This is a genomic window from Thermomonas mangrovi, from assembly GCF_028201335.1.
Lineage (GTDB): Bacteria > Pseudomonadota > Gammaproteobacteria > Xanthomonadales > Xanthomonadaceae > Thermomonas > Thermomonas mangrovi.
The window spans coordinates 674096-726809 of record NZ_JAPEVV010000001.1 but is presented as its reverse complement, the minus strand read 5'-3'; the positions used below and the strand labels follow the sequence as shown (position 1 = coordinate 726809).

Sequence of the window (52714 nt, the reverse complement as noted above, 5' to 3'; positions counted from 1 at the left end):
ATTTCCGCGCGGCCGATCCATCGCCCTGACCCGCGCCGGCCGCGCATTCCGTGACCTGCTCCGACGCCGCATCGTCGTACCGGGGGACGCATGACCTTCGATGATTTCCCATCCTTGCTCGCGCGTGCGCAGGCGCATGCCGGCGACTTCCTGCACGACCTGCCCACCCGGTTCGTGGGCGCGCGCGCCAGCCGCGAGGAGATGCTCGCTGCGCTCGACGGACCCTTGGCGATGGCCGGCGAGCCGCCGATGGCCGTGCTCGACCTGTTGGCGGCGCAGGCCCCACGCGGGGCATCGGCGTGCGCCGCGCCGCGCTACTTCGGCTTCGTGATCGGCGGCGCGCTACCGGTGGCGCTGGCCAGCGACTGGCTGGTCTCGACCTGGGACCAGAACGCCGGCATCCACGTCATTTCGCCGTTGGCTGCGGCGCTGGAGGAAGTCGCCGCGCGCTGGCTGCTGGACCTGTTCGACCTGCCGCGCGGCAGCGGGGTCGGCTTCGTGACCGGTTGCCAGATGGCGCACGTCACCTGCCTGGCGGCCGCCCGCCACGGCCTGCTGCGCGAACTCGGCCGCGACGTCGAGGCCGATGGCCTGCACGACGCGCCGCGCATCCACGTGGTCGCGTCGCGCGACGCGCACGTCACCCTCGGGGTCGCGCTGCGCTACCTCGGGATGGGCACGCGCTCTCTCGTCGCGGTCGACGCGGATGCACAGGGGCGGATGCGCGTCGACCACCTGCGCGAGGTGCTGGCCGGACTGCAGGGGCCGGTGATCGTGTGCGCGCAGGCCGGCAACGTGAACACCGGCGCCTTCGACCCACTGCCGGCGGTCGCCGAAGTCGCGCGTGCCCGGGGTGCCTGGCTGCATGTGGACGGTGCGTTCGGCCTGTGGGCGCGGGCCGGTGGCGCGCCTGCCTTGCAGGCGGTCGCCGCGGGGATGGACCTCGCCGATTCCTGGGCCACCGATGCGCACAAATGGCTGAACGTGCCGTACGACTGTGGCGTGGCGATCGTCCGCGATGCCGAGGTGCATCGCGCCGCGATGACCTCGACTGCCGCCTACCTGGTCCAGACCGCCGGCGCCGAGCGCGACGCGGTGGATTGGGTCCCGGAATTCTCGCGGCGCGCGCGGGGCATCCCGGTGTACGCGGCGCTGCGTGCGCTGGGACGTGCGGGCGTCGCCGATCTCGTCGACCGCTGTTGCGCGCGGGCGCGGCAGTTCGCCGAAATGTTGTCCGCAGAGCCTGGCGTCGCGATCCTCAACGAGGTCGTGCTGAACCAGGCGCTGGTGCGCTTCGACGACGACCAAACCACCCGCGCGGTGATCGCCGGCGTGCAGGCCGATGGCACTTGCTGGGCCAGCGGGACGACCTGGCATGGACAGGCCGCGATGCGTATCTCCGTGTCGAACTGGGCGACCGGCGAAGACGACGTCGCGCTTTCGGTGGCGGCGATGCTGCGCGTGTATCGTGGCCTGCGCGGCGGGGCGGATTGAGCGCATCGCCACTTGCGGGCGTGCCGGTGGCGAATCGCGTGCCTCCGCGATGTTGCGCACGGCCCCACGGTCCCCATGCGCGGCCCGTCCGGCCTGGTGGGCATCCGCGCCCACGACCGGCGTGGCCCGGGCCTGCATTCGCGTGTTCGAGAATCGCCGGATGACCAAGCCGCTGGCCTGCCTGCTGTTCCTGCTCGCGACCACGGCCGGTCGCGCGGCCGCGGCGGAAGACGCCGCGCCGCCGGTGCCGGTGGCATGTCGGGCGCAGGCACCGACGTCCGCATTCGAACGCGCGGTGCTGGCCGAGGTGAATCGCGCGCGCACTGCGCCACGTGCCTACGCGGACACCGTGCGTGCGCTGTACGCGGGGATCGACGCGCATGGCCTGTACCGGCGCGGCGAGCGGCGGATGGCAGTGGGCGAGGGCCCCGCCGCGGTGGACGAGGCGCTGCGTTTCCTGGGCGAGGTCGAGCCGGTCCCGCCGCTGCGCATGGCCAGCTGCCTGAACCTCGCCGCGGCCCGGCATGCGCGTACGAAGGGCAGCGTCGGCGGCAGCGGCCACCAGGGCGCGAACGGCTGGACGCCGTCGAGGCGCGCCTCGGCATCCACCGAAGCGCCGGTGGGATGCTCGGAGAACATCGCCTACGGCTACGACGACGTGACGGAGATGGTCGCCGCCCTGGTGGTCGACGATGGCGTCGCCGGGCGCGGTCATCGCCGCAACCTGTTCGACCCGCGGATGCGCAGCTTCGGTGCCGGGCGCGCCCCCCACCTGCTGCGCCGGATCATGGACGTGCAGCTGTTCTGCCTGCAGGACGTCGAGGGCTGAGCCGCTCAGCCGGTGTCGTCGCGCATCCGTTGCACGCGCTTGCGGAAGTCCGCCACGTTGTTGCCGCGGATCTGGCTCGCCTGCGTGCCCTTGACCTCGTCGACCTTGCGGTCGCGTTCGGCGCCGGTCACGGGTTGCGCCTCGACCAGGGTCTCGCGCTCGAAGGCGTGCGACTTGTCGGTGTTGCGGTAGTAGCGGTACAGCATCCAGTACAGGCCGACCGCGCCGGCCGGACCGAGCAGGAGCAGGCCAAGGCCGCCGTCGTCGCTCATCACTGGCTCCCGATGATCATGAGGGCGATCGCCTCGAGGAAGGTGCCGGTCGCGATCGCGGCCAGCAGCAGCTTCCATTGCTGGACCGGGACGCTGCCCATGGTCTCGCCGGTGCGGCCGTTGACCGCGATGTAGTGCAGCATCCCGCCGTTGCTGCCGGGTTCGTGGTACGAGTACAGCCACACCGGCAGGTACATCGAGACCCAGCGGGTGCCGTGCACGTCGAGTTGCTCGCGCTCCCAGCGCACGCCGCGGTCGAAGCGCCGCACCGAGCCCTGCACCTGCGCGCGGGCGATCGACAGCAGCTGGTCCTCGAGCCGGGGCCGCAGGTGTTCGACGTCCTGGTCGCGCTTCTCCGAGCTGTAGCCGGACAGGTAGGACGCGTTCCACTTCACCGCGTTCTTGGTGTCGAACGGCAGGATCGTGTTGATGATGTTGTTGGTGTTGGCGTTGGTGTCGAGGTTGCCGCGCTTGCCCGAGGATTCCAGCGGCAGGTCGTCGACGGTGAAGTCGACGTGGCGCGCGACCGCGTACACGTCGGCGTCGTAGTAGGTCTTCTTCTTGTCGCCGCTGCCGCGGGTGTAGCGGGCGGTCTCGATCTCGCCCTGGCCGGCGATGTCGGCGCTGGCCCGGCCGTCCACGATCATGTAAGGCATGTACACGCCGACCACGTTCTCCGGCGTGAACTGGTCCTTGAAGGCCTTAAGCGCGAACAGCTTGCGCTTGTCGACGAACTGGCGGATGCGCGCCACCGCGTCGGCCTTCTTGATGTGGAACGGCAGCACCGCGTCAGGCACCGCGCCGTTGGCGACCTGCTCGTTGACGCCGAACACGTGCCGGCACCAATGGCAGCGCGCGGTCATCGCGTTCTCGGTGTTGACCGTGACCTCGGCGCCGCAGCCGCTGCACTTGAAGCTCATCAGGCTGGCGGCGTCGGCGGCGATGTCGCGCGCGCCGGAAGCGATGACCGTGCCGCTGAGCTGGTCGAGTCCCTCGCCGAAGCCGAATTCCTCCTCGACGCGCTGGCCGTGCCAGGTGTGCCGGCAGTACAGGCAGACCAGCAGGTCGCTACCCGGCTTCTGGCGGATGTCGGTGGCGCCGCACTTCGGGCAGCGGTTGAGCCCGTCCTTCAGCTCCTCCGACGCGGTGTCGATGGCGACCGGGTCGGGCTTGAGCAGCTCGTCGCGGATCGGCGGCGGCAGGGTCGCCGGGTCGATGGCCAGTTCACCGGGCGCCGGCGCTACATCGCGCGGCGAGCCCGGGCCGGTCGGCGGTGGCCCCGCCGGGGGTGCCGGCGGGGGTGTCGGGGAGGTCGTCATGCGCGGTGCCGTGCGACCGGGTTAGAGGCCGAGGGCCTTGGCCTTGAGCGCGTCGTAGTCGGCCTGGGTGATCAGGCCGAGGTCCAGCATCTCCTTGGCCTTCTTCAGCCGGGCGACCGGGTCGTCGGCGGCCGGCGCGGCGGGCGCGACCGGCTGCTGCAGCCCGCCGATGCCGCCCATCATCCCGGTGGCCATGCCCAGGCCCATGATCCCCGCGGCACCGCCGTTCTCGCCGGCGGACTGGATGCCCTGGGCGACGCTGGCCTGCAGGTTGGAATTGCCGCGCGCCCCGGACAGCGCGTCGGCGCGCTGCACGGTCTTCAGCAGTTCGCGGGTGTTGGCGTCGTACTCGATCGAGACGATCGCGGTCTTGACGATCGCCAGGCCGCGGTCGGAGCGCCACTGGTACGCGTTCTCGACCGCATCCGACAGGCTCCTGGCGAATCCCACCGAGTCCTGCTGGATCTTGGTGATGCGGTTGCCCTTGGACGGATCGTTGGTGTACAGGCTGAAGGCCGGGGCGAGCGAACCCACCACTTCATTGAACAGCTGCGCGGCGGCGGCGTTGTCGAGGTCGGTGAAGTCGAACACCTCGCCCGGGCGCAGGAAGCTGGCCGGCACGAAGTTCTTCACGAACAGGATCGGGTCGACGATCTTCAGCGTGTAGGAGCCGCGGGTGACCGCGCCGACCTGGGTGTTGAGGAAGCCGTCGTCCCAATAGATCTCCGACTGGGTGCCGAAGCGGTTGTCCGGCAGCTCCTTGAGCGAGACGAAGAACGCCAGCTGCTGGGTGCCCGGGATGCCGCCGAACTTGAAGCGTTCCCAGCTCTGCTTGATCAACGGGCTGACAATCCCGTCGCCGGCGAAGATCGACTGCGAGTTGACGTCGTCCGAGCGCCATTCGTAGCCGCCGGGCTCGGCGGCGAAGCCGGTGATCTTGCCATCCTGCATCAGCAGCAGGCCGTAGCCCTCCGGCACCACGATCTTCGAGCCGTTGCTGATGATGTTGCTGGAGCCGTGGGTGTTGGAGCCGCGACCGGCATTGGTCCCGCGCGGCACCGCGGCGAACAGCGCCGCCGTCGGCGACAGCCCGTCCGGCACCGTGTAGAAGTCCTTCCACTGGTCGCCCAGCATGCCGCCGACCGCACCCACCACCGCCTGCACAAGACCCATGGCCACTCTCCGCGATTCGTGGCGGGGAACCGTCCCCGCCATGCCGCCGCACTATACCGTCCCGATGCGTCGCGATCGGGACGGCCCGCTGGTGCGCACGACTCCCGGTTCCAATACGCAAATCGACCGCCTGGACCGGCCATTCGCACGCGCAGGCGCACCGGCGGGGACGCCGGTGCGCCCGGTTCGCGGGAGGCGCGGGTTCAGTCGCCCTGGATCAGGACGTCCGGGATGTCGTAGCGCTCGTCGCCGAGCATGGCGATGGTGGTATCGCCCTCGCGGCGTGAGGACACCTTCATCGCCGCGGTGCCGTCGGCCTGCGCCGTCGAGAACGACAGGAAGCTGCCGTCCTTGTTGAAGAAGATCGTGCGCATACGGCCGTCGGGGAGGGTCACCTCCACGTAGGGGCCGGTCTCGGCATCGCGGACGACGCCGGCCGGGCAAGTCCCGGCGGCGGCCCCCTTGTAGCCCGCGCACGGGATGATCGAGGTGGCGTGGTACTTGGTGCCGGCGACCTTGGCGTCGCCTTGGCCATCGCCGTCGCCCGGCGTGCCGGAACCGTCTGGCACGGACACCAGCGTCACGCCATCCACGGTGCCGACCACCTTGCCGCCCAGCTTGGCGGCGTCGTCGGCGGACAGGCAGCCGGCGAGGGTCGCGCTGTCGTCCAGGAAGTTCACGGTCGCCTCGCTCTCGCCGATCTTGCGGCAGGCATCGCCGGCATTGGGGAAGCCGTCGCCGACCACGACCAGGCTGGCGGGCCAGGTGGCGGGAGCCGCTGCGGCGGGGGCGGCGGGAGCGGCGTCGGCGGCGGGTGCAGCCGTCTCGGCCGGCTTCTGGCAGCCGGCAACGGCGAGGGCAACGGCGAGGGACAGCAGGCTGGCGGGGATCTTGGCGTGCATGCGTGCGGGCTCCGGAAGGGGTGGGCGTGGACGACCGCCGTCCACTCTAGCGCGTCTTGCATGGCGTACGGGTGTGGTTCGGACGGGCATCGGTATCCTCCGCCCATGGCCAAGCTCCTGCTCAACCTGCGCAATGTGCCCGATGACGAGGCTGACGACGTCCGCGCGCTGCTCGACGCGCATGCGATCGGCTACTACGAAACCCGGCCGGGGCCATGGAACATCTCGCTGGGCGGGATCTGGATCCGCGACGAGGCGGACGTTGTCGAGGCCAGGCGGCTGATGGCCGCCTACCAGGCCGAACGCGGCGCCCGTGCCCGTGCCGCGTACGAGGCCGCACGCCGCGATGGGACGGCCGGCAGTTTCTGGAGCGTGTTGCGAGCCGAGCCGGCGCGGGTATTGCTGGCGCTGTTCGGGATATTGCTGGCGCTTGCACTGGTCGCGTTGCCGGTGCTGCTGATCGGGCGCTGACCGCCCCTGTCGCACCGGCGGCTCAAGGCGAGGCGGGCGCAGGTCGCTCCTTGTACCGCGCCAACAGCGCCTGCAACGGCGGAACCCCGTAGCGCCCGCGTTCGGCATCGCTGACGGTGCGGTCGATCGGGGGCAGGTACTCCTCGCCGGTTTCCTGGTCGATCAGTCGATTGGTGCCGTACTTCTGGCGTCCTTCGGTGAACGTCAGGTAGCGATCGATGGTTTGCGCCACCAGCGTGGCGGCGTCCTTCTCGCCCGCCTCGAAGGCGGACTGCGCCAGGTAGTGCGCGAGCAGGTAGTTCTCCGCGCTTTCGCTGCGCAAGGCGCCATCGCACGTCACGAGTCCGGTGTGCTGCAGGACCAGCGCCGCGTTCAGCTTGTCGGTCGGGTCGAGGGCTTGGCCGGAGGCGAGGATCCGCAGGACATGCTGGCGCCGTTCGGCGTCGCGGTGGTCCTGTTGCGCCGCCATGCGCGATGCCTGGTCATCGCGGGCCAGCTGGGCCAGCTCCGGGTTGCCGGCATGGACGTTGGGGACGGCGAGGACGGCGAGCACAAGCAGCGAAAAGCGTCGCGACATACGTTCGTTCCTTGGCGGAGTCGCGCAGTATCTCCGGCCATCAAGGCCATTGCGGAGTCCGCGTGCGCCCGCGCGCCACGGCTGGGATCGATCGCGCCAGGCGCGTGACGGATGGCGTCATGCATGGGAGATCCCGGATCCCCTGGCGTTGGGCTGGGGCGACTGCGGCCCCGCCCGTCGTGAGGGCCACAGAGGAGGGCTTCTGGGACGGCTCCTGCGCTGCGTGGCCGCACGCGTCGCCGACGACACCGGTGGGGGAGGGGCGATTTCCTCGGCTGAATCCTGTGTTCGCAGGTACGGCCACCACATGAAGGCCACCGCCGCCGCGCTGCCGGCGAGGGTCAGCAGTGCCATCGCGACCAGCAGCGCCCCGACCGTCCGCCGCATCGCGGGCGCCGCGCGCTCCGCCCGCAGGTAGAGCTCCAGGATGGCCAATGGCAACAGCCAGCTGGCGAAGCTGACGCCGACGAACACCGCGCCGGTGTAGTCGATCTTGATCCCGAGCGGCGCCAGCAACAGCCCGGCGAGCATGATGCCGATGCGCAGAAACCAGACCCCGTTGACCAGCAACCAGGCGCGCAGGGCGTGCCGGCGGTGGGCGCCGAAGTCACGGCGCACCGCACTGCGCCAGGCGGCCCAGGCAAAGCCCAGGATCAGCAGCCCGTTGAGGCTGATCGACAGCGTGCTGCCGGTCCCCAGTTGCGATCCGCGCACCCATGTCAGCCAGAAGCCCGACAGCGTCGCCAGCACCGCGACCGCGAGGAACATCCGGCCGTTCCAGCGATGCAGCCGCGGCCAGCGCCGGCGCAGGGCCGGCACCAGTTGCCACGCCCCGGACAGCGTCACCAGGGCCCCGGCAAGGGCATGCCCGACGAACTGGACGTTGCCCACGACGTCGCCGGGCACGTAACCGGTCACATGCGGCTTGGCGTTCAGGCCGGCGAGGTCGCCGCCGGCCAGGTGGCCGCCGAAGAACCAGAGGATGAAGACGATGAAGGCGCCTTGTCCCAGCATCGCGGCGAGGAACCAGGCGCGTGCGCCAAGATGGAGAACGTGGGATGGATCGCGCGGGTGGGCGGTCTGCTGCATATCGCGGCTCGATGGGAGGAGCCGCGACCTTGCGTGGTCACGGACCGCTGGTCTCGCCGATTCGCGAATCGGCCAGCCGGATCGGCGCGGGTCGATTCGGCGTTCAACCGGCGTTCAACCGTGACCGATGGCGCTTGTCCGGCGGTGGCCGTGGCGCGAGCCTGCGCGCCTGGGATGAGGGAGGTGGGCGATGCACGGGTGGCAGGCCGGGATGACGGGGCTGGCGGTGGCGGTGGCGTTCGCCTCGTTGCTGGTGCTGCTGTGGCGGCCGACGAAGCGCGACGCCGACGTGCTGCTCGCGGTGGTCAGCGGTTCGATGGCCCTGTCGCTGATGGCGCCATGGACCGCGGACGCGCCGACGTGGGTGCGCTGGGCGGTCGCCATCGGCGGTTCCGCCACCTGCAACGGCTTCTGGCTGGTGTCGCGCGCGCTGTTCCGCGGCGAGGGCGCGGTTCGCGGCGTGCATGTGCTGGTCGCGGCCTGCGTGGCGCTGCTGATCGCGGCGCACCAGCTCGCCGGACTGGCGGCGGCGCCGTTGCCCTCGCCGCTGGCGCTCGGGATGGACGGTGTGCTGACCCTGTCCAGCTCGATCCTGCTCGGCCTGACCCTGCTGGAGCCGCTGCGCAGCCTCGGTGGACGACGCGCGCCGACCGAACGTCGCCTCCGGCTGGCCTTCGCGGGGTTGTTCGCCGCCTGCGTGTTGTCGACCACGGTGCTGGGTGCGCTGTCGCCGGCATGGCCGGCCGCCGCCGCGATCCACGGGATCGCCATCGCGGGGTGGGCGATGACCATGCTCGGCGTCGCCCATGCCCTGCTGCTGCATCGCGCGCGCCATCCGCTCGCGTCGGCCGCGGCGAAGCCTGGGCTACAGGCCGGCGACGGCGATGCCCGCCTCGTCGCGGAATTGCGCCGGCAGCTCGAGGACCTGCATGCCTATCGCGAGCCCGAGCTCAAGGTGGCCGACCTCGCGGCACGGCTCGGCGTGCCCGAGCATCGTGTCAGCCGGCTCATCGGCCAGTCGCTGGGCGAGGCCAATTTCAACCAGTGGGTCAATCGCCACCGTGTTGCGCACGCCCGCCGGCTGCTGGCCGACCCGGCATGCAGCGCGAGCATCCTGGACATCAGCAGCGATGCCGGCTTCGCCTCGCTGGGCCCGTTCAATCGCGCCTTCAAGGCCGCGACCGGCATGACGCCGAGCGCCTATCGCACGGCGGCGCGGCAGGCGCCAGAGGATGTCGCGACGGAAACAGGCGCGCCGGCCGACGCCTGCGCCGGCTAAGACGATCGATCAGGCGTCGCCGCCGAAGCGGCCGACCGTGCAGCTGACGAACGACTTCGCGCTTGCGGCCATCGCCGCGATGCCCTCGACGCTGCCCTGTTCCGGATAACCCAGCTTGTGAAGGCGCTCGGCGATCACGCTGCGCAGGCTGTCGGCCGCTTCCACCTCGAGATGCCCGCTCGCGGGATCCAGGGCGAGCACCTGCGCGCCGTCGATGGCCTCGACGGCCTTGCGGATGCTGTTCGCGCAGCCGCCGCACTTCACGTTGGCAAGGTCGAATTGCAGGCTCATCGGCGTGCTCCGGCGCGGGCTGCCAGTGTAGCGCCGGCAGGACGCGCTGCCTCAGCCCTTGCCGAGGCGGACCTTGGCGACATCGTCGCGGAACTCGCGCTTGGGATCGGCGCCCAGCAGCAGCTTGATCCCGGCCAGCAGGCTGGAGCTGTTCTGCCACAGCTCGCCGACGCCGGCATCGAAGCGCAGCAGGCGCAGCTTGGGATCGTCCTTGCCGGTGTACCAGGCGGCGATGAAGGGATTCCACAGGCGGTCGATCACCGCCGGGTCGTTGTCCTGCTGCAGTTGGCCGCCGACCGTCGCGAAGAACTCGTGGTCCTTCGAGGCGAACACCAGCAGGCCCTGGCGGGCGCGGCGGGCCGCGGCGTCGGCCAGGTCGTTTCCGCGCGCCGTGAAGAACCAGATCGGCCCCGGGCCGTCCTCCACGATCGCGGTCATCGGCCGGGGATAGACCCCGGTGCAACCCAGCATCGCAGTGCGGTCCTTGGCCAGCGTGGTCCAAAAGCGGTCGGTGAGTTCGCGGGTGGTGCCCATGTGAGTTCCTTGCGTGTTACCGGGGGAATGCGCGTTGTATGCCGTGCGAGGTGATGGCGAAGTGTTGAACTCGACGCGATGCGAACCCCGTTGCTAGGCTGCGCGCGACCCCAGCGCACGGCGACACCATGAACCGACGGCATTTCCTGGGCGGCACCGCATTGGCCGCCACCTTCTGGTCGTTGGCGGCGCCTGCCGCGGCGACATCGTCGCCACCACGACGCCTGCTGCCGGTTCCGCTGGCGAAGGGCGACACTGTCGGCCTGGTGAGCCCGTCGTCGGCGTTCGAGGACAGCTTCAGCCTGCAGCTGGCGCGCGAGGCGATGGAGGCGCTGGGCTTCGTGGTGAAGACTGGTGCGCACTACGGCGACCGTCGCGGCCACCTGGCCGGCAGCGACGCCGACCGCGCCGGCGACCTCAACGCGATGTTCGCCGACCGTTCGGTGAAGGCCATCGTCTGCACCCGCGGCGGGTCCGGTGCCGCGCGCCTGCTGCCGCTGCTGGACTACGCGGCGATCCAGCGCAATCCCAAGGTCCTGCTCGGCTATTCCGACATCACTGCGCTGCATTGCGCGATCCAGGCCAGGACCGGGCTGGTGACCTTCCATGGACCGATCGGCAGCGGCAGCTGGAACCGCTTCAACGTCGAGCAGTTCCAGCGCGTGCTGCTGGATCGGGAGCTGGTCGAGTACCGCAACAAGCTCGAGCAGGGCGACGAACTGGTGCCGCGGCAGAACCGCATCGTCACCATTCGCGGCGGCAAGGCGCGCGGACAGCTTGTCGGCGGCAACCTGACCGTGCTCACCGCGCTCGCCGGTTCCCCGTACCTGCCGGATTTCACCGGCAAGATCCTGTTCCTCGAGGACGTGGGCGAGGCGCCGTACCGCATCGACCGCATGTTCAGCACGCTCAAGCTGATGGGCGCGCTCGACCGCATCGCCGGGCTGGTCTTCGGCGAATGCACCGACTGCAAGCCGGGCGATGGCTACGGGTCGCTGACCCTGGAGCAAATCCTCGACGACCATGTGCGGCCGCTCGGCATCCCCGCCTATCGCGGGGCGATGATCGGCCACATCCGCGAGCAGTTCATCGTGCCGGTGGGCGGCGAGGTGGAACTGGATGCGGATGCCGGCAGCTTCCGCCTGCTGTCGCCGGTGTTCCAGGGCTGACGGGCATCAACCCGGGCGGGGCCTGCGGTGCACGCGCGCCGCGGGTGCCGCGGGAACGGCGGGTTCGGCCGTGGCAGCGACGACCGGATCAGCCTGCGGCTCGCCCGCCGCCGCCCGCGCTTCGCGCTTGCGCGCGTCCTTTTCTTCTTGCTTCTTTTTCTTCGCCAGTTCGCGTTGCGCTTCTCGTAGGCGTAGTTCGGCGTGGCCATGGGAACTCCGGGGTCAGCGGCTGCGCGTGCGCGGCGAGGGATTGGCGGGCTGCGGCGTCGGCGCGTCGATGGCGTCGGCGCCGATCCGAGTCAACGCGCGGGTGGTGCCCAGCACTTCGATGGTGCCGCCGGCCCGTCGGAACGCTTCGAGGTGTTCTGCGATGCGTTCATGGGTGAGGCCATGGCCGCGTTCGGGCGGCTTGCGCGCCTGGAACAGATGGCTGGTGGCGGTGGGCTTGGGTGCTTCGGTGGCGGCGCTGGGGGCGGGCTTGCTGGGGCGGGGCATCGGACCTCCTCGGGTCAGTACATCGCAAGCGGAATGCCGCGCGCATTGCGATCGCGGTAGTCGGCGCGGACTTCATGGCAATACGGGCCGGCCATTTCGAAGCGTCGGCACACCGCCGGACGCTGGGCGTAGATGCCGCATCGCATGTGCGCCTGGTCGATGGCCACGCACCAGCCATCGTCATCCCGCGCCATGACGGCCAGGCCTGCAGCAGTCCGCGTGGTGTAGCGCAGGGGCACGTCATCCCCGGGCATCAGGACCACGGTGAGGCGGCAACAGACCGCATCGCAGCGGTCGCAGCGGGGCGCGTCAACCTGGATGGGCGGGAGGATGCTGGGACAGGACGCTGGCACGGAGGCTCCCGGTGGGGCGTCACCCCGCATCGGCGGGATGGTGGCGCGTGGACGGGAGCGAGGCGGGCGACGAAGGATGCCGGACGGAACGCGCGTGGCGCGAGGCGCCTGGGGCCATCCTACGCGAATGCGGCGCAGGACGTGGCTTGCGGGATCGAAACGCCTGCGATGGCCTGCGAGAATGCTCGGCCACAACCTTGGAAGCCCGCCCGATGCCGTTGCCGCCGCTCACGCCCGCTGGTCGCCTGTTCGCGATCGCGGCCTTCATTGAAGCCCTGACCTGGGCCGGCCTGCTGGTCGGCATGTGGCTCAAGTACGGGCCGCACGCGATCGACGTGGGGGTCTGGCTGTTCGGGCGGCTGCACGGTGCCGCGTTCCTGTTCTACGTGGTGGCCACCCTGGTGGCGGCGACCCGCCAGCGCTGGCCGGGCTGGGCGCTGTTGCTGGGCCTCCTGGCCGCGGTGCCGCCGCTGGTCACGGTGCCGCTGGAGTGGTGGTTCCGGCGCAAGGGCCTGCTGTCGGCGTCAGCCGTGGGCTGAAGCGGGTCGGGATCGCCACACAGGGTTCACGGCGACGCGCGCAGGCTGCGGCTCCCCCACGCACCCGGAGCCCCCATGGCCCATGTCCTGATGATCGTCACCAGCGCCGACCGCATGCCGAATGGCGAGCCCACCGGGCTGTGGCTGGAGGAATTCGCGATTCCCTACTCGCTGCTGCGCGATGCCGGGCATGCGATCACCGTGGCCAGCCCGCGCGGCGGCGCCACGCCGATCGACCCGCGCAGCGCCGAAGAGGAGACGCCGGCGGAGTGGGGGGACGCGGCCGCGCGCCTGCGTGAGACGGAGGTGTTGGATGGACTGCAGGCCGACGGCTTCGACGCGGTGTTCATTCCCGGCGGGCACGGCACCATGTTCGACTTCCCGGGCAACCTGGACATCGGGCGCCTGCTTGCCAAGTTCCATGACGCCGGCAAGCCGATTGCCTCGGTGTGCCATGGCCCCGCCGCCTTCGTTGGCGTCATGCGCGCGGACGGACGTCCGTTGGTCGAGGGCTACACCCTGACCGCGTTCTCGGATGTCGAAGAGAAACTGGTGCGGCTGGACGACCAGGTGCCCTTCCTGCTCTCCGAACGCCTGCGCGAACTGGGCGGCAAGGTCGAAAACGGCTTGCCGATGCTCAGTCACGTCCGCGAGGACCGCAACCTCATCACCGGGCAGAACCCCGCGTCCAGCAAGAAGGCCGCGGAGCTTCTGATCGCGCGGCTTGCGGACTGAGCGAAACTCCGTCCATGGCCCACACGCCCGTCGATCCCGGTTCCCTCCCGCCCTGGAAGCGCAAGGGCCCGCCTGGCAAGTCGCGCCCGCTCAGCCCGGCGCAGGTGGACGCCGCGCGCGGGCGCGCACTGCAGGCGGGGCGTCGCTATCCGAACCTGGTCGACAACATGTGGGCCGCGCGCCACGTGCCGCGCGGCGACGAAGCCGCCACGCGCGACGCCGACGACGCCGGCTGAGCCTGCCTCAGGCCGCGCCGAGGCGATTGATGCCGGCGTTCTCGACGACCGCCGGTGGCGCTTCCATGGCGGCGAGCGCGAGCAGCGCGCGGCCCATCGCGGCGGTGCTGGTCATCACCGACGGCAACAGGCGCACGCCGACGCCCATCAGCGGCGCGCCGACGGCGTAGAACGGCCGCATCCAGGCGTGCGGGCTGCGCTCGCCATGCGCCGGCTGGATGCCGCCCGGTCGCAGCATCACGGAGGTGATCGGCAAGGCCTGCAGCGCGACTTCTGTCTCGCCCTTGACCCGCATCGGCATCAATCGGCTCGCGGGGTCGGCATGCGCGCCGGACACATACAGGAAGCGCCCCTGCGGATTGCGTTCGGCATAGGCGCGCGCAACGCGCAGGGTCAGGTCCAGGGTGACGTGGCGATAGGTCGCCTCGGGGGTGCCGACCGGCGGCGCGCCGGCGCAGTAGAAGCAGGCGTCCCAACCAGCCAGGCGGGCCGCCACGCCGTCAAGCGCGTCGAAGCCGGGCACCCGCAGTTCGTCGATGCGCGGGTCGGCGCGGCCGGCGCTGCGTCGACCCAGCAGGCCGATGCGGTCGATGCCGGGGTGGGACAGCGTTTCGTGGAGGACGCCCTGGCCGACCAGTCCGGTGGCACCGGCGATGAGGATGCGCATGGGCGATGCCTGTTGCATGCGACGCGGGCCTACACGAGGCTCAGGCGCGGTTTGGATGCAGCCGCGGCAGCATCGCGGCGGTCGCGATGCCCAGCAGCAGGCCACCGCTGCAGGCGATGCCGAGGTAGGCCAGCGCGCCCCCGAGTCCGACGAAATGCAGGCGGTGCGAGAGGAGGTCGGCGAGCGCCACCGAGCTGCAGGCCAGCAACCAGCCGAGCGTGCTGGCGACGACCCAGCCGCCAGCGCGCGGGCGCAAGGCCGGCCATGCGCGCAGCTGCAACAGGCTGGCGAGGAGTCCGCCAAGCGCGGCGAACGGATACACCAGGTAGGGCAGGGGGTGCCCCAGTCGACGCGCGAGGTCCGCGACCAGGAACGGCAGCGCGACCCCGGCCAGCGTTGCCACCCACCAGGCCTGCGCGCGCACGCCCGCGGTGCGCAGGGCACGCGCCTGCAGCAGCCCGATGGCCGCGCCCATGCCCAGTCCCACCGGCGCATTCGCATGGTCGATGCCGACCGCCTCGAACAGGATCGACAGGCCCAGCAACAAGGGCACGCCGAGGATCCAGCCGGCGAGGGTGTGGGCGATCCAGCGACGTGGGGGCAAGGGCGTCATCGGGTGCATGCGGCGATCGTGGCATGGCCGGCATCCGCTTGCGTTCGGATTGCGTAATGGCCGGGCGTCACCCAACGGAATGCCACGCATGCCTGCCCCGGTCCGCGGCCTCACGGTGCCCGCGCACGTCCTCGTCACCGGCGCCAGCAGCGGGATCGGCCTGGCGCTGGCCTGCGCGCTGCTGGAGCGGGCGGGCGTGGCGAGCGTCGCCGCGGTCTCGCGCCACGCCAGCGGCAGCGCGGAGCTGCAGGTGTTGGCCGCGCGCCATCCTGGCCGCCTGCATGCGATCGATGCCGACCTCGCCACCGATACCGGGATCGCGATGGTGGCCTCGGCGCTGCGCGCGCGCGACACCGGACTGCACCTCGTGCTGCATTGCGCCGGCCTGCTGCACGCCGAAGGCATGGCGCCCGAGAAGTCGTTGCAGCAGGTCGAGCGCGCCGCGCTGGAGCGGGTGTTCGCGCTCAACGCCTTCGCCCCGATCCTGCTGGCGCGGGCCCTGCAACCCATGCTTGGCCCGGGCGCGCCGCGGGTGTTCGCCTCGCTGTCGGCGCGGGTGGGCTCGATCGGCGACAACCGCCTCGGTGGTTGGTATGCCTACCGCGCGGCCAAGGCCGCGCAGAACCAGTTGCTGCGCACGCTGGCGATCGAATGGCGACGCAGCCATCCGCACCTGGCCTGCGTGCTGCTGCACCCGGGCACGGTGGACACGCCGCTCTCGCACCCGTTCCAGGCGCGGGTGCCGGCGGAAGCCCTGTTCCCGCCGTCGCGGGCAGCCCGGCAGTTGCTGGAGCTCGTGGCCTCGTTGGGACCTGCCGACAGCGGCCGCTTCCTGGCCTGGGACGGCCGCGACATCCCCTGGTGACGCTCAGTCGACCCGGGTGAAGCGCAGGCCGTCGAACGTGAGCGCGGTCGGGCGATCGGCGGCCACCTCGAACGCCACCACCTGGCCCGAGCCCGGCACGAACTCCACGCGCATGCGCTCGGCCTCGTCGTAGGCGCTCGCGACCGCATGCAGCACGCCCCAGTCGATGGCCAGGCTGGCGTCGTCCCGTAGCCGTACCTCCAGCGTGCCGAGCAGGGGATGCCGGTAGCGCCCGGCATAGGCGGCGCGCGGCAGGCCCAGGCGCCAGGGGCGTGCGGCGAGCTTGGCGCGTTGCTGGTCGACGGCCTCGCGGAGGCGGCCGGCATCCTGGCGCAGGCTCGCGAAGCGGCCAGCGATGGCGGTGGGCGCATCGACTTCGCCCAACGCGAGCCCGTAGGCGGCATCGGCGATCGCAGCAGTCAGTCGCGCGCTGAGCACGTCCTCGTTGTTGAGGACCACCAGGCCCAGCCCGGCCTCGGGCATGAACGACAGGTGCGCGTGGAAGCCGGCGAAGCTGCCGAAGTGGTGGCGCATCGACTGCCCCTTGTAGCTGCCGGTGTACCAGCCCCAGGCGTAGCCGTCGCGCGCGAAGTCGAGGTAGCGGTCCTCGGTGGTCGCTTGCCGTACCTGCGAGGCACGCAGCACCTCCGTCGGCAATCCGGCCGGCGCGCCGCGCGCGGCCGCCAGCTGCGCCTGCAGGAAGCGGGCGAGGTCCGGCGCGGTGGACAGCACGCCGCCGGCGGCGTGCATGGTGGCGTCGGTCTTGCGCAGGTAGAGCGGCGTCGACGGCGCCGTGCTGCCGGCGGAATAGGGCACGGCGACGGTCCAGCCGCGCGCCTCGGCCTCGCTGGCGCGGGCCGTGGTGCGGCGCATGCCGAGCGGGGCGAACACGCGTGCGTGCATGCTGTCTTGCCACGGTCGCCCATCCGCGCGGTCCATCCACACGCTGGCGATGTTGTAGCCGAGGTTGCTGTAGTCGAAGCGACCGAAGGGCGCGTCCGGGTCCGGCCGCGATTGCGCGACCAGCGCGCGCAGGCTGCCGGCGTCGTGCACGCCGCTGAACGCGGTCGCCCAGCCCAGCCCCGGGTTGGCGATCCCGCTGGTGTGCACCAGCAGGTCGCGCAGGTGGATGCGGTTGGCGTCGAGGTCCGGGAATACCATGCCGGGGAACATCGCCTGCAGGCTCGGATCGGCGGGCATGCGGCTTTCGTGCGCGGCCAGCAGCACGTCCAGCGCGAACATCGGCTTGGTGGCGGAGGCGATGTAGAACAGGGTCTGCCGATCCACCGGGCGCTGGCGCGCCAGGTCGGCGTTGCCGTAGTAGCCCTCGAAGGCCACCTTGCCGTCCTTCAGCAGGATCACCGCGGTTCCGGTGGGCAGCGCGGTGTCCTGCTTGAAGGCGCGCAGTTCCCGGTCCAGCGGCGTGAAGTCGATGGCGGCAGGCGACTGCGCATGCGCGCCCGACGCAAGGGCGAGCAGGCAGGCGGCGAGGCTGTGGAGCAGGGTTGGACGGGGCATGCGATGGGCCTCGGTGGCGGGATGCGCAAGGGATACGCGGATGCCATCGCGGGTTGCACCTGCTGCGCTCGGCGCGAAAATGCACGGATTGCCGCCCGCCACGCCCGCATGCGCATCGTCCTCACCGAGTTCGCCCGCACCCGCCTGTTCCCGCGCGAATCGCGCCGCAACACCATCCGTGACATCACCGCGGAACAGTTCGAGGCCCATCTCAACGCACATCCGCCGGTGGCCGTGCTCGACGGCTACGCGCCGTTCTGCAAGCTGCACGTGCACCGCAACTGGACCAGCACGCGTTGCATGGCGGTGCCGATCACCGATGCGAACCGGCACTTGCTGCGCAGCGACTACGAAGCCCGCACCCGCGAGGAACTGCCGGTGCTGGTGCGCTGGTTCGAGGGCGTGGACGCGCCGGTCGCCGATTACCTGGTGGCGATCCTCTACGACCGCGCGCAACTGGCGCGCGAGGGCACCGTGATCGATGCCGACTGGGGCGTGGTGGGCTGCCTGTACACGATGACGCCCGAAGAATTGCCGATGGCGCCGATCACCATGTTGCGCAACGCGCTGGGCGTGGAAGAGGGCGGTTCCGGCGTGCCGCTGGATCGCGAGGCCTACCGCCGCAGCGTGGCGTTCTGGAGCACCCACGCGAACTGGCGCGGCTGAATGCGCGAAGTTGCGAAAGCGGTTGCATCCGCTCCCGCCATCGCGACGTAAGGGTTGGGCCGGCATGACGTCGGCATCCCCCAAACCAGGAGCGACCATGAACCGTTGCCTTCGCAGCGCCCTGCTGCTTGCCTGCCTGTCCCCCGCCACCGCGTTCGCCCAGGACGGTCCGAGTTTCTCGTTCTTCGCCGGGCGCGACCTCTCGGTCAACGGCGACGTCCATGAAGGCGCGATCTCGCCGATCGCCGACCTCGGCCCGCTCAACCCCGCGCTGGCGGGCGTGTCCGCGGAACTGCGCATCCAGTCGCGTTCGTACGACGACATCTACGGCAAAGCCAACAGCTTCGGCGTCGAGATGAGCTGGCCGATGGCGCAGGGCGAGGCCTTCGGCCAGTTGCGCAGCACCCGCGCGGGCGACGGCGAAGTGCAGGTGGGCGGTGCCTACGTGCCCGCGCTGTCGACCACGCTGCCGGTGTACGGCCGCTTCGGTAGCTACGACAGCGTGGCGCTGGAGGCCGGCTACCGGCACTACTTCGGCAGCGGCAAGGTGCGTCCCTACGTGGCCGGCCGCATCGGCACCACCAAGGTCGACGGCATCGACGCCACCTTCACCATCCCGGATGCCGGGATCACGCTCAGCGACGTGCCGTTCTTCGACGGCGGCTGGATGCTGAGCGGCGGCGCCGACCTCGGCGTTGCCTGGGCCGTTGGCGAGAAGGCCACGCTCGGGCTGGAAGTCGGCGTGCGCCACCATGGCGACATTTCGGATGACGACAGCGCGCTTTCGGGCCTCGGCCTGGCCTCGATCAACGACACCGGCGCACGCACGTCCTATCCGCTCAACCTGCGCTTCCAGATGCGGTTCTGATGCAGATGCCGCCGGCTTCGCCGGCGATCGGGCTCCCCCGCACGCCGGGTCCGCACCGCCTCGTCCGGTGCCGGCCCGGCGTTTTTCTTGTCAGGCCTTGCGCGCCCGCGTGACCGGCGTCGGCGGCTTGCGCAGCTCCGGGCTGGAGCGGAACGGCGATGGGTTGTTGGCACTACGCAGGGGGGTGTTGCCGAGGACTTCGATGCGGCCACCGCGCTTGCGGAAGGCCTTGAGATCGTCGGCGATGCGTTCGTGGGTGAGGTGACTGCCGTCGCCGGCGGTTTGGGCTGGCTTGCGGGGCATGCCGCTCCCGTGGTCGGTGGGGGAACCGGAAGTTTATGCGAAATCGCATGAAACCTCAAGCAAATCATAAGCTTGCATTCATTTGGGCGGCCCGGACCTTCAGGACGACTTCGCAATCGCTTCACCGAATCGCCGCCAAGACCACATTCCGGGGGCGCAGGCTGCAGGCTCCACCATGGGAGGATCAGGCATGCACCAGGCACCGGCGATGGACGACGGACGAACGCGCAACCGGCTGCGGCCGTGGATCTGGGGCGGGGCGGCGGGCTTGCTGGCATTGCCCGCCATCGCGATGCGCTGGTTCCCCGCCAGCGGCGTCGACTGGCGTGCCGGCGACTTCGTCGTGATGGGAGCGTTGCTCGCCATCGCGGCCGGCCTGTACGAACTCGGCGCGCGCAGCAGCGCACGCCCGGCCTATCGCGCCGGCTTCGGGCTGGCCGTGCTCACCGGCTTGCTCACGGTGTGGGTGAACCTCGCGGTGGGGATGCTGGGCGCCGAGGGCAGCGCGCCCAGCCTGATGTTCGCCGCCGTCCTGCTGGTGGCGATCGTCGGCGCGCTGGTGGCGCGCTTGCGTCCCGCCGGCATGGCGCGGGCGATGGCGATGACCGGCAACGCGCAACTGCTCGCGGTCGCGCTCGCGGCGGCGCTCGGCGACTACCGCGGCAACGAGTTGGTGCTCAGCGGCTGCTTCGCGCTGCCCTGGTTCGCCTCGGCGCTGCTGTTCCGGCACGCGGCCGCCCACCGCGGCTGAAGGCGGCGGCTTCACCCGGCGCGCCGGGCGAAGGACAATGCGCGCATCCCCATGCCCGGTCGCGCCATGTTCGTGTTGCGCCTGCTCTTCATCGGCCTGCTGATCGCGTTTAGCACCGTGTTGCACGTGTTGCCACTGCTGCTGGTCGCGGTCGCCAAGGCGCTGCTGCCCTCGGCCGCGCTCCGGCGTGCGGCGAATCCGCTGCTCACCGGCCTGGCCGAGAGCTGGATCTCCGGCAACGGCTGGATGTGGGATCGGTTCACCGACACCCGGCTGCAGGTGGACGGCCTGTCGACGCTGCAGCGCGACGGCCATTACCTGGTGCTGGCCAACCACCAGAGCTGGGTCGACATCCTGGTCCTGCAGAAGGTCTTCAACCGCCGCATCCCGCTGCTGCGCTTCTTCCTCAAGCGGCAACTGGTCTGGGTGCCGTTGCTCGGGCTGGCGTGGTGGGCGCTGGATTTCCCGTTCATGGGCCGCTACACCAAGAAGCAGATCGCACGGAATCCGGAACTCGCCGGCCGCGACATCGAGGCGACCCGGCGTGCCTGCGCGAAGTTCCGCGAGATCCCGGTGGCGATCATGAACTTCGTCGAGGGCACCCGCTTCACCCCGGCCAAGCATGGCCGCCAGCAATCGCCCTACCGGCACCTGCTGAAGCCGAAGTCCGGCGGCGTCGCCTTCGTGCTGGACGCGATGGGCGACGGCCTGCACGGCATCCTCGACGTCACCATCGCGTACCCGGCGGGGCGGCCGTCGATGGTCGACCTGATCGGCAACCGCATCCCCGAGGTCCGCGTGCAGGTCCGCCAGCGTCCCATCCCCGCCGCGCTCATCGGCGGCAACTACCAGGACGACCGTGCGTTCCGCGCGCGTTTCCAGCAATGGATGAACGGCCTGTGGGAGGAGAAGGACCGCGAGCTCGACGCCATGCTGGCGCCGGCGGTGGCCGCTGCGGATCGGGCATGATGGCGGCCATCGGCGGCTCGGCGACGGAGGCGATGATGCACAAGGGAAAGGCGTGGCTGGCTTCTGGTTGCCTGGTGTTGGCCGCCTGCAGTTCCACCGCGGACGGGGAGGGCGTGCCACCCCCGGTGGCGGACGCCCCGCAATTCCTGCCGGCGGCGTTCGTGGTGCACCTGGCATCGCCGCCGCGGACGCTCCGCGTGGACGGCGACACCCTCGTCCTCACCGGGCCCGACGCCAGCCGCCGCTTGCGCGTGGAGCGCAACGAGGCGCTGTTCGACGGCCGCGTGGTGACCGCCCGCGATGCCGCCGGCAGTGTCGAGGTCCGGGTCACCCAGCGCCTGTGCCTGGGCGAGGGCGGGGCGCAATCGCCCTACACCGCGCGGGTGTCGATCGGCGATGCCGCGCCGTTGATGGGCTGCGGCGGTCCGCGCTGACCGACCTTCAGGCTCAACCGCCGCGGGTGTGGAAGTACACCTGTTCCGCGGCCCAGCGCAGCGGTGGCGAATGCAGTAACAGGTCGAACGGCCAGTCGAACTGCAGCCGGTCGTAGGCCCAGCGCAGCGCGCGCTTGGCGCGGAAGCGCGGTGCCGCCGCGATCGCCGCCTGTTCGGCGGGTGGGGCGCCATCGCGCAGGGTCGCCGCGATCGCGCGGCCGACCGCCCAGCCGTGGTCCCACGCGGCGTGGATGCCGCCGGCGGTGACCGGCGACACGATCCCCGCGGCATCGCCGGTCAGGATCGCGCGGTCGCGCGCCAGCGCCTGCACCGGCCCGCTGCACGGGATCAGCCCGGCCCGGGTGTGGCCCGGTTTCAGCTGGCGCGGCAATCCGCCGGCCATGCCGACCCGGAGCAGGAAGCCGTCGATGTCGGGCACGCGCGCCTGCGCGGGATCGTGGCGCAGGGCCAGCCCGGCCTGCACGCCCCCGGGGTTCTGCGCCAGCCAGCCGATGTAGCCGGGCGCATAGCGCTTGCTGATGAAGCAATGCAAGGCATCGGGATCGGCCAGGCGAGCGCCGGGGAATTCGTACTCGATGCCGTAGAGGAACTGGCGCACCTCGCCCAGGCCGCAGCGTCGCGCCACCCGCGAACGCGCGCCATCGGCGCCGACCAGGTAGCGCGCGTGGCCCACGCCCTGCACCTGCCAGCCGGCATCGGTGCGTTCGGCATCGGTGAAGGCCTGGCCCAGGCGCAGATCGATGGCGTGCGCCTGCAACTGCGTGGCCAGCCAGCGCATCACGGCGGGCGTGTCGGTGGTGAGGAAGTAGTAGCCGGGCGCGGCCAGCGCGACCTGGCGCAGGCTCGGGGCATACAGGCGCACCGATTCGATGCGCCGGGTCATGCACGACGGCAGCCGGTTCAGCAAGGTGTGCTCGGCGGCTTCCTTGACGATGATCCCGGTGGTGCGCAGCTTGTCGCCGGGATCGCGCTTGCGCTCGAGCACGCAGACCCGCAATCCGCGCTGCGCCGCGGCCAGCGCGCAGGCGGCGCCGGCGAAGCTCGCGCCGACCACCACCACGTCGAAATCGGAATCGGAATCGGTGCGGCTCGCATCCATGGGCGGGGTCGTGGCAGCCGGGGTGGCCAGCATCCGCACGCGTTGCGCGGCCTGGATGGCGGCGGCGTGAAGCGGGTTTGAAGTCGCGGATGACGAGGCGCCGCGCGATGCGCTAGCGTGCGCGCAGTCCTCCACGAGTCCCGCCATGGCCACCGCGATCCCCGCCCGTTACAGCCCCACCTTGCGCCGCCTGCACTGGCTGATGGCCGTGCTGATCCTGGCCGCCTACCTGCTGATCGAACAACGCGGGCTGTTCCCGCGCGGCAGCGGTGGGCGCTTCGCGATGATGCAGGGGCATTTCTGGGCCGGGATCGCGATCTTCCTGCTGGCGTGGTGGCGGCTGGTCGCGCGACGCCGCGACGGCGCACCGGCGGTCAGCCCGCCGCTGGACCGCTGGAGCGCGCTCGCCGCGAAGGCGATCCACGTCGCGCTGTACACCTTCTTCATCGTGATGCCGCTGCTCGGCGTGGCGACCGCATGGACCGACGGCAAGGCGGTGATGCTGCCGTTCACCGACATTGCCCTGCCGGCGCTGCTGGCCGAGGACAAGGACCTCGCGCACCGGCTGGAAGACCTGCACGGCAGCATCGGCGAGGCCTTCTACTGGGTCATCGGCCTGCACGTGCTGGCGGCGTTGTACCACCACTGGGTGCGCCGCGACGACACCCTGCGGCGCATGCGCTGAGCGCACGCCGGCCTCACTTCGGCGGCGTCGCCCCCGCGGGAGCCGTCGCCGGGAATTCGGTGGTCGCCGGCACGCTGAGCAAGACCTTCGCGCGGTACTTGCCGTTGAAGGTGTCTTCCTCCTTGACCACGATGCGGCGGGCCTGCTCGATCCAGAAGCGCTGGTAGTTGCCGCCGCCCGGGCTGCCGCTGTCGGTTTCCACCAGCCAGCAGGTGTAGGTGGTGCCGTCGGCCCCCTGCAGGCGGCGTTCGCCGACCACGGTGTAGTCGACGTCGATCGGTGCGGGCATGCCCGCATCGAAGACGCGCAGCCGCAGCGTGCCGCCGCGCTCCCATGGCAGCAGCGGCAGCAGGGCCAGGTCGGAATGCCAGTTGAGCCACCAGCCATCGCGCATGCCCGGGAAGCCGGCCTCCATGCGCGCGCGGCGGTCGGCGGGAATTTCGCCTTCGATGCGGCCGCTGCCCTTGGGTGGATCGATGCGGGTGGTGAAGCTGCCCTTGGGCGTGGTCCAGGTGCTGTCCTGCGCCAGCGTGGCGAGGTCGCGGGCCGCATGCACGGTCCGCGCGGTGTGCAGGGTGCCGGTCTCGTCCTGCCAGGCCTGCTCGATCACCCAGGCGTCTTGGCCATCGACCTTCTCGCGCCCCAGGCTGGAGGTGGCGAGCATCGCGCGCTGGATCGCGCTGCCCGGGCCGGCGTGCATGTAGACGACGTAGGTCGCGGTGCCAGGGCGGAGGCGGTCGAGGTGCAGGTCGCCGGGCTGGACGCGGACCGGCGTCGCGGCGGCGACGGGCAGGGTAGCCAGGCAGAGCAGGAGGGGCAGGGTGAGGCGGGCGATCGACATGGGGGAATTCCCTCGGGGCAGGCCGGCAGTCTTGGCGACCGCGTGCGACCTGGCCCGTGCCGAGGGTCACGGCGTGGGCGATCCGTCCCTGCCGACGTGCGGCCTGTCCACGCTGGATCGTGCTGCATTGCGGCAGCCGGGCGGGGTGCGCTGCCCGTGAAATCCAGCAGTGGCGGGGCGCGGGACAGCCGTGACGGCCTTGGCCGAGCGAATGTGTTGACCGTCGCGTTTTCCGGACGCTAGCGTACGGCCCGCCTCGGGAGGGGACCGGGGTTGCACCGCGCACCAGGGGTTGCCGGCACGTCGTGCCGGCTCACGACAACCATCGTTGGGGACTGGACATGCTCATGCGATTCCGCAAGACCGTGCGTTCGCTGTTGCCCGCCGTCGCACTGCTCGCGCTGGCGCCGGCGGCGTTCGCCAATACCTTGAACCAGAACGTCTCGTGGACGATCGACCGTGCCGGCACGACCACCAAGTACCGCGTGGTGGCCTATGGCGATTCGATCTACGCCGGCTACAACGGCTCCACCCTGAACGCCGCGAAGTATTCTGCGCCGACCGTCGAGGCCGAGTACCTGTCTGCGGCCTGGGGCGCGGACATCGAGAGCGTGCGCCGGGCCAAGTCCGGCGCGGTGGCCTCGGACGTCTACAACAACAAGATCGTCGCCGAGCGCTCCTACATGCAGGCCACCAGCACCCGCGTGGTGACCTTCGAGATGTGCGGCAACGACGGCCTGCAGGCGCGGTCCAGCTTCAAGGGCCAGACCGGCACCTGCAACTACAACGTGCTGGCGACCGCCGAGGCCAATTGCAAGGCCAACGTGGCCAAGGCGATGGACTACATCAACGCCAACGCCTACGCCGGGACCAAGCTCAAGGTCATCGCCAACCTGTACTACCCGGGCTACAACGCCGACAACGTGTCGAGTTCCTGCAACGACCCGACCACCGGCGCCAAGGTCAACATGCGCGACAAGTTCCTGCCGTCGATCGCGCGGATGAACTACTGGATGTGCGAGTACGCGCGCCAGAAGGGCTTCAAGTGCGTGGACAACTTCGCCGAGTACATGGGCGCGGACTACGACAGCAATGGCGATGGCGTGGTCGATTCGCAGGCCCTGCGCTACGTGGCCGGCGAAAGCGAGGCCAGCTACGTGACCCGCATCACCTCGACCCTGCGCTCGACCCTGCGCGACGCCAACACGCACTTCGTGTCCTCCTCGAGCAGCTACGACTACATCCAGTCGGACGACGTGCATCCGACCTACCAGGGCAGCACGGTCAGCGCCGGCCTGTTCGGCGGCACCACCGGTTCCGGCGCGCCGCGCTACACCAGCTTCACCGGCGGCAAGAGTCCGATCTGGAATGCCTACGGCCACGAGCGCATGGGCTGGGGCCTGTCGGTGTTCGGTCCGCCGAGCCCGTTCTGACCGCAGGGGCGTCGACGCACGATGCCGGCCGATCGCACGCCACCGCCGTCGCCTCCCCCCGCGGGAGGCGACGCGCATGGTGCGCATGTACGCCGGGTGCTGGTCGCGCTGGCGCTCGTCGCGGTGGTCGGCGGCGTGGCGTGGCTGCTGTGGCCCTCGGCTGAGCGTGCGATTGCGATGACCGACCAGGTGACAGGTCAGCCGGCGTCCGTGCCCGATGCGAACGGCAAGGCCACGACGCAGGCTCCGTTGGCCGCGGCGCGCCCAGCAACGGCCGCCGCGCCGGGTGCCACCCGCGACCTCGCGGAGGTACTGCAGCTTACCCCCGGGCAACGCGCGCCGGCGATGGGCGAGGTGATCGCGCGGCTGCATGCGGAAGGGATCCACGACGGACTCGCCGCCTTCAATCCGCCGGGCACCAGCCCGCCGCTGGTCGGGCTGGCGGTACCCGAGGACTTCCCGCTGCCGGAAGGCTACGTGCGCCACCACCAGACCACGGACGATGGCCAGGACATCGAGGCGATCCTGATGTACTCGCCCGACTACGATTTCTACGACGCCGACGGCCGGCCGATCCCGATCCCGCCGGATCGCGTGGTGCCGCCGTCGATGGCGCCGCCCGGCCTGCCGCTGCGGCAGGTGCGGATTCCGCCGCCGCGCGATGCCCAGGGAGGCGTGCCCTGACGCCCGCGCGCCGCGTGGTGCTCCGCGCCTCGCTTGCGATCCTCGCCAGCGCGCTCCTGCTCGGGATGTATGCGCGTGGCGGCTTCGCCGTGTCGCTCGGTTTCGTCGCGCTGGTGCCGTGGCTGGCATCGGTGGCGACGCTGCCCTCGTGGCGCGCGGCGCTCGCCAGCGGCATCGCGATGGCGATGCTGTTCGCGCTGGCGGTGTTCGCCTGGTTCGGCGATGCAGTCGCGGCCTATACCGGGATCGGCACCGCGGGCGGCATCGCGCTGGTGGTGCTGGCGGCGCCGCTGACGCAGCCGCAGATCGTGGCGGCGGCCCTTGCCGCGCGGTGGGCCGCGGGCCGGCTCGGGCCGGTGCTGCGCGCGGTGGTGGTCGCGGCGGCGTGGGTCGCCTGCGAATGGGCCTGCCCGAAGCTGCTCGGCGACAGCCTCGGCCATGGCCTGCAACCCGCGGCCTGGTGGCGGCAGGCGGCCGACCTCGGCGGCGTGCCGGTGCTCACTTTCGTGCTGGTGCTGTGCAACCAGTGGCTGGCCGATGCGTGGCGACACCGTCGCGACGCCTCGCGCGGGTGGCGCCTGCCCTTGGCCTGCGCGCTGGCGCTGCCGGTCCTGCTCGCCGGCTATGGCGCCTGGCGCAGCGCGCAATTGCGCGCGCTGCCGGTGGAGGACACGCTGCGCGTCGCGATGGTGCAGGCGAACATCGTCGACTACGAACGCCTGCGCCGGGAACGCGGCGCCTACGCGGTCGTGCGCGAGGTGCTCGACACGCATGTCGGGATGTCGCGCGCGGCCCTCGACGCGGGCAGGGTGGATGCCTTGCTGTGGTCGGAAACCGTGTACCCCACGACCTTCGGCAAGCCGCGCAGTGAGGCCGGCGCGGAACTCGATGCCGAGATCGCCGGCTTCGCGCGCGGGGCGGGCGTGCCGCTGGTGTTCGGCACCTACGACCGCGACGCGGCCGGCGAGTACAACGCCGCCGCCGTGCTCGACCCGCGCGACGGCCTGCTTGGCTTCTACCGCAAGACCCATCCATTCCCGCTGACCGAGCATGTGCCGGGCTGGCTGGACGGGCCGCGCCTGCGTCGCCTGTTGCCCTGGGCCGGGACCTGGTTGCCGGGCGACGGCGCCCGCAGCTTCCCGCTGCGACTGCCCGGCGGGCGCGAGGTGCCGGTCGCGCCGATGATCTGCCTCGACGACGTGCATCCAGAGCTGGCCCGCGAGGCTGCGCGGCAGGGCGCGCGGGCATTGCTCGGCCTGTCCAACGATGCGTGGTTCAGCGCGCATCCGCAGGGGGCGCGGCTGCACCTCGCGGTCGCGGCGTTCCGTAGCGTGGAGACGCGACTGCCGCAAGTGCGGGTGACCACCAACGGGATCAGCGCGGTGGTCGATGCCGACGGCGGCATCCGCGACGCGACGGCGATGGGCACCCGCGCGCTGCTGGTCGGCGAGGTCGCGGTGCGCACGGCGCCGGTGACTCGTGCGGTGGCCTGGGGTGGCTGGTTCGGCCCGTTCGCGCTGGGCCTGTTGCTGCTGGTGGTCGTGCTGCGGCAGTGGCCACGGCGGTCGACGGGCAATGCAGGGCAGGCCGGCCTCGTGGCGGCGGCGACGTCCTGGCCGCTGGCGACGACCTGGCTGTCCCCGCGCTGGCGCTGGGCTGGCGTGCTGTTGCAGGGTGTGGCCGGGGCGACGCTGGCCGCATTCGCCGGGCTGTGGCTGTTCGGCGATGCCTCGGTGCTGAAGCCGATGCTGCAGTTGCGGTTGTTCGTGGCGCTGGTCGCCCTGCCGACGGCGGCCTGGTGGCTGCTGCGGCGAGCGCATGCCGCGCGGGCCGAGCTGCGCGAGGGCACGTTGCACGTGCAGGGTGGTGGCCGCAGCCTGCGCCTGCCAGTGGCGGCGCTGGACGTGCGTCCGCTGCGCCTGCCGTTCCCTGGCACCGGCTTGCGCGTGCGCGGCGAAGGCGGCGATGCGGTCCTGCTGCTGCGCGAACCGATCGACGTGCTGCATGCGTTGGGACGCAGCGCCGACCTGCCGCGTGGGTGCGCCGCGTACCTCGCCGCGCGCGGGCGCCACCGCGGGCCGCGTTGGGACCGCGCCTGGCTGCGCACGCTGTTGTTCCCGCTGCTGCCGGCGATGTTCGCGTTCCGCCTGCACCAGCACATCGCCTACGGCGGCACCTTCGGCGAATGGCAGACCTTCGGCGCGACCGCGTGGCTCACCGGCGCCGCACTCTGGTGGGCAGGCTGGATCGTCGGCCTGGCGGTGTTCGCGGCCGTGCTGCGTGCCGTGGTCGAAGCGGCGTGCCTGGCCATCGCCTGGGGCATGCCCACGCGCGCGGCAACGGCGCGACACGTGCTCGAAGGCGTCGCGAGGGCGGTCTACTACCTCGGTGTGCCGGCCTGGCTGGTGCTGCGCGTGCTGGCCTGAGGCTCAGCGGCGGATCGCGAGCACGCCGTCCAGCGCGCGCTCGGCGCGGAAGCCGGCCGCCGCCAGGCGCCTGGCCACCTCGCCGGGTACGTCGCGCCCGCTGGTCAGCTTGTTCGGGCTGCCGGTGTAGTGGAACAGCCGCGCGCCCGGCCGGAGCACGCGTGCCAGCTGGTCATAGAAGCTGCGCGCGTACAGCTCGCCGGCGATGCCGAAGCGTGGTGGATCATGCAAGGCGACATCGAAGGAGGCGTCTGGCAGCGTCGTGATCGCCTGCGCCACGTCCGCATGCGCCAGCGACAGGCGCCCGCCGCTGGCCGCGGGATCCGGCGACCAGGGATTCAGGGTGCGCAGCCACAGCACGTCCTCGTTCTTCTCGAACGAGGCGATGGCCGCCGCGCCCGCATCGAGGCAGCAGGCGGCGAAATAGCCGAGCCCGCCGCAGGTGTCGAGCACGCGCTTGCCGAGCGGCTGCACCAGCGCCACCTTGCGGCGCGCGTCGGCGAGCGGCGATTCCTTCGCGGTCGGCAGCATCTTGATGCCGTCGATCTCGAAGGTCGGCACGCCCCATTCGGTCGGCACCAGCTTGATCAGCTTGCCCGCGTAGCGCGAGACCGGCACGAAGGCTTCGCCATCGAAGGCGTACAGCGTGCGCGGGCGGAGCGATCCTGGCCACGGGTAACGCATGCCGCGCCACCCGAATCCCTCGTCGGCGAGGCTGGCTTCGCCGTGGCTGCGGCCGAGGTCGAGCGAGCCTGGCCACACCCGTTCGCCACGGGCGAGCGCGGCGCGCATCGCGTCGAGGAGGTCGAGGGTCAGCAGCGGGCCGGGAGCGTGGTCCACGAGGGCGGGCGGCAGCGGTGGGGGCGCCAGCATGCCCGCAACCGCGCGCCGCGTGTACCCTGCGGGCCCACGGAGGACTCGATGGCCACGCGACGCTACCTGCAACTGGACGTGTTCGCCGCGCGCGCGGGCACCGGCAATCCGCTCGGCGTGGTGCTGGACGCCGATGGCATGGACACCGCGTCCATGCAGGCGCTTGCGGCATGGCTGAATCTGTCCGAGACGGTGTTCTTCGTGCCGATGCAGGATCCGGCTGCGGACTACCGCATCCGCATCTTCACCCCCGGCAGCGAATTGCCCTTCGCCGGCCATCCCAGCGTCGGCGCGGCGTGGGCCGCGTTGGACGCCGGCCTGGTCGATGCCGACGCCCGGGCGCTGGTGCAGGAATGCGGTGCCGGCCTGCTGCCGGTGCGCGTCGAAAAGACCGCCGACGGCAAGCGCACGATCGAACTGTGCACGCCGCGGAGGCAGGCATTGTCCACGCCGCCGGTGGCGATCCCGGCCAGCCTGCAGGCGCTCGCTGCAGCGGATGCCGCCCCGGTGCTGTGGTCGAACGGTCCGGCATGGTGGCTGCTGCGCGCAAATTCGGCCGGGGCGGTGCGCGCCTTCGCCCCGGACTTCGCTGCCATCGCCGCGTTCACCAATGCCACCGACGCGACCGGCTTGGTGATCTTCGCGCCGGAGGCCGGCGCGGGGCATGACGTGGTGGTGCGTGCGTTCTGCCCCGGCGATGCGGTCAACGTGCCCGAGGATCCGGTGACCGGCAGCGCGAACGCGCTGGTCGCCGCGTGGCTGGCCGCGCACGCTGCGTTGCCGCATGCGGACGGACGCTACGTCGCCAGCCAGGGCCGCGAACTGGGGCGCGATGGCCGCGTGCAATTGCGCGTGGATGCCGATGGCGATGTCTGGCTGGGCGGCGAGGTGCAGCCGGTGATCCGCGGCAGCCTCGACTGGTAACCAACCGACGTCGTGGCCCGAGCGATCGTCGTCGCCCGCCGCGCTTGCTAGGGTGGCCGGCTTCCACTCACCAGGATCCGTCATGCCGATCCCCACCGCCACCGACCTGCGTGCCTTCATTCCCGCGCGCGATTTCGCGCTGTCCAAGGCCTTCCATGCCGCGCTCGGCTGGGACGTGCGCGACGTCGGACCCGGCATTGCACTGGTGTCGGTGGGCGCGGCGCAGCATTTCTACATCCAGGACTATTACCTGCGCGAGGTCGCCGAGAACAGCATGCTGCACCTCACGGTGGACGACGCGCAGGCCTGGTACGCGCACGTGCGAAGCGTGCTGGCCGAGGGTCGATTCGCCGGCGCGCGCGTGCAACCGCCGGCGGCGCAGCCGTACGGCGCCATCGTGACCTTCGTGCACGACCCGAGTGGCGTGCTGCTGCATTTCTGCGAGTGGAGATCGCCGCATCGCGCTGCCCCATGACGCAGGCTCGGCCCGCGTCGCACTGGCCTGCGGCCGCGGGAATTTCCGTGGAAACCGGCGATCCCGACGAACCAGAGGTGCCAGCGCATGCGTCAACCTGTCCCCGGATTCCTCATGGCGAGCGTGGCCCTCGCCTCGGCTTGGTGGCTGGGCGCCTGCACCCCAGCCGCGCCCGAAGCGCCGGCCGCCCCGGCAGCGGTTGTGGCGCCGCCAGCGCCTGCAGCGAACAGCCTCGACGCGGCATGGCCGGCGCCGGACAAGGTGGAGCGCGACGGTCCCGATGCGGCGCTGGCGGTCCAGGTGGGCGACATCGACAATTTCGGCTTTGGCTTCCCCGAGGGATTCGATCCGTTCACCGGCAAGTCGACGCCGGTGCACCCATTCCCGTTCACGCCGTCCGCGCAGGATGCCGCGGGCACCGACCGGATCATGGTCGTGAGTGGCCATCGGCAGGCCACGGGCGACGGTTACACCGCGGATACCGCGCGTCCCGACAATGCGCCGCGCCCGCTGCGGGTTGCGTTCCCGCTTGATGGCATCGCGCTGGAGCGGGCCGCCCTGCAGTTGTTCGTCGACGATTTCCAGGCACGGGTATGGGGCGCGCGCTACCGGGTGCGCCTGAACGGGACCGAGCTGCCGATGCTGGAAACGATGCTGAACGCGCTCGACCAGACCGGTCCGATCGGCAAGCTCGTCACCGTCGAGCTGCTGCCCGAACAACTGCCGCTGCTGCGCGACGGCAAGGTGGAGCTCTCGATCGACGACCCCGAACACGATGCCGCGGATGGCCATGCCATCGATTTCATGCGTGTGCTGGTCAACCCCAAGCCGTGGCGCCACGTCGGCATCGTGCGCGGCGTGGCGGTGGACCAGGCCAGCGGCGCGCCCCTGGCTGGCGTACTGGTGAGCGCGGGCAACACCCGGCAGGCCACCACGTCCGACGATGGCAGTTTCGTCCTGGAAGGTGTGCCGGCGGGGCTTGCGGTAGTCGTCGGCAGCCATCCCGACTACGAGGGCGATACCGAAGCCGCCGACCTCGTCGCCGGCGAAGCCGTCGAGGTGCGCCTTGAGCTGGTGCCTACCGGCAAGACCCGCGACAGCCTGGCGGCGCAACTCGACAAGCAGGGCAAGGTGGACCTCTACGGGATCTACTTCGATACCGACAAGGACCGCCTGAAGGACGAATCCGGCCCGGTGCTGGAACAGGTGCAGGCCTTGCTCGAAGCACGTCCGGGACTGCGGCTGGTGGTCGCCGGGCACACCGATGCCGAAGGCGCCGACGCCCACAACCTCGACCTGTCCAACCGACGCGCTGCGGCGGTGGTGGCCTGGCTGGTCGCGCGCGGGATCGCCGCCGATCGCCTGCAGTCTGAGGGGCATGGCGAAGGTCGCCCGGTCGCGGGCAACGATTCCGCGGCGGGCCGGGCACTGAACCGGCGGGTGGAGTTGCGCGAGGCCGCCGCGTCCGCGGACGGTTGAGGCACGGCCCTACAATGGCGCGTGTCCACGCATGGAGCGCGCCATGGCAACCCCGTCCGAACATCCGGTCATCGGTATCCCCGGCCAACCCTGGGGCGAAGCCGAAAAGGCGCAATGGCGCGCGCGCCAGGCCAAGCGCCGCAGCCATGCCGATGACGTGGTGGCCAAGGTCGATGCACTGCGCGAGCGCTTCGACGTAGCCGAATACGGCACGCTGGATGCCGGTGGGGATGGCCGGTATCCGCTGCTCGCGGTCCGCAGCCGGGGCTGGGATGCGTCGCTGCCGACCGCGCTGGTCACCGGCGGCGTGCACGGGTACGAGACCAGCGGCGTGCAGGGCGCGCTGCAGTTCCTCGATCGCCATGCCGGGGCCTTCGCCAGTCGGGTCAACCTGCTGGTCGTGCCCTGCGTCAGCCCCTGGGCCTATGAGCGCATCCAGCGCTGGAACGCGCAGGCCTTGGATCCCAACCGCAACTTCGCCGCAGGCAGCCCCTGCGCCGAGTCCGCGGCGCTGTGGGACCTGGTGCAGCCGCTGCGCGGCCGGGTGCTGGTGCACGTGGACCTGCACGAGACCACCGATAGCGACGAGTCCGAATTCCGCCCGGCGCTGGCGGCCCGCGACGGCAAGCCGTTCGAGCCCGGCACCATCCCGGATGGCTTCTACCTCGTCGACGACAGCGAGAACCCGCAGCCGGCGTTCCAGCAGGCGATCATCCAGGCGGTCGCGCGCGTGACCCATATCGCGCCCGCCGATCCCGACGGCACCATCATCGGCTCGCCGGTGGTCGCCCCCGGCGTCATCGAATACCCGCTGGTCGCGCTGGGCCTGTGCGCCGGGATCAGCGGTGCGCGCTTCACCACCACCACCGAGGTCTATCCGGACAGCCCACGGGCAACGCCCCGGCAGTGCAACGATGCGCAGGCCGCGGCGGTGCAGGCTGCGCTGGAATTCGCGCTCGCGGCGGGCTGAACGCCGGCCGTGGTCGGCGCATGCGGTCGCGCTTCAGCGACCTGCCATCGCCCATCCATGGTCGGATGCAAGCTCAGGCGGGTGATTCGTGCCTGCTCATCCGCCACAGCATCAAGCCGAACGCCATGGTGCCGCCACCAAGTCCCAGCGCCAGCGCGAGCTGGGCGCGCGCCGGGTCGCTGGCAAGCTGGTTGACCGGGATCTGCCAAGGCAGGAATGCACCGATCTTCGCCGAGGTCGCGACCACCGCGAAGAAGGTGCCGCCGATGCCCACCGCCAGCGCTGGCACGAAACTCGCGTAACGCAGGGCGACCCACAACTGCACCGCGACCAGCAGCCACGCCGCCAGGAAGATGCGCCCGAGCAGCAGCAGGTAACCGGCGATGTCGGCCGGTCCGGTCGCGGCTACGGCAGGCTTCAGCAGGCCCGCCGCTCCGACCGCCAGCGTGGTCAGCAAGGCCAGCAGCAGGCTCATCGCCACGACCATGCCCAGCACGCAGAGCGCCTTCGCCGCGTACAGGTGCCAGCGCGGCATTGGCAGCGCGCGCAGGTGGTCCCAGGCGCGCGGGCCATGCTCGGTATGCGCGACCAATGCCGTCAGCGCGGTGACGCTCATCGGCAGCATGAAGAATGCCCAGATCGCCGCCGACGATTGCAGGGTCATCGCCCACGGCGCGGCTTTTCCCAGCCGCAGCAGGTTGAAGAACACGAATACGGCGATCAGCAGCGGTGCGACCGCGGCGAGCAGCAGGGCCAGCGAGCGGCGCAGCTTGAACGCTTCGACCGCAAGGGCGGTGGCGAAGCGGGCGGGATGTGCATGCGACATGGGAATGCTCCGTGGATCAGGCCAGTGCCGCGGGTGCGGCGACCTGGGCGGCGTTGCGGTAAAGGGTCTCCAGCGTCGGTTGGCGCGGGACCAGCGCATGGATGCGGATCCCGCCGGCCACGCACAGCACCCGATTGAGGGCGGCCGTGCCACTGCGCATGTCCTCGCCGGCACCGAAGCGGGCCAGCAGCAGGTCGCCGTCATGCGCGACCTGGAATCCATGCTCGCGGGCGAGCGCGGCGGCGCGCCGGGGCGTGTCGGTCTCGATCGCGACTTCGGTCGCCAGCCCGGCCTTGAGTTCGGCCAGCGCGCCTTCCAGCACCAGCCGGCCATGGCTGAGGATGCCGATGTGGGTGGCGGTCTGTTCGATCTCGCCGAGCAGGTGGCTGGACAGCAGCACGGTGGCGCCGGTGCGCGCCGGCAATTCGCGCAGGAACGCGCGCATGTCGGCGATGCCCTCGGGATCCAGTCCGTTGGTGGGTTCATCGAGGATCAGTACCGGTGGCGCGCCAAGCATGGCGCGGGCCAGGCCGAGCCGCTGGCGCATGCCCAGCGAATAGTCGGCCACGCGGCGGCTTGCATGCGCGGTCATTTCCGCCACTTCCAGCACGCGGTCGATCTCCGTTGCGGGCAGGCCCAGCAGGCGACGGGTGAGGTCGAGGTTCTCGCGGCCACTCAGCTGGGCGTAGAAGCCCTGCGCTTCCAGCAGGGCGCCGACCTTGCGGGCTGCGCCGATGCGATCCGCGGCGACATCGATGCCGGCGATTCGTGCCTCCCCGGCGTCGGCCTGCAGCAGGCCGAGCAGCAGCTTGATGGTGGTGGTCTTGCCGGCGCCGTTGCGCCCCAGGAACCCGTAGATGCCCTGTTCCGGCACGGTCATGGAGACGGCGTCGACGGCGGTTCGCACGCCGAAGCGGCGGGTGAGGCCTCGGGTTTCGATGGCGGCATGCATGCGGGGCTTCCCCGGAATTTAAGTCTGGGATAAAGTTAAAGCACAGGAAAAATTTAAGTCAAGATTAAAATCCCATGACCTACGACAGGGGCTTCCCGTGCCGATGACCGATCGCTTCCGGAGCCAGTGCCGGCTGCTGCGCGCCTGTGCCCTCGTGGTGTTCGTCGGCCTGTTCCTGCTCCTCGCCATGGGCATGGTCGGGCTGCCCTGGCGGATGGCAACCGACATGCCGGAGGGGTGGAGCACGCGCGCCTTGCTGTCGGTGGTGCGCTTCCTGCCCGGCCTCGGCTACCTGTGGGCGTTGTGGGCGGTGCAGCGCGCGCTGGGCGACCTGGCGGCGGGTCGGCTGTTCCATCCCACGGTGGCGCGGGCGATGCGCCAGATCGGCATCGGCGTGCTCGCCGGCGCGTTGCTCAACGTGTTCGCGGTGACCAACCTCTCGCGCTGGATCGCGGGGGGGCAAGGCGGTTACCTGTACTTCGACCTGTCCGGCATCGTGCTGCGGGTGGTCGGCGCGGCGCTGGTGCTGCTGGCGCGGTTGGTCGACCAGGCCCGCGCATTGCAGGCCGAGCTGGACGAGATCCCCTGATGCCGATCCGGGTGACGCTCGACGCCATGCTGGCCCGCCGGGGCATGACCGCGCGCGAACTCGCCGCGCGTGTCGGCATCAGCGAGACGCAGATGTCCCTGTTCCGCAGCGGCAAGGTGCGCGGCATCCGGTTCCGCACCCTGGCGAAGATGTGCGCGGTGCTGCAATGCACCCCGGGCGAGTTACTCGACTACCGCCATGATCCGGACGACCTGCTCGGCGTCGAGGACGGGTTGGAGTAGCGCGATCGCGGATCCAGCTGCGACGATGGCGCACCACCATCGGAGAACGCCCATGATCGAACGCATCGACGCCGGCCCGCGCATGTCCGAGGCCTGCATCCACGGCGAGCTCGTGTGCTTGGCCGGACAGGTGCCGGAAACCCCCGGCGCCGACATCGAGACCCAGACGCGCGAGGTGCTGGCGGCGATCGACGCGCTGCTCGCGCAGGCCGGCAGCGACAAGACCCGGATCCTGCGGGCGCAGGTCTACCTGGCCGATGTCGCCGATTTCGCCGGGATGAACCGCGCCTGGGATGCCTGGGTGGTCGCGGGGCAGGCGCCCGCGCGGGCCACGGTGGAGGCGCGGTTGGCCAACCCGGCGTGGAAGGTCGAGATCGTGGTCACCGCGGTGCGTTGAACCGGCCTCAACCCAGCTCGAAGCTGGTGATCCCGTAGATGTGCTGCAGCGGCAGCGCGAGCGCGCCGCCGGCATACATGCGCGCGGTTTCGAACACCGGTTGCAGGTCGTGGCGCGCGGCGAGGGCACGTGCCGCGGCGTTGGGTTCCGGCAGGTCGAGGTACACCGCGTCGCCAGCCGGGACGCGGGCGCAGAGCGCGCGGAACAGCGCATCCGCCGCGGCCTCGGAATCCGCATGCAGCGGGCCGATCTTGTGGCCCTCGCGGCAGGCGCGGATGGTGCCGCTGGCGACCAGCTCGCCGTCCTCGACGATCCCCAGCGAATGGCTGTCGGGTTGCGCCAGCCAGGCGCGCAGGAAGGCAGTGCGCGGCGCCGGCGCGTGCAGCGCGTCGAACGCCTGCACGCGGTCGAAGTCGAGCGTGCGCAGGTCGACGCAGGCGACCGGCTGGGCCAGCGGTTGCGCGCGCCCGGCATGGCGCACGTTGCGATGGGCCAGCACGAAGCCCGACTTGCGGTAGTTGGCTTGCTGCTCGACCACGCCGTCCAGCCCGGCGACGCGGCCGCCCAGGCTTGCCATCGCGTGTTGCCACAGCGCCCAGCCCAGGCCCTGCCCGCGGCATTCCGGCACCACGATGTACAGGCCCACGAAGCCGAAGCCATCGCCGTAGCGCACCGCCGAGATCGCCGCGACCGGTTGCGTGCCGCGCCAGCCCATGAAGTAGCCGCCCGGATCGGCGGCGTGGAAGGCGTCGAGGTCGTGGCGTCCGGGGTTCCAGCCCTCGGCCGCGGCCCAGTCCAGCGTGCGCGCCAGGTCGTCGCGGGACATGCGGGCGATGCGGTAGGACGCTGGCTCGGGGCGCATGGCGGCTGCGTGCGGGGCGGGGTGCCAGCCTAGCGCGGATGCGGCGTCCGCCGCTGCCTTCACGCCGCGTCGACTTCTCGTGCGGTGTCGTGCACCGGGCTTCGCATGGCCTCTGCAACTGCCGAGGCATCCGGATCCACGACAGGAGACCAGAGTGGATCCGCTTGCATTCCTTGGCGCCGACGGCGAGATGGCCGGGCGGATCCGCCGCCACGACTGGGCCGCGACCTCGCTGGGCCCACCCGACGGATGGCCGCAGAGCCTGCGGACCGTGTTGCGCCTGGCGCTCACCACGCGCCACCCGATGTTCGTGTTCTGGGGCAGCGAGCACCTGTGCTTCTACAACGACGGCTACCGGCCGTCGCTCGGCCCGGAGAAGCATCCCTCGATCCTTGGTGCCCCGGGGCAGGCGAGCTTCGGGGAGCTGTGGGACATCATCGGCCCGCAGATCGCGCTGGTGATGCGCGGCGAGGGCGCGACCTGGCACGAAAACCACCTCGTCCCGAGCTACCGCCATGGCCGCCTCGACGAGGTGTACTGGACCTACAGCTATGGGCCGATCGACGACGAATCGGCGCCGAACGGAGTGGGCGGCGTGCTGGTGGTGTGCACCGAGACCACGCGCCAGATGAAGATCGAGGCCGCGCTGCGCGAGAGCGAACGCCAGCTGCAGCGCATGAACGACGAGCTGGAGGAACGCGTGTCCGCGGCGATCGCCGCGCGCATCCGCGAACAGGCGCGCCTCGCCGAGGCCGAGGAAACCCTGCGCCAGGCGCAGAAGGTCGAGACCCTGGGCCAGTTGACCGGTGGCGTCGCGCACGACTTCAACAACCTGCTGACCCCGGTGATGGGGGCGCTGGACTTCGCGCGCTTCGCCCTGGACCGCGATGCCGACGCGCAGGAGGTCATCGCGGTCGGGCTGCAGGCGGCCGACCGCGCGCGCACCCTAGTGCAGCGCCTGCTGGCGTTCTCGCGGCGGCAACACCTGGCGCCGCGCGACGTCGGCATCGACGCGCTGATCGACAACGTGGTCGAGCTCGCCCAGCGCTCATTGCGGCCGGGCCTGCTGCTGTCGACCGAGGTCGAGCCGGGGCTGCCGGACGTCCGGGTCGATCCCGACCAACTGGTGCTCGCCCTGCTCAACCTCGTGGTGAACGCGCGCGACGCGATCCCCGGCCACGGCAGCATCGCCATCCGCGCTGGCGAGGACCGCGACCCGCCGCGCACGTGCATGGGCGAGGGCCGCTTCCTGCGCATCGATGTGGTCGACGACGGCGCCGGCATGGACGGGGACACGCTGCGTCGCGCCGCGGAACCCTTCTTCACCACCAAGGAGCCGGGGCGCGGCACCGGGCTCGGCCTGTCGTCGGTGCAGGGGCTGGCCATGCAGTCCGGGGGCGACTTCCAGCTGCGCAGCGCCAGCGGGTCCGGCACCACGGCAAGCCTCTGGCTCCCGCTGAGCGCGTCGGCGTCCACGCCGGCAGGCGCGACCGAGGCCGACGCGGCATCGGGCCCGGCACGGGCCCCGGCCGCGAGGATCCTGCTGGTCGATGACGACCCGCTGGTGCGGGCCAGCGCGGCGGGCACCTTGCGGCGCGCCGGCTACGAGGTGCACGAGGCCGTCGATGCCGCGTCGGCATTGGCCGCCCTGCGCGATGGCAGGTTGCCGGACCTGTTGTTGAGCGACCACGCGATGCCGGGCATGCCGGGGATGGACCTGTTGCGGCAGGTACGGCGCGAGTGGCCGGCGCTGCCTTGCATGCTGGTCACCGGATACGCGGACGACCTGGGCGAGGACGTGCCGGGCGTCGAGCGCCTGCCCAAGCCCTTCTTGCCCAAGGAACTGGTGGAGGCCGTGGCGCGCGCCATCGCGCAATCCACGGAGGCGGCCTAGCCGCGGCCGCTCACTTCCGCGTGTAGGTCATCTCCATCATCTTCATCTCCTTGCCGTCCGGCCCCGCGGCGTACATCTCGAACACTTCGACCGACGGACTCTCCCAGCGGATCGCCAGCCGCGCCTCGGTGCGCTGCCGCGTGACCGGGTCGTTCCAGTGCGCCTGCATCGTGCAACGCGCGGCGGCATCGCACGCGCCCTCGGCGACCGTGAGGCCGGTGCCCATGCTGTCGTTCCAGGTCGACCAGTACTTGCCGCTGACGTTGTCGAAGCCGGTCAGCCCGAATCCGTTGAAGGCCTGGCCGCCCATGCTGGCGCGCAATTCCTCGGCGACCACCCGGCCATCCAGCAACATGCGCCGGGTCGCGGTGCCGGTGTCGACGGTCGGTTCGGCGCCGGGCGTGGACCAGCTCTTGATCGAGACGGTGTAGTCGCCCACCGTCATCGCCAGCCCCGCATGCGCCGGGCCCGGGGTGGCGGCGCGCTGGTAGGCCTGCATTGCGGCCAGCTGCTCCGACGAGGCCTTCCCGGGCTCCTGCGCCGCCAGTGGCGGGCAGGCGAGGGCAGTGGCGAGCAACAGGCAAGCGGTGGTGCGGCGCATGGCGGATCCCCTTCGATGGTGGCGTCGGCGCGAGTATAGGCAGCGTGCCCGCTTGCCGGACCGAGACCAACGGCACGGGGGCGGGTGGCGTCGTGCCGCTATGCTGGCCGCTTCACCGCATGGGGGTTCACCGATGAAGCGTTCGTTGTTGGGACTGGCACTGTTGGGCGCCCTCGGGCTGTTCGCGCTGCAGGCGCCGGCCGCGGGTCCGTCCGGCAAGCCGCAGCTCGGCGCCTTCGGCGTCGACCTCTCGGCCCGCGACCTGGCGGTGAAGCCGGGCGACGATTTCAATCGCCACGCCAGCGGCCACTGGCTGGACACCTACGAACTGCGCGACGACCAGGTCAGCTTCGGTTCGTTCGCGGCGCTCCGCGACCGCGCGGAGGAGCAGGTCCACGGCCTGATCGAGGGGCTGCAGGGACGCCAGGACCTCAAGCCCGGCAGCAACGGCCAGAAGGTGCGCGACTTCTATGCCAGCTACATGGATCGCGCGGCGCGCGACGCCGCCGGCATCGCCCCGTTGAAGCCGATGCTGGCCCGCTTCGCCGCGATCGACGGCAAGCCCGCGCTGGTCGCGGCGTTCGCCAACAGCGGCATCGACGGCAGCGACGCGCCGCTCGGGCTCGGCGTCAGCACCGATCGCAAGGATCCCGACCAGTACCTGGTGAGCCTGGGGCTGGGGGGGCTGGGCCTGCCCGACCGCGACTACTACCTGAACCAGGATGCGCGCTTCGCCAAGATCCGCGAGGCCTACCTGGCCCACATCCAGCGCATGCTGGGCTTCGCCGGCGTGAGCGGTACCGATGCCAAGGCCCGCGCGGAGGCGATCCTCGCGCTGGAGACCGCGCTGGCCAAGCCGCAGTGGGACCGCGTGAAGCTGCGCGACCGCGACAAGACCTACAACGTGGTGAGCTTCGCCGAGCTCAAGGCGCGCTATCCGGGCTACGACTGGGACGCGCAGTTGCGCGGGCAGGGCATGCCGGTGCCGGAGCGGCTCAACATCGCCACCCCGGATGCGGTGCAGCCGGTCATCGACGTGATCAACGCCACCCCGCTGGCGACCTGGCGCGATTACCTCGCCTACCATGCGATCGACGGCAATGCCGGCTTCCTGAGCCGGGAGATCGACGATGCCTCGTTCGCGTTCAACGGCAAGGTGCTGGGCGGGCAGAAGGCGCAGCGCGACGACTGGAAGCGCGCGGTGCAGCTGGTCGGCGGCCGCGGCGGCGTGGGCGATGCGCTGGGCGAGCTGTACGTCGCGCGCTACTTCACCCCCGAGGCCAAGGCGGCGATGGACCAGCTGGTCGAGAACCTGCGCGCGGCATTGCGCCAGAACATCGAGCAGCTGGACTGGATGGGCGCCGACACCAAGGCCGAGGCCTACCGCAAGCTGGCCTCGTTCCGCCCGAAGATCGGCTATCCCTCGAAGTGGCGCGACTACGGCAGCGTTGCGGTCTCTCCCGGCGACCTGTTCGGCAACGTGGTCGCGGTGCGCGCGTACAACCGCGCCGACCAGAACCGCCGCATCGGGCAGAAGACCGACCGCGAGGAGTGGGGGATGACCCCGCAGACGGTCAACGCGTACTACAACGCCACCTTCAACGAGATCGTGTTCCCCGCGGCGATCCTGCAGCCGCCGTTCTTCGACCTCAATGCCGACCCGGCGGTGAACTACGGCGCGATCGGTGCGGTGATCGGCCACGAGATGGGCCACGGCTTCGACGACCAGGGCAGCAAGTCCGATGCCCGCGGCATCCAGCGCAACTGGTGGACCGCCGAGGACCGCGCCCGCTTCGAGCAGCGTACCAAGGCGCTTGGCGCGCAGTACGACGCCTATTGCCCGCTGCCCGGCCAGTGCGTCAACGGCGCGCTGACGATGGGCGAGAACATCGGCGACCTCGGCGGCGTGTCGATGGCCTACACCGCCTACCAGCTCAGCCTGAAGGGCAAGCCGGCGCCGGTGATCGACGGGCTGACCGGCGACCAGCGCTTCTTCCTGTCGTGGGCGCAGGTGTGGAAGGCGAAGTACCGCGACGAGTCGCTGCTGACGATGCTCAAGACCGATCCGCATTCGCCGGCGATGTACCGGGCGAACGGTCCCCTACGCAACTTCGATGCCTGGTACCAGGCCTGGGGCGTCAAGCCCGGCGATGCCATGTACGTGGCACCCGAACAGCGCGTGCGCATCTGGTGACCGCCGGCAACCGCTGGCACGACGGGGCGGCCTGGCCGCCCCGTTTTCGTTGCGGTTCCGGATGCGGGGGGGCGTTGATCGGGGTCAAGCGCTCGACCGCGTGCCGGCGCATACTCCAGCGGGTGTTCACAACCGAGGAGGGCGCGTCATGCAAGCGAACGTGGGTGGTGCGGACAAGTGGTTGCGGATCGTGGTCGGGCTGGCGCTGATCGCCTGGGCGTTGATGGGCGGGCCGGTGTGGGCCTGGATCGGGGTCGTGCCGCTGGCCACCGGGCTGTTCAACTTCTGCCCGCTGTACAAGCTGGTCGGGATCAACACCTGCCGTCGATGACGGGCACTGCCGTGGCGATGGCCGGTGATCCCTGCCATCGCCAACGTGTGAAACGGGAGTGCACAACATGACGCTCTTCAGCCTGCTCGCCGGTGTCGCCGCCGTGGTGGCGTTGTGCCTGTTCGCCCTGTGGCGTCGAATACGAAGGAGGCCAGCCTTGTTCGCCGCCGCCTGCTGGGGTGCCTACGCGGGCTGGGAAGCGTTGGTCCAATGGCGCACGCCGGAAGCGAATATCCGGGTCGACCTCCTGTTGTTCATCCCCGTGCTGGCAATCTCCGCCGCGTGGGCGCTGCTGGCGGCGTGGCGGGCGAGGCGCGGCAACCCCGCCTGATCATTTGCGGGCGGCCGGCTTCATCGCCAGCACGGCATCGAGCGTCTGCTTGACGTGCTGGTTCGGGTTCATGTCGTCGTGCACGAAGCGTACGGTGCCGTCTGGGGCGATGACGTAGGACGTGCGGCTCGACCAGCCTGGCTTCAGGGTCAGGGTCGCGTCGTACTGCCTGGCGATCCGCGCGCCCTCGTCGGCGGCGACCGGGAACTTGCCGGCGCACTTCTCGGTGTCCTTCGAGAATTCGGCCAGGCGGTCGGTATTGCCGGCGGTCACCCCGATCACGGTGGCGCCCGCCGCCTTGAACTTGTCGACCGCCTGCGAGAACGCCGCGGCTTCCACGTTGCAGCCGGAGGTGAACGCGGCGGGGAAGAAATACACCACCACCGGCCCCTGCTTCAGCGCGGCCTTGAGGTCGTAGGTGAAGGGCTTGCCGGCGAGGTAGGCCGGCGCCGAGAACATCGGCGCCGCGGCCCCGGGCTTGAGCGCGGCCAGCGCGGCGGGGGACAGCACGGCAAGGGCGAGCAGGGTGGCGGTGGCGAAGCGGCGCATGGCGGGTTCCTGTCGGGGCTCAACTTGATGGTACGTGCGATCGCCGGCCGATGGATGCATCCGCTGCGAACGCATGGCAGCATCGAATGCCCCGCCCAAGGTCCTCGCTGCGATGCCGACGCATGCCACCGTCCCGCTGCCGCCGCTGCCGGTGCTGACCGATGCCGAGCGGTTGGCGCGCGCGCAGGTATTCGCCGAGGCGTTGCGACGCCGGCGCACGGTGCGCGATTTCGCCCCGACCCCGGTGCCGCGCGCGGTGATCGAGGCCTGCCTGATGGCCGCCGGCAGCGCCCCGAGCGGCGCCAACCAGCAGCCCTGGCGCTTCGTCGCCATCGCCGACCCGGCGCTGAAGCGACGGATCCGGCTCGCCGCGGAGGAGGAGGAACGCACGTTCTACGCGCGGCGTGCGCCCGAGGAGTGGCTGCAGGCCCTTGCCCCGCTGGGCACGGATGCCGACAAGCCCTTCCTCGAGACCGCGCCGTGGCTGATCGCGGTGTTCTACGAGCGGACCGGCATCGCGGCGGACGGCAGCAAGCAGAAGCGCTACTACCCGCACGAGTCCACCGGGATCGCCTGCGGCATGCTGGTTGCGGCGCTGCACCAGGCCGGGCTGGCCACCCTGACCCACACGCCGAGCCCGATGGCCTTCCTCAACACGCTCCTCGAGCGTCCACGCAACGAGGTGCCCTACCTCCTGCTGGTCGCGGGCCATCCCGCGGCAGGCTGCCGCGTGCCCGACATCGCGCGCCTGCCGCTGCAGGACTATGCGAGTTTCCTGGCATGACGCGGACTCCGTTGCCGGACATCGCGCTTGCGGGCAGCGCCGGGGCCTTGCGTGGCGGTTGAGGCCGAGGCGGAGCTGCGGCACGCGCTGGCATCCCTCCGGAGCGGGAATCCCGCGGGCGCCGAAGCGACCTGCCGGCAGTTGCGCGCCGCCGGCGTGGATGGCGCAGGACTGCGCCAGGTGCTCGGGATCGCCCTGCTGGAGCAGCAGCGCCCGGACGAAGCGGCAAGCGAGTTGCAACAGGCGTTGGCGTTGGAGCCCGCCAACCCGGTCGCGGCGTACAACCTCGGCAATGCGCTTGCCGCGGGCGGGCGGCATGCTGAAGCTGCAATGGCGTACCGGCGCGCGCTGGCGTCGCAACCCGCGATGCTGCAGGCGCGCTACAACCTCGGCAATGCGTTGGCGGCCTGCGCGGCGCATGCGGATGCGATTTCGGCGTTCGACCAGGTGCTTGCGGCGGAACCTCGGTTCGTGGAAGCACGCAACAACCGCGGCCGGTCGCGGTTGGCCCTGGGCGACCACGCGGGGGCGCTGGCCGATTTCGAAGGCGTGCTCGCGCTCGATCCGCGCCATCCCGCCGCACTGGCGAACCGTGGTGCCGCGCTGCTCGCGGCGGATCGACACGGCGAGGCGCTCGCGGCCTACAGGCAGGCATTGGCGGTGCTGCCGGGGCATGCCGAGGCACTGCACGGCCTCGGTCTGGCGCATGCCGCCAGCAGCCAGCCACGGCAGGCGATCGAGGCCTTCAGCGCGGCGATCCGGCAAGCGCCCGGCTTCGTTGAAGCCTGGCGGCAGCGCGCGAACATGCTGCGCGACGCGGGCGACCTGCCTGCTGCGATGGCCGACGCCTTGCAGGCCATCGCATTGCGCCCTGAGTCCGCCGAGGGCTACAACCTGCGCGGCACGATCCACCACGAGGGCCTGCGCTACGCGGAGGCGCTGGCGGACTACGACCGTGCGATCGCGTTGGAACCCGCAAGTGCCGATGCATGGTGCAACCGCGGCAACGCGCTGTATGACCTGGGTCGCCTGCACGACGCACGCGCGGCGCTGGACCATGCGCTGGCGCTGGCGCCCGGGCATGCCGAGGCGACCAGCAACCTGGGCATGGTCCTGCAGGACCTGGGCGACTTCGAGGCCGCGCGCGCGGCCTACGACGATGCCATCGCGCTGCGCCCCGGCAATCCGGAAAGCTGGAAGCGGCGGGCCACCCTGCACTTGCTGCAAGGCGACTTCGGCCGGGGCTGGGCGGACTTCGAGGCGTCCGCCCGCCTTGCGCCGCACACACCGTTCCAGGGCCTGCCGCGCTGGCACGGCGGCGATCCGCAGGGCCTGTCGCTGCTCGTGCACGAGCCGAGCGGGATCGGCGACGCCATCCAGTTCCTGCGCTACCTGCCGGGCCTGATCGACCGCGGGGCGAGGGTGACGTTCACCGGTGCGCCGCGGCTGTTCCGCCTGCTGGCGAGTTGCGATCCGCGCATCGCGTTCATCGTGCAGGAGCGGGTCGATCCCCGAGTGTTCGATGCGCAGATCGACCTATGGGGCTTGCCGCGCCTGTTGTCGCCCACGGTCCAGGCGATTCCCGCGCCCGTGCCGTACCTGCATGCGGAACCGGATCGCGTCGCCCATTGGCGGCGATGGCTCGGCGAGGGCCGCCGGATCGGCATCGCCTGGCAGGGTCGGCCCGGGCGCAAGATCGATGCCGGACGGTCGATCCCGCTGGCTGCCTTCGCACCGCTGGCCAGCCTGCCCGGGGTCGAACTGGTCAGCCTGCAGCGCAACGAGGGCATCGAGCAACTGGCGCACCTGCCGCCCGCCATGCAGGTTCGCGATCCGGGGCCCGCCTTCGATGCCGGCGCGGACGCATTCCTCGACACCGCGGCGATGATGATGGCCCTCGACCTGGTGGTGACCTCGGATACCGCGGTCGCGCACCTCGCCGGTGCGTTGGGACGGCCGGTCTGGCTCGCACTCAAGCAGGTGCCCGAATGGCGCTGGATGCTGGGCCGCGGCGACTCCCCCTGGTATCCCGGCATGCGCCTGTTCCGGCAAGGCGAGGCGGGGGCGTGGGATCCGGTGTTCCGCGCGATGCGCGATGCATGGCGGGCCGGGGGCAACCGCGCGGACCCGTGATCCGCGAGGCCCGGCGATCCTCGACAGGCTGGATGCGCGCTAGACTCGCCGCGGGAACCGGCCGGGGAACGCAGATGCAAGTTCGTCATGTCCTGTTGTTGCTGGCGGCCCTCGCATGCGGCGAGGGGCGGGCGGCCGATCCCCAGGCGAAACCGGGCGCCTACGACCCCGCGCTCGCCGCGCAGGCGGGCGGCGACGAGAACGGCATGCGCCAGTACGTGCTGGTGATCCTGCGCACCGGGCCGACCCGGGTGCCGGACGGCGAAGCGCGCAAGGCGATGTTCGCCGGGCACTTCGCCAACATGGAGCGCCTGTCCAAGGCAGGCAAGCTGGTGCTGGCGGGGCCGTTCGGCGACAAGGACGTGGATTGGCGCGGGCTGTTCGTGTTCGCCGTGGCCGACATCGAGGAAGCCAAGGCGCTGGTCGCCACCGATCCCGTGATCATCCAGGGCGAGATGGTCGCCGAGTACCACAGCTGGTACGGCTCCGCCGCAACCGTCCTGTTGCCTGGCCTGCACGGGAGGATCGTGCGTTCGCCGTGACGCAGCATGCGGGGCAGGCGATGCTCTGCTAGCGTCTCCGCATGACCCCGACCACGCCCGAGATCGCGCCGGAACCCGCACCGCGGCCCTTCGCAGTCCCGTGCCGCAAGCTGGGCTTCGATGCGCCGTTGCGCTGGTTGCGCCTCGGCTGGAACGATTTCCGCCGGGCGCCAGGGCTGAGCCTGCTGTTCGGCGCGGTGATCGTGCTCGTCAGCATGGCAGTGAGCGCGCTGGCGTGGTGGCTGGGACGCTTCGCCTTGCTGGCGACGCTGCTGTCGGGCTTCGTGTTCGTCGCACCGATGCTCGCGGTGGGACTCTACTGCGTGAGTCGCAGCCTTGAGCATGGCGAATCGCCCAGCCTGCGCTGCTCGTTCATGCTTGCGCGCAGGGTCGCGGGTCAGGCGGGGGTGTACGCGCTGGCGCAGGGCTTGGTGATCCTGCTGTGGTCGCGCGCGGGCATGATGCTCAGCGCGCTGTGGCCGGTACACCAGGGCGATACCGCCGCCTTGCTCGAGTACCTGCTGATCGGCAGCGGCGTCGGCGCGGTGTTCGCCACCGTGACCTTCGCGATCTCCGCCTTCTCGTTGCCGATGGTCGCCGACCGCGACGTCGACATGGTCACCGCTTGCGTGTCCAGCGTGAACGCGGTGCTGCGCAACAAGCCGGTGATGGTGCTGTGGGGCGGCCTGCTGGTCGCGATCACCGTGCTCGGCTTCGCGACCGCGTTCCTCGGGCTTGCGGTGGCGATGCCCTGGCTGGCGTACGCGACGTGGCATGCCTACCGCGATACCCTCGACCCGCAGGACTGGTCGTCCTTGCCCTGACCGGCGCGGGGAGGACCGCGGGTTAAGATGCACGATCCAACGACTGCCTGATGCCGCCCGGCGACGCGCCCGGCGGCCCGCCCATGACCGATACCCTCAGCGGCCTGCCCCTGGCCCTGTTCCACCTGCGCAGCGGACAGCCGCGCCTCGCCGAGCAAGCCTGCCAGCAATGCCTTGCATTGGAACCCGGCAATGCCGAAGCCCTGGAGTTGCTGGGCGTGCTCGCCTTCGAACGCGGCGATGCCGCCTTGGCCCGCGATGCCACCGAACGCGCGGTCCTCGCCGATGCCGGCCGGCCCGCGGCGCACTTCTTCCATGGCAAGGCCTCGCTCGCGCTCGGTCGCGCGAAGGATGCGCTGGCGAGCTTCGATCGCACGCTGCAACTCGCTCCCGGCATGGCGGATGCGCTGCATGCGCGTGGCGATGCCTGGATGGCGATGGCGCAGCCGCATCGTGCCGCTGAGGCCTACCAAGAGGCGTTGCAGGCTGACCAGGACCGGCAATCCAGCGCATTGCGGCTGGCCGAGTCCCTGCTGCAGGGTGGGCGTTTCGCACACGCGGTGGAAGCCTGCGACTGGCTGCTCGCGCGCTGGCCGGCGGACGCCGCGGCATGGATGGTGCGCGGCAACGCGTGCTATGCCCTCGGCGACCTCGAGGACGCGGCACGCTGCTACGGCGCAGCGGGCGATGCCGACCCGGGGCTCGCCGAGGCGCATGACAACCAGGGCCTGGCGCTGGCGGCGCTCGGGCGCCCGGAAGCCGCCGTCGAGGCGCATGCGCGCGCGATTGCCGCCCGGCCCGGTTTCGCCCTGGCCCACATGCGGCGTGCACTCGCGCTGCGGATGCTCGGGCGGTTCGCCGAGGCGATGGAGGAGGCCGATCGTGCGGTGACCCTGGATCCCGCTTCCGCGCTCGCCTGGAATGCGCGCGGGATCGCGTGGAACGACCTTGGCGAGCACGAACGCGCGGTCGACGATTACCAGCGCGCCCTGGAACTCGACCCGCGCTTCGCGGAAGCCTGGAACAATGCCGGCGACGCCTTCCAGGGCGTTGGCCGCCACGGCAAGGCGATGGCGCAGTTCGACGAGGCACTGGCGATCCGGCCCGACTACGCAGAGGCGCATTCCAATCGTGGGCTGAGCCTGCACGAGCTCGGGCGGTTCAGCGAGGCGCATGCGGCTTACGACGCCGCGCTCGCGATCGACCCGCGGCATCCGGAGGCCTCCAAGCGCCGCGCCCAGTTGCGCCTGCTGCTGGGCGATGCCGGCGGTTGGGCCGATTACGAGGCAAGCCTCGCCGGCCGCCCGCAGCCAGCTGCGATCGCGCTGTGGCAGGGCGAATCGCTGGCCGGGAAGTCCATCCTCCTCGACGAGCCGAACGGATTCGGCGATGTCTTCCAGTACTGGCGCTTCGTGCCCGCGCTGCTGGCGCAGGGCGCCGATGTCGCCTTCCAGGGCGATCCACGCCTGTTCCGACTGCTGCAGTCCAGCGGCTATCCGGTCCGTTACATCGCCAATGGCGAAACGGTCGAGGGCGTCGACCTGCGCAGTCCGTTGTGGCGGCTGCAAGCGCTGTTGCGGGACGCACCGTGGACCACCCCGGCGGCGGTGCCCTACCTGCATGCCGATGCCGGATTGGCCGCGCGCTGGCGCCTGCGCCTGGATCCGGGCAGGTTCAGGATCGGCATCGCCTGGCAGGGCCGTCCCGACCGCCGCATCGATGCCGGTCGATCGATCCCGCTGGCCGCGTTCGCGCCGCTGGCGCGCATTCCCGGCGTGCAACTGGTCAGCCTGCAGCGTGGTCCGGCGCTATCGCAGTTGGCCGGGTTGCCCGGCGACATGCACGTCATGGACCCGGGGGAGGGATTCGATGCGCGTGCTGATGCCTTCATCGACAGCGCGGCGATGATCGCCGGGCTCGACCTTGTGGTGTCTTCCGATACCGCCATCGCGCACCTCGCCGGGGCGATGGGCCGCGAGACCTGGCTGGCCCTCAAGCAGGTGCCGGAATGGCGCTGGCAACTGGACCGGCCGGATACCGACTGGTACCCGGCCACCCGCCTGTTCCGGCAACCGCAGCGCGGCGACTGGGACTCAGTGTTCGAGGCGATGCGCGTCGCCCTCGAGGCCCGATTGCAGGAGCGCGCCGCGGACGCGCCCTGACGCGTCCTCAGCGCAGCGCCGGCACCGGCGTGGCCAGGCCGCGGCGCATCGCGTCGTCGATCAAGGCGTGGACCTGCTTCTCGGCGATGCCGGCCTCGCGTTCGATCTGCCCGCCAAGCGCCTCCATGTCGCGGCCGATTGCCTGCATCGGTCGCGCGGCGGCTTCCATCTCCCGTCCCACCGCGTCCATCCGCGCCGCTTCGTGCTGCATCGCCTCGGACTGCCGTTCCATCACGGCGGCGTGTCCGTCCATCTGCCGGGCAAGCGTGTCCATTTCGCGCGACAGCGCGTCCATCTCGCGGTGCAGGGCATCACGGCCGGCGTCGTCGCTGCGCGCCATGCGCGCGGCAAGCCGCGACTGCTTCGCCGCCAGCGATTCCTGGCGGTTCGCCAGGTCCTGCATCGCCGCCTCGGCGGCGCGCATCTCCGGCGAATCCGTGGGCGCCGCGATCCGGTCCATGCGCGACTGCAGGGCGTCGAGTTCGCGCTGGTGCGGCTCCATGCGCTGCTGCAGGGCCTGCATGCGCGCGTCCAGCGCATCGACCGGCTGCCAGGCCGCGCGCACCTTGGCGAGTACGCCGGCATCGCGGACCACGTAGCCCTGGCCGTCGCGGCGCACCCACAGGAAGTCGCCATCGATGTCCTGGCGCAGTCGGCGCACGGTGGCGATGTCGTCGCTGGAGCCGCTCATCGCGAACCCCTGCTGGCCTGCGCGGACCAGCGCGTAGCCGTTGCCATCGCCCTTGCCGCGATGCGCGGGCGGCGGGGTGGGCGGCGGCGGAGGCGGCACGACGGCGGGAGACGGGGGAGCCGGCGGGGCGGGCGGCGCGGGGGCATCCGTGGCCGCCGGCGCGATCGGCGGCGCGGGCGTGGATGGGGCATCGACGGCGGCTGGTGGCGCAGGGGGCGCGGGCGGTGCCACCACCGCGTCCGTGGTCGTCACCCGAAGTTCGGGCCCGAGTTGCGCATAGGCCTGGAACGCGATGCCCATGGCGACGATGCCGACCAGCGGCAGGGCGAAGGTGCCGCCGACCAGGCGGTGTTCGGGGCGGATCAGTTGCTGGATGCGGTGCATGAGCTGGCCTCCATGGGCGGCTTGCGCGAGGGCGGGGGTGGGCGCGGCGGGCGATGCCGCCGCCAGGCGGTCGAGCGTGGCGAGCGCCAGCGCGATCCGGCGCGGGTCGTCGAGGACGTCGGCGGCGAGTCGGTCGGCGACGTGCTCGCGTTCGATGCGGATCCGGTGCGAGAGCCACCAGACCACGGGGTGGTAGAACAACAGGGCTTCGACCACGCCCTGCAGCAGGTTGACCAGGTAATCGTGGCGACGGATGTGCGCGAGTTCGTGCGCGAGCAGGGCCTCCAGCAGCGGCAACGGCATGCGCGCGGCGATCGCCGCGGGCAGCAGCACCGCGGGCTTCCACCAGCCGATCGCGAACGGGCTCTCGCCGCCATCGAGCAACTGCAACGCGACCGTGCGACGCAGGCCGAAGCGGCGGGCGAGCGCGTCGAGGCGTGCCTGCAATCCGGCATCGACCTCGAGCTGGGCATGCCGCCGCAATGCCTGCACCCAGGCCAGCCCCAGCAGCATGCGCAGGCCCAGCGCGGCGGCGCCGGCGGCCCACGCCAGCACCAGCCTCGGCAGTCGGGCGGCATCCTCGCCGGCGATCGCGGCCAGCGGCGTCGGCAGCGCGGTGGCGGGCATGGCGGCGTCCACCGCGATCAGCGGGGCAACCGGCAGCGCCGATGCGACCGCGTCGTCCGGCAACGCCTGCAGCAAGGTCCACGCCGGCAGCAGCACGCAGGCCAGCAGGGCCAGGCAGGCGACCAGGTAGCGCGCCTGCGGGCGGGCGCTGCGCAACAGCAGCAGCGCGGCCCAGGCGGCGATGCCGACCAGGGTGCCTTGCCAGAGGAAGTGCAGGAGGGTGGTGCCGAGGGCGGCGACCACCACCGGGGCGAATTCAGGCATCGCGGGTGTCCTCCAGGAAACGCTGGATCTCCTCGCGTTCGGCGTCGCTGACCCGGCCGCCGCGAAGCGCGGCAAGCACCAGGTCCTTGCCCGAACCGGCGAAGGCCTTGTGGATCAGGTCGTCGAGCAGGCGGCCCTGCAGCGAGCCCTGCGGCTGTGCGGCCGCATAGACATGCGACCGCTGGGATTCGTCGCGCTTGAGCAGGCCCTTGCCATGCATGATCTGCATCAGGCGCAGGACGTTGGCGTAGCCGAGGTCGGGACGCTCCCGCTGTTGCGCTTCGTGCACCTGTTTCACCGTCGACGGGCCCAGCGCCCACAGGGTGCGCAGCAGGCCGAGTTCGGCGGGGGTGGGCTTGGGCAGGCGCTTGGGCGTGGGCATGGCGGTCGAAGTTCGAGGGATGCGATGCACGCTACGCCGTCTAGAAATGCTTGTCTAGAAAAAATTGTCTAATTTCGACCCAACTGATGGCAGGGGTCCCCGCGACCCCGACTTCCGCCACAGGTACGGCGGCTGGCGCACTGCAAGACTGCGGGCACACATCCAGGGGGGACTGCCATGCGCACCACTCGCCGCGACCTGCTCAAGCTCGGAACGCTCGCCGCTGCCGGCGCGGCCCTGCCCGCCATGGCGGGCCAGGCGATCACCGCGGGCACGGTGCCCAAGGCGGCCAAGCCGCTCGATATCCTGATCCTCGGCGGCACCGGCTTCACCGGGCCGTTCCAGGTGGCCTACGCACTGGCGCGCGGGCACAAGGTCACCTTGTTCAACCGCGGCAAGCGTCCTTCGCCGGAATGGCCCGGGGATGTCGAGCAGCTGCATGGCGACCGCAACACCGGCGACCTGAAGGCGCTGCAGGGCCGCAAGTGGGACGTGTGCATCGACAACCCGACCTCGCTGCCGTTCTGGGTGCGCGACGCCGCCAAGGTGCTGAAGGGCAATGTCGGCCAGTACCTCTTCATCTCCACCATCTCGGTGTACGCCGACGGCAGCAAGCCGGGCATGACCGAGGACGCGCCGCTCGCGGTGTACAAGGGCAAGGACGCGATGGCGGAGACCCAGGCCAGCCTGATGGCCGACGTCGAGGGCCTGTACGGGCCGCTGAAGGCGCTCAGCGAGGCCGAGGTGCGCAAGCATTTCGGCGCGCGCAGCACCATCGTGCGCCCGGGTTACATCGTCGGCCCGCGCGACGAGACCGACCGCTTCACCTACT

General features: G+C 71.1%; 60 protein-coding genes (2 of these 60 cut by a window edge). 36 read left to right on the top strand and 24 right to left on the bottom strand.

Annotated features, from left to right (window positions below):
• The 3 genes from ON759_RS03590 to ON759_RS03580 all read left to right on the top strand — a co-directional run.
• Positions 1-29, top strand: the end of a protein-coding gene (locus ON759_RS03590) for a glutathione S-transferase family protein (protein WP_271678971.1). Its footprint begins 607 nt before the window's first position; only the last 29 of its 636 coding nucleotides appear in the window; the start codon falls outside the window, past its left edge; its stop codon occupies positions 27-29.
• 61 nt (positions 30-90) lie between these two features.
• A complete protein-coding gene (locus ON759_RS03585) occupies positions 91-1494 on the top strand; it encodes a pyridoxal phosphate-dependent decarboxylase family protein (protein ID WP_271678970.1) in 1404 nt (467 codons plus the stop codon).
• A gap of 160 nt (positions 1495-1654) precedes the next feature.
• Complete coding sequence (locus tag ON759_RS03580) at positions 1655-2323, top strand: CAP domain-containing protein (RefSeq protein WP_271678969.1); 669 nt, start codon at positions 1655-1657, stop codon at positions 2321-2323.
• A 5-nt stretch (positions 2324-2328) separates the two neighbouring features.
• Here ON759_RS03580 and ON759_RS03575 read toward each other — a convergent pair whose 3' ends face one another.
• The 4 genes from ON759_RS03575 to ON759_RS03560 form a co-directional block, all read right to left on the bottom strand.
• Positions 2329-2595 (bottom strand): hypothetical protein, encoded by a 267-nt coding sequence (locus tag ON759_RS03575; protein WP_271678968.1) that lies wholly within the window; start codon positions 2593-2595, stop codon positions 2329-2331.
• Positions 2595-3914, bottom strand: coding sequence for a TFIIB-type zinc ribbon-containing protein (locus ON759_RS03570; protein ID WP_271678967.1), 1320 nt, complete (start codon positions 3912-3914; stop codon positions 2595-2597). The genes ON759_RS03575 and ON759_RS03570 overlap by 1 nt, the downstream gene beginning before the upstream one ends.
• 21 nt (positions 3915-3935) lie before the next feature.
• The gene (locus ON759_RS03565) at positions 3936-5087 is read right to left on the bottom strand and encodes an SPFH domain-containing protein (protein WP_271678966.1); all 1152 of its coding nucleotides are present in this window, start codon (positions 5085-5087) and stop codon (positions 3936-3938) included.
• A 203-nt stretch (positions 5088-5290) separates the two neighbouring features.
• Positions 5291-5989 (bottom strand): hypothetical protein, encoded by a 699-nt coding sequence (locus tag ON759_RS03560; RefSeq protein WP_271678965.1) that lies wholly within the window; start codon positions 5987-5989, stop codon positions 5291-5293.
• Between the two features lie 105 nt (positions 5990-6094).
• On the opposite strand from ON759_RS03560, the gene ON759_RS03555 reads away from it, so the two are divergent.
• Positions 6095-6460, top strand: a complete 366-nt coding sequence (locus tag ON759_RS03555; RefSeq protein WP_271678964.1) for a DUF6164 family protein — start codon at positions 6095-6097, stop codon at positions 6458-6460.
• Positions 6461-6482: 22 nt separating this feature from the next.
• On the opposite strand, the gene ON759_RS03550 is transcribed toward ON759_RS03555, so the two are convergent.
• Positions 6483-7037, bottom strand: a complete 555-nt coding sequence (locus ON759_RS03550; protein ID WP_271678963.1) for a hypothetical protein — start codon at positions 7035-7037, stop codon at positions 6483-6485.
• 117 nt (positions 7038-7154) lie between these two features.
• Positions 7155-8126, bottom strand: a complete 972-nt coding sequence (locus ON759_RS03545) for a DUF2306 domain-containing protein (protein WP_271678962.1) — start codon at positions 8124-8126, stop codon at positions 7155-7157.
• 190 nt (positions 8127-8316) lie between these two features.
• On the opposite strand from ON759_RS03545, the gene ON759_RS03540 reads away from it, so the two are divergent.
• Positions 8317-9405, top strand: a complete 1089-nt coding sequence (locus ON759_RS03540; RefSeq protein WP_271678961.1) for a helix-turn-helix domain-containing protein — start codon at positions 8317-8319, stop codon at positions 9403-9405.
• 9 nt (positions 9406-9414) lie between these two features.
• Here the strand turns inward: ON759_RS03540 and ON759_RS03535 are convergent, their stop codons facing one another.
• Together ON759_RS03535 and ON759_RS03530 are read right to left on the bottom strand one after the other, a co-directional pair.
• Positions 9415-9696 (bottom strand): heavy-metal-associated domain-containing protein, encoded by a 282-nt coding sequence (locus tag ON759_RS03535; RefSeq protein WP_271678960.1) that lies wholly within the window; start codon positions 9694-9696, stop codon positions 9415-9417.
• 51 nt (positions 9697-9747) lie between these two features.
• Positions 9748-10230, bottom strand: coding sequence for a pyridoxamine 5'-phosphate oxidase family protein (locus ON759_RS03530; protein WP_271678959.1), 483 nt, complete (start codon positions 10228-10230; stop codon positions 9748-9750).
• A 128-nt stretch (positions 10231-10358) separates the two neighbouring features.
• Between ON759_RS03530 and ON759_RS03525 the strand changes: the two genes are divergently transcribed.
• Positions 10359-11399 (top strand): S66 peptidase family protein, encoded by a 1041-nt coding sequence (locus tag ON759_RS03525; RefSeq protein WP_271678958.1) that lies wholly within the window; start codon positions 10359-10361, stop codon positions 11397-11399.
• 222 nt (positions 11400-11621) lie between these two features.
• On the opposite strand, the gene ON759_RS03520 is transcribed toward ON759_RS03525, so the two are convergent.
• Positions 11622-11894, bottom strand: coding sequence for a hypothetical protein (locus ON759_RS03520; protein ID WP_271678957.1), 273 nt, complete (start codon positions 11892-11894; stop codon positions 11622-11624).
• A gap of 14 nt (positions 11895-11908) precedes the next feature.
• A complete protein-coding gene (locus tag ON759_RS03515; RefSeq protein WP_425608433.1) occupies positions 11909-12277 on the bottom strand; it encodes a YkgJ family cysteine cluster protein in 369 nt (122 codons plus the stop codon).
• A gap of 182 nt (positions 12278-12459) precedes the next feature.
• Between ON759_RS03515 and ON759_RS03510 the strand changes: the two genes are divergently transcribed.
• The 3 genes from ON759_RS03510 (at position 12460) to ON759_RS03500 (ending at position 13757) form a co-directional block, all read left to right on the top strand.
• Positions 12460-12786: a DUF3817 domain-containing protein gene (locus tag ON759_RS03510; protein ID WP_271678956.1), complete on the top strand. Its 327-nt coding sequence runs from the start codon at positions 12460-12462 to the stop codon at positions 12784-12786.
• Between the two features lie 75 nt (positions 12787-12861).
• Complete coding sequence (locus tag ON759_RS03505; protein ID WP_271678955.1) at positions 12862-13521, top strand: type 1 glutamine amidotransferase domain-containing protein; 660 nt, start codon at positions 12862-12864, stop codon at positions 13519-13521.
• A gap of 14 nt (positions 13522-13535) precedes the next feature.
• On the top strand, positions 13536-13757 hold the full coding sequence (locus tag ON759_RS03500; protein WP_271678954.1) for a hypothetical protein: 222 nt from the start codon (positions 13536-13538) through the stop codon (positions 13755-13757).
• Between the two features lie 7 nt (positions 13758-13764).
• On the opposite strand, the gene ON759_RS03495 is transcribed toward ON759_RS03500, so the two are convergent.
• Both ON759_RS03495 and ON759_RS03490 read right to left on the bottom strand, forming a co-directional pair.
• Positions 13765-14424, bottom strand: a complete 660-nt coding sequence (locus ON759_RS03495) for an NAD-dependent epimerase/dehydratase family protein (protein WP_271678953.1) — start codon at positions 14422-14424, stop codon at positions 13765-13767.
• Positions 14425-14464: 40 nt separating this feature from the next.
• Positions 14465-15046, bottom strand: coding sequence for a hypothetical protein (locus tag ON759_RS03490; protein WP_271678952.1), 582 nt, complete (start codon positions 15044-15046; stop codon positions 14465-14467).
• A 79-nt stretch (positions 15047-15125) separates the two neighbouring features.
• Here ON759_RS03490 and ON759_RS03485 point away from each other — a divergent pair, with 79 nt between their 5' ends.
• Entirely contained in the window at positions 15126-15902 is a 777-nt protein-coding gene (locus ON759_RS03485) for an SDR family NAD(P)-dependent oxidoreductase (protein WP_271678951.1), read from the top strand.
• Between the two features lie 3 nt (positions 15903-15905).
• Here the strand turns inward: ON759_RS03485 and ON759_RS03480 are convergent, their stop codons facing one another.
• Complete coding sequence (locus ON759_RS03480) at positions 15906-17420, bottom strand: serine hydrolase (RefSeq protein WP_271678950.1); 1515 nt, start codon at positions 17418-17420, stop codon at positions 15906-15908.
• Between the two features lie 108 nt (positions 17421-17528).
• Between ON759_RS03480 and ON759_RS03475 the strand changes: the two genes are divergently transcribed.
• Positions 17529-18086: a DUF3228 family protein gene (locus tag ON759_RS03475; RefSeq protein ID WP_271678949.1), complete on the top strand. Its 558-nt coding sequence runs from the start codon at positions 17529-17531 to the stop codon at positions 18084-18086.
• 97 nt (positions 18087-18183) lie between these two features.
• The gene (locus ON759_RS03470) at positions 18184-18954 is read left to right on the top strand and encodes a hypothetical protein (protein ID WP_271678948.1); all 771 of its coding nucleotides are present in this window, start codon (positions 18184-18186) and stop codon (positions 18952-18954) included.
• A 90-nt stretch (positions 18955-19044) separates the two neighbouring features.
• Here the strand turns inward: ON759_RS03470 and ON759_RS03465 are convergent, their stop codons facing one another.
• Complete coding sequence (locus ON759_RS03465) at positions 19045-19257, bottom strand: hypothetical protein (RefSeq protein WP_271678947.1); 213 nt, start codon at positions 19255-19257, stop codon at positions 19045-19047.
• Positions 19258-19447: 190 nt separating this feature from the next.
• Between ON759_RS03465 and ON759_RS03460 the strand changes: the two genes are divergently transcribed.
• Genes ON759_RS03460 through ON759_RS03450 form a run of 3 tightly spaced genes read left to right on the top strand, consistent with a single transcriptional unit; the run spans position 19448 to position 21411 of the window.
• Positions 19448-20008 (top strand): hypothetical protein, encoded by a 561-nt coding sequence (locus tag ON759_RS03460; RefSeq protein ID WP_271678946.1) that lies wholly within the window; start codon positions 19448-19450, stop codon positions 20006-20008.
• A 51-nt stretch (positions 20009-20059) separates the two neighbouring features.
• Entirely contained in the window at positions 20060-20977 is a 918-nt protein-coding gene (locus ON759_RS03455) for a 1-acylglycerol-3-phosphate O-acyltransferase, YihG family (RefSeq protein ID WP_271678945.1), read from the top strand.
• On the top strand, positions 20974-21411 hold the full coding sequence (locus ON759_RS03450) for a hypothetical protein (protein ID WP_271678944.1): 438 nt from the start codon (positions 20974-20976) through the stop codon (positions 21409-21411). Before ON759_RS03455 ends, ON759_RS03450 begins: the two co-directional genes overlap by 4 nt.
• Positions 21412-21424: 13 nt before the next feature.
• On the opposite strand, the gene ON759_RS03445 is transcribed toward ON759_RS03450, so the two are convergent.
• Positions 21425-22531, bottom strand: coding sequence for an NAD(P)/FAD-dependent oxidoreductase (locus ON759_RS03445; RefSeq protein ID WP_271678943.1), 1107 nt, complete (start codon positions 22529-22531; stop codon positions 21425-21427).
• Positions 22532-22676: 145 nt separating this feature from the next.
• Here ON759_RS03445 and ON759_RS03440 point away from each other — a divergent pair, with 145 nt between their 5' ends.
• Entirely contained in the window at positions 22677-23216 is a 540-nt protein-coding gene (locus ON759_RS03440; RefSeq protein ID WP_271678942.1) for a cytochrome b, read from the top strand.
• A gap of 13 nt (positions 23217-23229) precedes the next feature.
• On the opposite strand, the gene ON759_RS03435 is transcribed toward ON759_RS03440, so the two are convergent.
• Positions 23230-24057, bottom strand: coding sequence for a DUF3108 domain-containing protein (locus tag ON759_RS03435; protein WP_271678941.1), 828 nt, complete (start codon positions 24055-24057; stop codon positions 23230-23232).
• 347 nt (positions 24058-24404) lie between these two features.
• Between ON759_RS03435 and ON759_RS03430 the strand changes: the two genes are divergently transcribed.
• The 3 genes from ON759_RS03430 (at position 24405) to lnt (ending at position 28600) form a co-directional block, all read left to right on the top strand.
• Positions 24405-25490 carry an SGNH/GDSL hydrolase family protein gene (locus ON759_RS03430; RefSeq protein WP_271678940.1) on the top strand — a complete coding sequence of 362 codons (1086 nt, stop codon included), beginning with the start codon at positions 24405-24407 and terminating at the stop codon, positions 25488-25490.
• Positions 25491-25586: 96 nt separating this feature from the next.
• Positions 25587-26174, top strand: a complete 588-nt coding sequence (locus ON759_RS03425; protein ID WP_271678939.1) for a hypothetical protein — start codon at positions 25587-25589, stop codon at positions 26172-26174.
• A 14-nt stretch (positions 26175-26188) separates the two neighbouring features.
• Positions 26189-28600, top strand: coding sequence for an apolipoprotein N-acyltransferase (gene lnt / locus ON759_RS03420; RefSeq protein ID WP_271678938.1), 2412 nt, complete (start codon positions 26189-26191; stop codon positions 28598-28600).
• Positions 28601-28603: 3 nt separating this feature from the next.
• Here the strand turns inward: lnt and ON759_RS03415 are convergent, their stop codons facing one another.
• Positions 28604-29473, bottom strand: coding sequence for a class I SAM-dependent methyltransferase (locus tag ON759_RS03415; RefSeq protein ID WP_271678937.1), 870 nt, complete (start codon positions 29471-29473; stop codon positions 28604-28606).
• Positions 29474-29521: 48 nt separating this feature from the next.
• Here ON759_RS03415 and ON759_RS03410 point away from each other — a divergent pair, with 48 nt between their 5' ends.
• The 4 genes from ON759_RS03410 (at position 29522) to ON759_RS03395 (ending at position 33321) form a co-directional block, all read left to right on the top strand.
• Positions 29522-30397 carry a PhzF family phenazine biosynthesis protein gene (locus ON759_RS03410; RefSeq protein ID WP_271678936.1) on the top strand — a complete coding sequence of 292 codons (876 nt, stop codon included), beginning with the start codon at positions 29522-29524 and terminating at the stop codon, positions 30395-30397.
• An 82-nt stretch (positions 30398-30479) separates the two neighbouring features.
• Complete coding sequence (locus tag ON759_RS03405; RefSeq protein WP_271678935.1) at positions 30480-30872, top strand: VOC family protein; 393 nt, start codon at positions 30480-30482, stop codon at positions 30870-30872.
• 114 nt (positions 30873-30986) lie between these two features.
• Positions 30987-32351 (top strand): OmpA family protein, encoded by a 1365-nt coding sequence (locus tag ON759_RS03400; RefSeq protein WP_271678934.1) that lies wholly within the window; start codon positions 30987-30989, stop codon positions 32349-32351.
• 43 nt (positions 32352-32394) lie between these two features.
• Positions 32395-33321, top strand: a complete 927-nt coding sequence (locus tag ON759_RS03395; protein ID WP_271678933.1) for a M14 family metallopeptidase — start codon at positions 32395-32397, stop codon at positions 33319-33321.
• 73 nt (positions 33322-33394) lie between these two features.
• Here the strand turns inward: ON759_RS03395 and ON759_RS03390 are convergent, their stop codons facing one another.
• Both ON759_RS03390 and ON759_RS03385 read right to left on the bottom strand, forming a co-directional pair.
• Positions 33395-34147: an ABC transporter permease gene (locus tag ON759_RS03390; protein WP_271678932.1), complete on the bottom strand. Its 753-nt coding sequence runs from the start codon at positions 34145-34147 to the stop codon at positions 33395-33397.
• 16 nt (positions 34148-34163) lie between these two features.
• The gene (locus tag ON759_RS03385; protein ID WP_271678931.1) at positions 34164-35099 is read right to left on the bottom strand and encodes an ABC transporter ATP-binding protein; all 936 of its coding nucleotides are present in this window, start codon (positions 35097-35099) and stop codon (positions 34164-34166) included.
• A 103-nt stretch (positions 35100-35202) separates the two neighbouring features.
• Here ON759_RS03385 and ON759_RS03380 point away from each other — a divergent pair, with 103 nt between their 5' ends.
• Genes ON759_RS03380 through ON759_RS03370 form a run of 3 tightly spaced genes read left to right on the top strand, consistent with a single transcriptional unit; the run spans position 35203 to position 36327 of the window.
• A complete protein-coding gene (locus ON759_RS03380) occupies positions 35203-35688 on the top strand; it encodes a DUF2975 domain-containing protein (protein ID WP_271679022.1) in 486 nt (161 codons plus the stop codon).
• The gene (locus tag ON759_RS03375; protein ID WP_271678930.1) at positions 35688-35930 is read left to right on the top strand and encodes a helix-turn-helix domain-containing protein; all 243 of its coding nucleotides are present in this window, start codon (positions 35688-35690) and stop codon (positions 35928-35930) included. Before ON759_RS03380 ends, ON759_RS03375 begins: the two co-directional genes overlap by 1 nt.
• Positions 35931-35982: 52 nt before the next feature.
• Complete coding sequence (locus tag ON759_RS03370; RefSeq protein WP_271678929.1) at positions 35983-36327, top strand: RidA family protein; 345 nt, start codon at positions 35983-35985, stop codon at positions 36325-36327.
• 7 nt (positions 36328-36334) lie between these two features.
• Here the strand turns inward: ON759_RS03370 and ON759_RS03365 are convergent, their stop codons facing one another.
• Positions 36335-37189, bottom strand: a complete 855-nt coding sequence (locus ON759_RS03365) for a GNAT family N-acetyltransferase (protein WP_271678928.1) — start codon at positions 37187-37189, stop codon at positions 36335-36337.
• A 154-nt stretch (positions 37190-37343) separates the two neighbouring features.
• Between ON759_RS03365 and ON759_RS03360 the strand changes: the two genes are divergently transcribed.
• Complete coding sequence (locus ON759_RS03360; protein ID WP_271678927.1) at positions 37344-39083, top strand: ATP-binding protein; 1740 nt, start codon at positions 37344-37346, stop codon at positions 39081-39083.
• Positions 39084-39093: 10 nt separating this feature from the next.
• On the opposite strand, the gene ON759_RS03355 is transcribed toward ON759_RS03360, so the two are convergent.
• Positions 39094-39684, bottom strand: coding sequence for a DUF1579 domain-containing protein (locus tag ON759_RS03355; RefSeq protein WP_271678926.1), 591 nt, complete (start codon positions 39682-39684; stop codon positions 39094-39096).
• 133 nt (positions 39685-39817) lie between these two features.
• Here ON759_RS03355 and ON759_RS03350 point away from each other — a divergent pair, with 133 nt between their 5' ends.
• The 3 genes from ON759_RS03350 (at position 39818) to ON759_RS03340 (ending at position 42540) form a co-directional block, all read left to right on the top strand.
• The gene (locus ON759_RS03350) at positions 39818-41878 is read left to right on the top strand and encodes a M13 family metallopeptidase (protein ID WP_271678925.1); all 2061 of its coding nucleotides are present in this window, start codon (positions 39818-39820) and stop codon (positions 41876-41878) included.
• Positions 41879-42026: 148 nt separating this feature from the next.
• Complete coding sequence (locus ON759_RS03345; RefSeq protein ID WP_271678924.1) at positions 42027-42209, top strand: YgaP family membrane protein; 183 nt, start codon at positions 42027-42029, stop codon at positions 42207-42209.
• Between the two features lie 67 nt (positions 42210-42276).
• Positions 42277-42540: a hypothetical protein gene (locus ON759_RS03340; protein WP_271678923.1), complete on the top strand. Its 264-nt coding sequence runs from the start codon at positions 42277-42279 to the stop codon at positions 42538-42540.
• Here ON759_RS03340 and ON759_RS03335 read toward each other — a convergent pair whose 3' ends face one another.
• Positions 42541-43089 (bottom strand): peroxiredoxin, encoded by a 549-nt coding sequence (locus ON759_RS03335; protein ID WP_271678922.1) that lies wholly within the window; start codon positions 43087-43089, stop codon positions 42541-42543. It lies immediately after the preceding gene.
• A gap of 112 nt (positions 43090-43201) precedes the next feature.
• Between ON759_RS03335 and ON759_RS03330 the strand changes: the two genes are divergently transcribed.
• The 5 genes from ON759_RS03330 (at position 43202) to ON759_RS03310 (ending at position 49534) form a co-directional block, all read left to right on the top strand.
• The gene (locus ON759_RS03330; protein ID WP_271678921.1) at positions 43202-43873 is read left to right on the top strand and encodes a nitroreductase family protein; all 672 of its coding nucleotides are present in this window, start codon (positions 43202-43204) and stop codon (positions 43871-43873) included.
• A gap of 51 nt (positions 43874-43924) precedes the next feature.
• Positions 43925-46006, top strand: coding sequence for a tetratricopeptide repeat protein (locus ON759_RS03325; protein ID WP_271678920.1), 2082 nt, complete (start codon positions 43925-43927; stop codon positions 46004-46006).
• Between the two features lie 74 nt (positions 46007-46080).
• Positions 46081-46548, top strand: coding sequence for a YciI family protein (locus ON759_RS03320; RefSeq protein ID WP_271678919.1), 468 nt, complete (start codon positions 46081-46083; stop codon positions 46546-46548).
• 41 nt (positions 46549-46589) lie between these two features.
• Positions 46590-47372, top strand: a complete 783-nt coding sequence (locus ON759_RS03315; protein WP_271678918.1) for a DUF2189 domain-containing protein — start codon at positions 46590-46592, stop codon at positions 47370-47372.
• 83 nt (positions 47373-47455) lie between these two features.
• Positions 47456-49534, top strand: coding sequence for a tetratricopeptide repeat protein (locus tag ON759_RS03310; protein WP_271678917.1), 2079 nt, complete (start codon positions 47456-47458; stop codon positions 49532-49534).
• Positions 49535-49541: 7 nt separating this feature from the next.
• Here the strand turns inward: ON759_RS03310 and ON759_RS03305 are convergent, their stop codons facing one another.
• Positions 49542-51500, bottom strand: coding sequence for a M56 family metallopeptidase (locus ON759_RS03305; RefSeq protein ID WP_271678916.1), 1959 nt, complete (start codon positions 51498-51500; stop codon positions 49542-49544).
• On the bottom strand, positions 51493-51882 hold the full coding sequence (locus ON759_RS03300) for a BlaI/MecI/CopY family transcriptional regulator (protein ID WP_271678915.1): 390 nt from the start codon (positions 51880-51882) through the stop codon (positions 51493-51495). Before ON759_RS03300 ends, ON759_RS03305 begins: the two co-directional genes overlap by 8 nt.
• Positions 51883-52059: 177 nt before the next feature.
• Between ON759_RS03300 and ON759_RS03295 the strand changes: the two genes are divergently transcribed.
• A protein-coding gene (locus ON759_RS03295; RefSeq protein WP_271678914.1) for an SDR family oxidoreductase crosses the window boundary here: on the top strand, positions 52060-52714 show its 5' portion. Its footprint extends 494 nt past the window's final position; only the first 655 of its 1149 coding nucleotides appear in the window; its start codon is at positions 52060-52062; its stop codon lies off the right edge, out of view.

What these genes read in the sequence shown, in the direction of transcription:
- ON759_RS03495 (WP_271678953.1), bottom strand. Translation starts at nt 14,424, where the DNA reads ATGCGCATCCTCATCGCCGGTGCCACCGGACTGGTCGGCCAGGGCGTC.
- ON759_RS03365 (WP_271678928.1), bottom strand. Translation starts at nt 37,189, where the DNA reads ATGCGCCCCGAGCCAGCGTCCTACCGCATCGCCCGCATGTCCCGCGAC.
- ON759_RS03400 (WP_271678934.1), top strand. Translation starts at nt 30,987, where the DNA reads ATGGCGAGCGTGGCCCTCGCCTCGGCTTGGTGGCTGGGCGCCTGCACC.
- ON759_RS03315 (WP_271678918.1), top strand. Translation starts at nt 46,590, where the DNA reads ATGACCCCGACCACGCCCGAGATCGCGCCGGAACCCGCACCGCGGCCC.
- ON759_RS03385 (WP_271678931.1), bottom strand. Translation starts at nt 35,099, where the DNA reads ATGCATGCCGCCATCGAAACCCGAGGCCTCACCCGCCGCTTCGGCGTG.
- ON759_RS03545 (WP_271678962.1), bottom strand. Translation starts at nt 8,126, where the DNA reads ATGCAGCAGACCGCCCACCCGCGCGATCCATCCCACGTTCTCCATCTT.
- ON759_RS03530 (WP_271678959.1), bottom strand. Translation starts at nt 10,230, where the DNA reads ATGGGCACCACCCGCGAACTCACCGACCGCTTTTGGACCACGCTGGCC.
- ON759_RS03575 (WP_271678968.1), bottom strand. Translation starts at nt 2,595, where the DNA reads ATGAGCGACGACGGCGGCCTTGGCCTGCTCCTGCTCGGTCCGGCCGGC.
- ON759_RS03345 (WP_271678924.1), top strand. Translation starts at nt 42,027, where the DNA reads ATGCAAGCGAACGTGGGTGGTGCGGACAAGTGGTTGCGGATCGTGGTC.
- ON759_RS03460 (WP_271678946.1), top strand. Translation starts at nt 19,448, where the DNA reads ATGCACCAGGCACCGGCGATGGACGACGGACGAACGCGCAACCGGCTG.
- ON759_RS03340 (WP_271678923.1), top strand. Translation starts at nt 42,277, where the DNA reads ATGACGCTCTTCAGCCTGCTCGCCGGTGTCGCCGCCGTGGTGGCGTTG.
- ON759_RS03570 (WP_271678967.1), bottom strand. Translation starts at nt 3,914, where the DNA reads ATGACGACCTCCCCGACACCCCCGCCGGCACCCCCGGCGGGGCCACCG.
- ON759_RS03535 (WP_271678960.1), bottom strand. Translation starts at nt 9,696, where the DNA reads ATGAGCCTGCAATTCGACCTTGCCAACGTGAAGTGCGGCGGCTGCGCG.
- ON759_RS03355 (WP_271678926.1), bottom strand. Translation starts at nt 39,684, where the DNA reads ATGCGCCGCACCACCGCTTGCCTGTTGCTCGCCACTGCCCTCGCCTGC.
- ON759_RS03470 (WP_271678948.1), top strand. Translation starts at nt 18,184, where the DNA reads ATGAACCGTTGCCTTCGCAGCGCCCTGCTGCTTGCCTGCCTGTCCCCC.
- ON759_RS03555 (WP_271678964.1), top strand. Translation starts at nt 6,095, where the DNA reads ATGGCCAAGCTCCTGCTCAACCTGCGCAATGTGCCCGATGACGAGGCT.
- ON759_RS03375 (WP_271678930.1), top strand. Translation starts at nt 35,688, where the DNA reads ATGCCGATCCGGGTGACGCTCGACGCCATGCTGGCCCGCCGGGGCATG.
- ON759_RS03465 (WP_271678947.1), bottom strand. Translation starts at nt 19,257, where the DNA reads ATGCCCCGCAAGCCAGCCCAAACCGCCGGCGACGGCAGTCACCTCACC.
- ON759_RS03390 (WP_271678932.1), bottom strand. Translation starts at nt 34,147, where the DNA reads ATGTCGCATGCACATCCCGCCCGCTTCGCCACCGCCCTTGCGGTCGAA.
- ON759_RS03440 (WP_271678942.1), top strand. Translation starts at nt 22,677, where the DNA reads ATGGCCACCGCGATCCCCGCCCGTTACAGCCCCACCTTGCGCCGCCTG.
- ON759_RS03300 (WP_271678915.1), bottom strand. Translation starts at nt 51,882, where the DNA reads ATGCCCACGCCCAAGCGCCTGCCCAAGCCCACCCCCGCCGAACTCGGC.
- ON759_RS03475 (WP_271678949.1), top strand. Translation starts at nt 17,529, where the DNA reads ATGCGCATCGTCCTCACCGAGTTCGCCCGCACCCGCCTGTTCCCGCGC.
- ON759_RS03560 (WP_271678965.1), bottom strand. Translation starts at nt 5,989, where the DNA reads ATGCACGCCAAGATCCCCGCCAGCCTGCTGTCCCTCGCCGTTGCCCTC.
- ON759_RS03540 (WP_271678961.1), top strand. Translation starts at nt 8,317, where the DNA reads ATGCACGGGTGGCAGGCCGGGATGACGGGGCTGGCGGTGGCGGTGGCG.
- ON759_RS03335 (WP_271678922.1), bottom strand. Translation starts at nt 43,089, where the DNA reads ATGCGCCGCTTCGCCACCGCCACCCTGCTCGCCCTTGCCGTGCTGTCC.
- ON759_RS03525 (WP_271678958.1), top strand. Translation starts at nt 10,359, where the DNA reads ATGAACCGACGGCATTTCCTGGGCGGCACCGCATTGGCCGCCACCTTC.
- ON759_RS03585 (WP_271678970.1), top strand. Translation starts at nt 91, where the DNA reads ATGACCTTCGATGATTTCCCATCCTTGCTCGCGCGTGCGCAGGCGCAT.
- ON759_RS03485 (WP_271678951.1), top strand. Translation starts at nt 15,126, where the DNA reads ATGCCTGCCCCGGTCCGCGGCCTCACGGTGCCCGCGCACGTCCTCGTC.
- ON759_RS03505 (WP_271678955.1), top strand. Translation starts at nt 12,862, where the DNA reads ATGGCCCATGTCCTGATGATCGTCACCAGCGCCGACCGCATGCCGAAT.
- ON759_RS03510 (WP_271678956.1), top strand. Translation starts at nt 12,460, where the DNA reads ATGCCGTTGCCGCCGCTCACGCCCGCTGGTCGCCTGTTCGCGATCGCG.
- ON759_RS03380 (WP_271679022.1), top strand. Translation starts at nt 35,203, where the DNA reads ATGACCGATCGCTTCCGGAGCCAGTGCCGGCTGCTGCGCGCCTGTGCC.
- ON759_RS03480 (WP_271678950.1), bottom strand. Translation starts at nt 17,420, where the DNA reads ATGCCCCGTCCAACCCTGCTCCACAGCCTCGCCGCCTGCCTGCTCGCC.
- ON759_RS03515 (WP_425608433.1), bottom strand. Translation starts at nt 12,277, where the DNA reads ATGCGGGGTGACGCCCCACCGGGAGCCTCCGTGCCAGCGTCCTGTCCC.
- ON759_RS03445 (WP_271678943.1), bottom strand. Translation starts at nt 22,531, where the DNA reads ATGGATGCGAGCCGCACCGATTCCGATTCCGATTTCGACGTGGTGGTG.
- ON759_RS03490 (WP_271678952.1), bottom strand. Translation starts at nt 15,046, where the DNA reads ATGCACCCGATGACGCCCTTGCCCCCACGTCGCTGGATCGCCCACACC.
- ON759_RS03330 (WP_271678921.1), top strand. Translation starts at nt 43,202, where the DNA reads ATGCCGACGCATGCCACCGTCCCGCTGCCGCCGCTGCCGGTGCTGACC.
- ON759_RS03550 (WP_271678963.1), bottom strand. Translation starts at nt 7,037, where the DNA reads ATGTCGCGACGCTTTTCGCTGCTTGTGCTCGCCGTCCTCGCCGTCCCC.
- ON759_RS03370 (WP_271678929.1), top strand. Translation starts at nt 35,983, where the DNA reads ATGATCGAACGCATCGACGCCGGCCCGCGCATGTCCGAGGCCTGCATC.
- ON759_RS03310 (WP_271678917.1), top strand. Translation starts at nt 47,456, where the DNA reads ATGACCGATACCCTCAGCGGCCTGCCCCTGGCCCTGTTCCACCTGCGC.
- ON759_RS03500 (WP_271678954.1), top strand. Translation starts at nt 13,536, where the DNA reads ATGGCCCACACGCCCGTCGATCCCGGTTCCCTCCCGCCCTGGAAGCGC.
- ON759_RS03450 (WP_271678944.1), top strand. Translation starts at nt 20,974, where the DNA reads ATGATGGCGGCCATCGGCGGCTCGGCGACGGAGGCGATGATGCACAAG.
- ON759_RS03435 (WP_271678941.1), bottom strand. Translation starts at nt 24,057, where the DNA reads ATGTCGATCGCCCGCCTCACCCTGCCCCTCCTGCTCTGCCTGGCTACC.
- ON759_RS03405 (WP_271678935.1), top strand. Translation starts at nt 30,480, where the DNA reads ATGCCGATCCCCACCGCCACCGACCTGCGTGCCTTCATTCCCGCGCGC.
- ON759_RS03455 (WP_271678945.1), top strand. Translation starts at nt 20,060, where the DNA reads ATGCCCGGTCGCGCCATGTTCGTGTTGCGCCTGCTCTTCATCGGCCTG.
- ON759_RS03415 (WP_271678937.1), bottom strand. Translation starts at nt 29,473, where the DNA reads ATGCTGGCGCCCCCACCGCTGCCGCCCGCCCTCGTGGACCACGCTCCC.
- ON759_RS03350 (WP_271678925.1), top strand. Translation starts at nt 39,818, where the DNA reads ATGAAGCGTTCGTTGTTGGGACTGGCACTGTTGGGCGCCCTCGGGCTG.
- ON759_RS03430 (WP_271678940.1), top strand. Translation starts at nt 24,405, where the DNA reads ATGCGATTCCGCAAGACCGTGCGTTCGCTGTTGCCCGCCGTCGCACTG.
- ON759_RS03520 (WP_271678957.1), bottom strand. Translation starts at nt 11,894, where the DNA reads ATGCCCCGCCCCAGCAAGCCCGCCCCCAGCGCCGCCACCGAAGCACCC.
- ON759_RS03580 (WP_271678969.1), top strand. Translation starts at nt 1,655, where the DNA reads ATGACCAAGCCGCTGGCCTGCCTGCTGTTCCTGCTCGCGACCACGGCC.
- ON759_RS03320 (WP_271678919.1), top strand. Translation starts at nt 46,081, where the DNA reads ATGCAAGTTCGTCATGTCCTGTTGTTGCTGGCGGCCCTCGCATGCGGC.
- ON759_RS03565 (WP_271678966.1), bottom strand. Translation starts at nt 5,087, where the DNA reads ATGGGTCTTGTGCAGGCGGTGGTGGGTGCGGTCGGCGGCATGCTGGGC.
- ON759_RS03395 (WP_271678933.1), top strand. Translation starts at nt 32,395, where the DNA reads ATGGCAACCCCGTCCGAACATCCGGTCATCGGTATCCCCGGCCAACCC.
- ON759_RS03410 (WP_271678936.1), top strand. Translation starts at nt 29,522, where the DNA reads ATGGCCACGCGACGCTACCTGCAACTGGACGTGTTCGCCGCGCGCGCG.
- ON759_RS03305 (WP_271678916.1), bottom strand. Translation starts at nt 51,500, where the DNA reads ATGCCTGAATTCGCCCCGGTGGTGGTCGCCGCCCTCGGCACCACCCTC.